This window comes from Embleya sp. NPDC056575 (assembly GCF_042793325.1).
Taxonomy (GTDB): domain Bacteria; phylum Actinomycetota; class Actinomycetes; order Streptomycetales; family Streptomycetaceae; genus Embleya.
The window spans coordinates 1-44,105 of sequence record NZ_JBHTVA010000082.1; the positions used below are offsets into that span (position 1 = coordinate 1).

The following is a 44,105-nucleotide window of genomic DNA, read 5'->3' on the forward strand; positions in this document are numbered from 1 at the left end:
GGTCGGCACGACACCGGCGCCCGTCCGCGACCGACCGGAGGCGGCTCGCCGCCGGGCCGGCGCATCGTCGGCCGGCGTCCTCGACCCGTGTCGGCAGGACCTGTTCGGCGTCGATCGCGGGATCGGGATTTCACCGGCCTTCGGCGGGCGCGGTGGCTCTCAACGCCATTCGATCGGGTACCGGTTGCGTGATCCGGGCGGCAGGTCGACGACCTTGCGTGGAGTCGCTCCCGGGGCGAGGTCTTGTGTGTACAACGATTGCCGGTCGCCCTGGGTCGCGAGGAACGCGATGGAGGCGCCGTCGCGCGAGACCACCGGGTGATCGGGTTGGCGGTCGTTCGCCGGGAGCAGGTCACGGGTGGACGCGACCGCGGAGTAGTCGTCGGCGAAGGTCACCAGGGCCAGGTTGTCGGCAGTGCGACAGATCAACCGATGGTCGTCGAGCCACAGTCGCGGCCCGCACATCGGCGCGGGCTTGTCGCCGGGCAGATACGTCGTCCCCGGAACGTTGCTCCGGTCGAAGGCGCGCGCGGACGACTCGGGTGCCTGCCCGGGTTGCAGCAGGGTCTCGTTGAACGTCGTGAACGCGCCGTACGTGCCCGAGGGGTTGGCCGCGAAGCCGGCCGAGCCGACGATGGACGGCATCCAGTGGGCGTTCCCGGTCAGGACCAGACCGGAGCCTCGATCCGGCCCGTGATCGGTCGTGGGCGCCGCGGCCGTCAGCGGCCGCGACATCACCTTGTGGGCAACGGCGTCGATGTACCAGAGGTCCCCGGTCCGGGGATGGATGAGCGCGTCGCCCTCCCTGGGCGTGCGGCCGAAGCCCTCATCGGCGGGTGTCGGGCCGACCACCGCCCCGGTGGTCAGGTTCACCGCGCCGGCACGCGCGCCGGTGCCATTGCCCACGGGCAGCGCGACGGCGACGGTGGTCAGATCACGATCGAACATCTGTCGCACCGACGAGGCGTTTCCGCCCGACCCGCACCCCCACGCCAGATCCGCCTTGTCGGGCAGGGGCACCCGGACTTCGGCCAGTCGGCGACCGTCTCGCACGGACCACGCCGACAGTTCGAATCCGGTTTCCGAACCCGTTTCGCCGAGACCGCACTCGAACACGATCAACGCATCGGCGGTGGCCAGTTTCGCGCCGTCCCCGCCGCCGTCCTTGGCCGTTCCGCCTGGTGAGGGGCCAGTGTGTGCCCCGGGGGTCGCCGGCTTCCCGCGCGGGTCCGAGTCGCCGCTACAGCCTCCGACCGACACCGCCGCACCCAACACGGCCACGACGAACGACATTCTCACGCGCGATAACCACGTTTGCATGCCGGAGAGCGTAAGGAAACGAACACCTCCCCCGACACCCAAACCCGAACGTTGCCGAGCACCTTCATGCGCGGCGCCCGACCGCCGCCCGAAGTCTCAGACCTCGACCGCGTCCAGCGCGGGGGCGATGACCGCGAAGGCCCGGGCGGTCAGTTCGCCGGGATCGGCGGTGCCGTCGCCGGTGCTCCAGCGGTACAGCACGGTGTCGAACGCGGTGAGCGCCGTGCCCGCGGCAAGCCGGGGGTACAGCGTGGCGTCGGCGTCCAGGCCCTGCCTGCGGGCGAGTTCGGCGGCCAGGCCGTCGCGCCAGGCGGCCTGCTGTTCGAGGAAGCGAGCCCGCAGCGCGGGGGTGTCCAGGATCAGGCGCACGACGCGCAGCGCACGTTCGGCGTAGTCGTCGTGCCCGGCACACGGGGCGAGGGCCGCCGCGACGGCGGCGTGCAGCGACACGGAAGGCGGTTCGTCGGCCGGGGCTTCGGCGAGCCGGGCGTGCATCGCGGTGCCCATGTCGGCGAAGAACCGGACGATGACGTCCTCTTTGGAGGCGAAGTACCTGAAGAAGGTGCGCTTCGAGACGCCGGCGGCGGCGGCGATCTCGTCGACGGTGACCGCGTCGTATCCGCGTTCGGCCAGCAGGGTGAGGGCGGATCGGCTCAACTCGTCGGCGACGAGCAGGCGTTTCCGCTCGGCCAGGGTGGTCTCGGTTCGCGGAGTCACCCGTCGATCGTACCGCGATGCCATGCATGACGCATCAAGTCATGATTGACACCGAGTGCCATGGAAGGCAATGTGTGCCGCATGTCTTCGGAAGCACCACGCCGGCGGTGGACCGCCGACCTCATCCCCGACCAGACCGGCCGCGTCGCCGTCGTCACCGGCGCCAACAGCGGCCTCGGACTGGCCACGGCCCGGGCACTCGCCCGCCATGGCGCACACCTCGTCCTCGCGGTACGCGACCCCGACAGGGGCCGCCGCGCGGCGGACACGATCACCGCCGAGCACCCGGCCGCCTCCGTCGAGGTCCGCACCGTCGACCTGGCCGACCTGGACTCCGTCCGCGCGTTCGCCACGGCCCTGTGCGCCGACCACTCGCGCGTCGATCTCCTGGTGAACAACGCCGGGGTAATGGCGCCGCCCCGGACGCTCACCCGCCAGGGCCACGAACTCCAGTTCGCCGTCCACCACTTGGGCCACTTCGCGCTCACCGGCCTGCTGCTCGGCGCACTCGCGCGCGGACACGACCCGCGGGTGGTCACGGTCAGTTCCACCAACCACCGTCGAGGCCGCCTCCACTTCGACGACCCGACCGGCGAACGCTCCTACTCCCCCATGCGCTTCTACAACCAGGCCAAGTTCGCCAACGCCGTCTTCGGCCGGGAACTCCACCTGCGCCTGAGCGCCGCGGCCGGCCCGGTCCGCAGCGTGCTCGCCCATCCCGGCTACACCGCCACCAACCTCCAGACGGCGGCACCGTCGGGCGTGGTCAGGCTGCTGTACGGCCGGATCCTGGCCCCGCTCGCCCAGACCCCCGACCGCGGCGCGCTCCCGCTGCTGTACGCGGCCACCTCGCCCGATGTCCGCGGCGGCGACTTCATCGGCCCCGACGGCTTCGCCGAACTCCGCGGCGCACCGACCCGCGTTCCCCTGGCCCGCGCGGCGTCCGACGCCGACACCGGACGCCGCCTGTGGCAGCTGTCGCAGGACCTGACCGGCGTCCGCTTCCCGATCCCGGAACCGGCCGATCGACCGGCGCCGCCCGGTCCGCACGGCCTCGGGGACGCTACGGCAGCGGCTCGTGGTTGACCCAGACCACCTTGTACGGGTGGCGGCCCTGCCAGCGTTTGACGAGGTCGACCGCCCCGGGCATGGCGAATATCGCGTTCAGGGCGTCGAGGTCGGTCAGGCGCAGTTGCAGGACGGCACTGGCGATGGCCACCGGGGCGTGGTCATCGCCCGGAACGCGGATGTGATGCCGGGCCGCGAACGACTCGACCAGACCGGATCCGTTCACAAGCTCCTCGAACTCGTCCAGGTATCGATCCAGCTCACTCGCGGGAATCGGATTGTCGAAGGCGACGATCATCGTGTGGTGAATCATGCCCCCAGCGAACAGGCATTTTTCGCGCCCGTCCAAGATCCGTCCGTTCTCGTTCGATGTCCAGAAGGAATGGATCGGGCGATAGCCTGTCGGCATGGCCGAGCTGGAAACCCGCGAGCTGGAATACTTCGTCGCCGTGGCCGAGGAACTGCATTTCGGTCGCGCCGCGGCCCACCTCGCGATCGCGCAGCCGGCCCTGTCCAAGGCGATCCGCCGCCTGGAGTCCCGGCTCGGAGTGCGGTTGCTGGAGCGCTCCAGCAGGCACGTCGCCCTCACCCCCGCCGGCGAAGCGCTCCTGCACCATGGCCGGCACGCCCTCAACGCTGTCGGCGCGGCCGCCGAGAAGGCTCGCCGGGCCGGCGATCGGCAGGCCCACCTGCGCCTGGTGATCAAACCCGGCGGTGACGCGAACCTCCTGTCCGGCATCCTGGCCGCCTACGCCGGCCGACCCGACGCCCGCCAGGTGGACATCCTCTTCGGCGGAGCCACCGACCGCGCCGATCACGTCCGCGACGGCCGCGCCGATGTCGCCCTGCTGTACGCGCCGTTCGACGACATGACCGGCCTGGACCACGAAACCCTGGCGGTCGAAGGACGTGTCGCGATCCTGCCGCCGGGCCACCGGCTCGCCACTCGCTCGCAGGTCACCCTCGCCGACCTCGCCCAGGAGACACTGCCGCGCTGGAAAGGCGTGCGCTGGACCGGAGCGCCCGAGGCCGGGCAGGGACCCGAGGTCACGGACGCGGCGGAAGCCCTGCACATGATCAGACTGGGACGCACCATCGCGATCCTGCCCCGCTCCCTGGCCCAGCCCATGCACCCCGACCTGGTCTACCGGCCCGTGATCGACGCCCCCACCAGCGAACTCGTCCTCGCCTGGTCACAACACGACCGCCGCAAACCGGTCGCCTCCTTCGTCGCCGCCGCGGTGGACGCCGCAGGGACGACACAAGAGAAGCACCGCCGGCCGACGTCGGACGTCGCGGCGGTTCCCGGTTTGTGGGACTACGGGTAGTCAGGTGGCCAGGGGTAGCCGAAGTGCTCGGCGGCAGCTTGCGAACCTCCCCAGACCTTGGCGACGGCACGGGGGTCGCCTGCGGTCAACCTTGCCACCAGTTGTTCCACCTGCTTGGAAGGATCGTCGGCGGAGATCTCCGGCGTCAGTCCGAACTGAAGCCAGAGGCGGTCGGTATCGGCCGCACCACGCGGAAATGTCAGCATCATATCGATCCGACCGGGTTCCATGCGCGCGGACCAGATGCTGTCCAGGTCGCAGTCCCACCGAGCCGGCCAGTCGTCGTGTTCCCTCAACGCCGCTTCGAGCAGGCGCGCGACGGTTTCCCCCGGCCACTCCCAATCGAGGTCGGCTCCGGCACGCCGGACCTCGGCCTCGTACTGATCTGCGGAGAACCGGAGTTCCGGCAGGTCGACGCTTTCCTTGACGGGGTTGCGCCAGCCCGTCCAGACGACATGTTCGCCGTCGCGACCGACCGTCACGTACAACGCACCGCAACATTCCTCGAGGCACCCGGTTCGAGCAAGGCGAACTTCGTGGGGAGTTGCCGTCACCCGCAACGGAGCAACGGAGCCCGCCACCAGGTACCGGGGGGCCGCCCCGACGAGCGGGGGTCCCTCACCTACTCCGCTGGGGATCTCGGCCAGGAGATCCCGGCCGCTCACGATCGGCCGGACCTGCGGGTACCCCTCTCCGGGTGGTGGGCAGACGACGTCCAGGCGGAGATGGTCGGGTTCGGTGGCCATGGGGCAATCATCGTGGAGCCGCTCGCGGTTGTCGTGCGAATTCCCAACCAACCTTCCGGCCGATCCGGCCCGAGCGCGCATGATCGTACGACCTCGACGATTTCCGACCTCGCCGTTCAACCTCACTGCGGATAGTGGACGTTGCCGCCCCGACCGCACCCTCGAAGGCCACGAGTGCGCCCGCGAACGCGGCCACCGAGATCGCGGAGGCGTGATCCACCGCCACATTGCGGCTGGTGTGCGAGCCGGGACTCCCGCTCCTGTCGCTGCCGGGGGACCATGAGCCGGGGCCGCCGGTCCTGTCTATGCTCAGGCGCATGGCACTGGAATGGGAACAGATCATCGTCGACTCCGCCGACCCCGTCGCTCTCGGGCGCTGGTGGGCCGAGGCTCTCGGCTGGGTGGTGGTCGACGAATCCGAGGAGATCATCGAGATCCGGCCCGAGCCGGATCGCATGCCGGGACTGCTCTTCGTGCCCGTCCCCGAGGGCAAGACGTCGAAGAACCGGCTCCACCCCGACTTCCGCCCCGACGACCAGGAGGCCGAGGTCGCCCGGCTGCTCTCCCTCGGTGCCCGGCGTGCCGACAGCGCGCGGGACGAGCACTGGGTGACCCTCCTCGACCCGGAGGGCAACGAGTTCTGCGTCCTGGGGGAACGGAAGAGCTGAGCGTGGGCCGCGCCGGGTGTTCGGTGGTGTGCTCAGGAGAAGTCCGCGGCGGTGATGCCGTCGGGGTGGTCGGGGGGCCACTCCACCAGTTCGATTCGGTAGCCGTCCGGGTCGGTGAGCCACGATGTCTTCGGGCCGCGAGGGCCGCCCGGGTACTGGACCGGGCCCGGCTCCAGGCCGGCGTCGGTCAGCCGCTCCAGGGTGGCGGCCAGTGTGTCGACCTGGATCGCGAGGTGGTCGAACCCGGTGCCCACGTCGACGGGTCCGCCGTCGGGGCGGTGGACCAGTTCGAGCGAGGCCGCCGGTTCGCCGGGGAAGGCGAGAATCGCCAGGTGACCCGCGTCGCCCGCCTGGACCCTGCCCAGTTCGACGTAGCCCAGCGCGGTGTAGAACCCGAGCGAGTGGTCCAGGTCGGTGACACGGTAGGAAACGAACAGCGTCTTCACGCGGCCTCCTCGGGTCGGCGCACCCGGTAGCGCGGGTACGTGACGATTCCCGTTCGTCGCGAACACGAACATGGGGTGGGTCCCACAGTGGAAGACCGCGAGCGGCGGGCGAACTCATCGCTCCGGCACCTACTACACGTCTCGCGGTCAGGCCGAGATGGACTACTCGGTCTGGCTGTCCCCGCCGACAGCCGAGGAAGCCGCCGGACTGGTCGAGGACTTCGCCGCGTCCCTGCCGCGGTCGTTCCGGCGGGTTCCGATCCGGTCGGATCCCGAACGCGGCTCCGTCATGCGCCAGTACAGCGGCGAGGCGGCCGTCGGAGTGTGGGGCAGACACTGGGCGACCGGATTCCGGGGCGCCCGGCTCGACCGCGAGTTCGCCGACGAGGCGGAAGCGATCGCCACGCTGGAGGCGCAGGAGATGGGCCGGCTCAAAGCCGGAAAGGTACTTGGCAACCTCTACCTGCGAATGCCCGAACCGGGTTGACGGACATACGGCGCCGTCCTGTTGCCGGCGTTCCCCTCCTCGGCCGGGACCTGACGGGCCGGTTCGGGGCGGCCCGTCAGGTGCGTGTGCTCAGCCGGTCGGGAGCGGGTGGTCGGCCTGGGTGTCGACGACGTCGGCCGGTACGCCCGGCGGGCGCCGCGTGCCGGACAGGATCGGGTCGAACCCGGTCTCGCCGTGGAGGTAGCGGCGGAAGAACGCCGAGACGTAGGCGCTGGTGAGGGTGCGCTGCGTGGGCTCGTTCAGCGAAACCTCGTCCAGGTTGCGGTCGTCCTGGGAGAGGCAGGTGCCGGGCTTGCTGCCCGGCACCGCGTCGTCCTGCGCGCCGACCTGGCCGCTGCTCGGTGACCACTGGGTGTTGAAGAAGGCGTGATTGGCCCCGTGTACGGTGAATTTGTGGATCGGGACGGTATTCCGTCCGGCGTTCCACTCGAAGTAGTTGCCGCCGCGCACCGCGTCGCACGTACCCCACATCACCGCGAACGGGACCCGCGTGACCGGCTCGTTGTCCCAGTTGCTGGTCGGCGCCAAGGCGAACACACCCTTCACCGTCACACCCGCCGGCCAGTCGCCCCGGCGGAGATCGGCGACCTGCTGCATGGCCCCGCCGCCGCCCATCGAGTGGCCGACCGTGCCGACGTTCGCCATGTCCACGCGTCCGCGGAAGTCGACCCGGCGGGGCCTGCCGTCGCGCGGATCGGTAAAGCGGTGCGCGAGTTCGCCGCCGCCGGTCGCGGACAGCTGCTGCCACATGGCCAGATGCCGATTGAGCAGGGCGGCTCGGGCGTGGTACACCGTGGGCGCCTGCCCGAACGACGTCGCGTTGATGCCGTTGGTACCGATCGACACCACCACGAAGCCTTGTGCGGCCAGGTCCCGGGCGAGGTAGTCGTATCCGTTCTTGCTGGAGATTTGTTCGGTCCCCGGCGCACACGGCCAACCGCGCAGCTTGCCGCCGGCGATGTCGGCCAACTTCTGCTGCCGCTCGGCTTCGACGGTGTCGCCGGCCGCCATGGCCGCGTCCCTGGCCTTGAGCGCCGCCGCGAGGTCGACGGAGGCCGGGCGGTCGGCGCAGGTGTCCCACAGGCCGTGCTGGATCACCACCAGCGGGAAGCGCCCGCGTGCCAGGTCGGTCGGGTAATGGACGACCCCGGCAAGCTCGTTCGCCCCCTGGTACTGGCCCGCCTCGACCGGCGGCGGCACGAAGGCCCGGTCGCCGAGGTTGTACTGCACCGACGCGACCCGGTGCGAGCCGGCTTGGACCCCGTCCGACGCCTCCGCCGCCTCGGCCGGCGCCGGCACCACGAGCAGCGCGGCAACGGCCGCCGCGGCCAGGCACGTTCGGGCCCGACCAGTACCGATCGTTGCTCGCCGGAAGTCCCGCATCCCCATGTATGCCTCCATGTCTTCGCGCACCGGGCGTCTCGACGACTCCGGTGATCTCAAAGGCATACGTGAAGGGGAAGCGAAGGGTTGCACCGGATGGTGGCGGTGTGTCGTCAGAGGCGGGCGATGACCTCGGCCGACGTCATGGGCAGCGAGAACATGGGGTAGTCGTAGGTGATCGCGTTCTCGTGCTCCTCCTGGGACGTGGCGGCGACGCAGTCCGACAGGGTGATGACGCGGAAGCCGTTCTCGTACCCGGTGCGCATCGTCGACTCGACACAGCAGTTGGTGAGGAAGCCGCCGAGAATGATCGTCTCGATCCCCCTGCTCCGCAGGATGAAGTCGAGGTTCGTGCTCGCGAAGGTGTCGAGGCCGCGTTTGCCCTCGATCACGATGTCCCCTTCGGTCGGCGCGAGTTCGTCCACGATCGCGGCCCCCCAGGTGTTCTTGACGAAGGCCGAGCCGTCCACGACTCCCTTGAGGATGCCGTACGGGTGACGGGACAGTTCGCCGTATCCGGCGGCGAAGGTGATGGGCGCGTGCATGATGGTGACGCCCGCGGCGCGGGCGGCCTCGACCAGGGCCACGGTGTTCGCGAGCATGCCGGTCTTCGCCATCACCGCGGCGACGGCGCCGTTGAGGGCCCCGCCCTCGCTGGTGAAGTCGTTCTGGTACTCGATCAGGACGAGCGCGGTCTTCGCCGGATCGAGGCGGGGGGTCTCGGACATGGCGTCTCCTTCGTGGCCTGGACCGTCAACGGCACCGGCCAGTCTGCCGGACGTGGACGCGGAACACGGCACAACGACAACCTCGGGCCATGGGCCGGACGGGTGGCGTTCGAAGGACTCACCGATTCGGCTCTGCCGTGACCGTGTCGAGGCGCGGTCCGAATCCGGTGGAGTTCGGCGGTCCGCGGATGTCGAGAACGTGTCACCGGCTACGTCCCGGGAACATCAGCAGCGCGGCCGGCACCGGCCGCACGAAAGACAGGGAGAGATCGGCGTGGCGATTCAGCGGATGGACAATGTCGGCATCGTCGTGGAGGACATGGACGCCGCCATCGCGTTCTTCGTGGAACTCGGTATGGAACCGGAGGGCAGGGGTGAGGTCGAGGGCGGGTTCGCCGACCGCTGTACCGGACTCGACGGCGTGCACTGTGACATCGCGATGCTCCGGACCCCGGACGGGCACAGCCGGCTCGAACTGGCGAAGTACCGCAACCCCGCGCCGATCAGCGCCGGGCCGCGCGACCGGCCGCACAACATCCTGGGCACGCACCGCGTGATGTTCGCGGTCGACGACATCGAGGACACCGTTGCCCGCCTGCGCCCGCACGGCGCCGAACTCGTCGGCGGGATCGCCCGGTTCGAGGACACCTACCTGCTCTGCTACCTGCGCGGCCCGGACGGCATCATCGTCGGCCTGGCCGAGCAACTGCGCTGAACAGGGGGATTACGGCCGTGCGAGGTCGACCGTGTCGGCCGTCGACGCCGGCGGGAAAGCCGGGTCCCGCGCCGAACCGGGTTGGACGGCGGCCCTGTTCGCGGCCGAGAGGGAACTGCCTCTGACGGGCGGCGGACGGGCGGGGATATGTTGCGATCGCAGGGTGGGTGACAGCCGTACACCAGGGGGGTCGGCATGTCTTTCGCGACGTTGAGTCGGTGGGATCTGCAATATCCGGTCCTGTACCTCGCCATCACCGGCATCGTATCGGTCCTCGCGCTCGTGTGGCGTCGTCTGGCGCGCGGTCGGGTCGACCGCGACGTCGACCCGCACTCGATCGCGAACCACGACATGGCGTTCCTGGCGGGCGGCGCGACCCGGGTGGCGGACACGGTGCTCGCGGCGCTGCTCGAACGCGGCCGGATCGAGGTCCGGTCCGACGGGAGCGTCACCATCGCCTCCCATCCCGATGTCGACGGAAACGATGTCCGCGACGACGATCCCGTCGTGGACCGCGTGCTCGACGGGCTGCGCCGCGGCCATTCGCGGAGCAGTGCCGTCGAGGCACTGCGCCGGCCCGACGCACCGCTCGTCGCGATGGAGGGGAGTCTGGTCGAGCGTGGCCTCGTCGTCGCGCCCGCGCGCCGGCGCCGGGCTCGAATCCCGACCTACGTGATGTTCGCCGTCGCGGCCGGCGGGTTCCTCCTGATCGTGCTGCTTTCGGCGTTCGGGGGCGGCCTCGAATTCGCGCCCGCGTCCGTGCTCTGCCTGTCCTCCATCGGCGCGTCCTCCATCGCGGTCACGCTGGGGGACACACCGGTTCGGGCCAGTGCCACCGGACGCCGGGTCGTGAAGGCGACGCGCACCGACGTGAAGGCACTTCGGGCCGTACGCCCGGTCGGTGGCAAAACGACCCCGCGGACCGCGACGCCCATGGCGGTCGCCTGTCTCGGTCTCACCGCGCTGGAGCCCTCCGCGGCGCGTACGGCGCTGCTGAAGTCGATGCGAGGGTCGGGCACCCACGATGTCGAGTTCGCCTCCGACGTGTGGAATTCCCCAAACGGCTGTGCCACCGATGGATGCGGCGGTCACGACGGATGCGGCGGATGCGGATGCGGCGGATGCGGATGCGATTGAGCGGATCGGGCCGCCCGTGTCGCGGCGAGGACCGCCGCCCGGACATCACCCGGGCGGCGGGACGGCGGCGCACCGTCAGCGGCGGCCGGTGGTCAGGACGACCAGGAACTGGCCGCCTCCCGTCTCGACGTCGGCGGTCACCGGCAGGCCCGGTACCAGTCGGGAGAACCGGTCCACCAGCCAGTCCGCCGCCTCCCGGGCGTCGCGCTCGGTCGGACAGCGGCCCACGATCTCACGGCCCCCTTTGCGCTCCAGCCGCGCGGCAACGGCGATCAACGGCGCGGGTTCGACCACGTACAGGCGCTCCGGCCAGGCGATGGCCACCTTGACCGCGCCCTTGCGGCTGTTGCACCCGCGGTGCGCGAGCCGCTCGGCGACCTTGGCCTTCCGGTCGGCGGTCCGACTGTCGACGCTGGGCCCTTGCGGGTCGTTCACCGACTTGTCGAGGTCGACCGGTTCGTCGCACACCCAGCAGCGCCGGCCGTCGCGTTCGGCCACGTCATCGAGAAGACTCATTCGAGCAAACTAGCCTGTCCGGCGGCCGTCCCGGCACACCAGGACCTCGGCAGGGCCTCGGGGGCAGGCTCCGACGCCCGATTCGGTCAATCCCGCGGCACCGTTTCGGCGGCGACGTCCTCGGGCAGCAGCGGCCGCATGAATGTGCGCTCGTAGCGCACGACGCACCCGCTCTCGTCGCGAATGCGGTCCGCCGCCACGAAGTCGGGGTCCACGCCGAACAGTTCGCGATAGCGCTCGTAGGCGGCCAGGCCGGGGAAGCTGAACAGGGCCAGGGCCCGGTCGCTCGCCCCCTCGGCGGGCAGGAAGTAGCCGTGGTGGGTCCCGCCGTGACGACCCACCAGTTCCATCCAACAACGCCCGAATCGTTCGAACGCCTCGATCTCGCCGGGATCGATCGTGTAGTGGACGACGCATGTGATCATCCGCGTACTCTTCCCCGCCCGGGGGATTCCACCACCGCTCGTGCCGGATCATTCCGGAGCCGCGACGCCGCAGGTGACGACCGACGCCCGCACCTCGGCGAGTGTTCGTCGTGCGAGTTCGCCGAAGGTGTCCTCGTTGGCCGTGTCCGCCCAGCGCTCGTAGGCGATCTTCCAGGCGAGTGCGCCCAGTTCGGCGGCCACGCGGGCGGTGAGGTCGGGCACGCCGCGGCGCTCGAGCGCGTCGATCATCGACGCGGTGAGGCCGAGTCCCTTCAACGCTTCGCGTTCGCGCAGTTCCGGGTTGGCGGCGATCACCGCCGACCTCCGGGCGCCGAACTCGCGACGATCGGGCGTGAAGACCTCCGCGCCGATCATGTCCAGCGCATGTGCCACCGCTTCGAGCGGACCGACCCCGGCCGGCGCCGCGTCGAGCCCGTCGACGAGCAATCCGCTCACGGCACCCCCACCGAACAGCACCTCGCGCTTGTCCGGGAAGTGTCGGAAGAAGGTGCTCTTCGTGAGCCCGGCGCGCTCGGCGATCTCGATCACCGTCGTGTTCTCGTAACCGCGTTCCTCGAACAGTTCAAGGGCGGCGAGGACGAGTCGCTCGGGTGCGTTGGGTTGCCATCGGGCCATGAGGACATCGTACGGGACTTGGTCCCGTCACTGGTGTTACGGTGATGAGACCAAGTCCCGTCACGTTTCCCTGGAGGTACGCATGAGCCGAGCCGTTGTCTACGAGACGTTCGGAGGACCCGAGGTGCTGGAGGTGCGAGAGGTCGCCGAACCGCATGCCGGGCCGGGCGGGATCCGCGTTCGCGTCACGGCGGCCGGTCTGAATCCCATGGACTGGGGTATCGCCGCGCAGCCCGAGGTCGCGGCCCGCTTCGGCATCACCGCGCCGTCCGGTTTCGGTTTCGACTTCGCCGGGGTCGTCGACGAGGTCGACACCGGCGCCACGGGTTTCGCCGTGGGCGACCGTGTCTTCGGCGGCGCGCTGGGCAGGGCCGTCGCCGATTTCGTGGTGGTCACGACGCCCACCGAGGCGACCGGGCCGCTCTGGCACACGCCGCGGGGCATCGGCGACGAGGTGGCGGCCACACTTGCGGTCGCCGGCATGACCGCCGCCGCCGCGTTGGCGGTGTTGGAACCGCGTTCGGGCGACACCGTCCTGGTCGGCGGCGCCGCGGGCGGTGTGGGTGTGTTCGCCATCCAACTCGCGAAGCTCACCGGTGCCAGGGTGATCGGGACCGCCGCGGAGAGCACGTTCGAGTTCCTGCGCCGGTTCGGTGTCGAGCCCGTGGCCTACGGCCCCGGATTGGCGGAGCGGGTACGGGCCCTGGCGCCGGAGGGCGTGACCGCGGCGACCGATCTGTTCGGCGTCGAAACCGCCGAGGCGGCGCTCGCGCTCGGTGTACCGCCCGAGCGGATCGCCACGATCGCCGCGGGGCCCAATCCTCCCGGCGGCGTCCGCGCGACCGGCGGCTTCGACGCGGACCCGAACGCCATGAGGCACATCACCGACGCGATCCTCGACGGAAGGATCACGGTGCCGATCGCCGCGACCTTCCCGATCGAGCGGATCCGCGACGCGGTGACCCTGCAGGCCGGACGCCACGTCCACGGCAAGATCGTGATCACGCCGGGACCTCGTCTGCGCTGAACGACGCGCCCACACTCCGTTCGTCGCGTCGCCGACTCGGATGAGACCAGCTTGACGTGTTTGGCGATGCCGAAGTCACGGCCGACGGCGATCCGTCCGGAGCGGGCGCCGCCGGCACGGAGCGTTATTCCAGTACTAGAATAGCGGCATGGACCGAGGTATGACCGCTGCCGAGCTCACGTTGCTCGGCCTGCTGGTGGAGCAACCCAGGCACGGCTACGAGTTGGAGGAGGTGATCTCCGAGCGCGGCATGCGCGAATGGACGGAGATCGGCTTCAGCTCCATCTACTACCTGCTGACCAAACTTCGAGAGCGGGGCCTGATCACCCAGACCGACCCGACCCGATCCGCGGGCGGCAAGACGCGCAAGGTCTACACCGCGACGCCCGAAGGGCACCGAGCGTGCGCAGCCGCGGTCGAGGAGGCGATCGCGGAGCTGCATCCGGTGTTCCCGCGCATCCTGGTGGGCCTGGCCAACGCCCCGGCCATCGACAGGGAGCGTCTGCTCGCCGCCCTCGATCGGCGTTCCCGCGCACTCGCCGAACGCGTCGAACACGTCGGCCGTGCCGCCACCGCGGACCGGCATGCCCCGGATTTCGTCCGCGCGATCTTCGACCACGCCCTCGGTCAGCTGTCGGCCGAGGCCAAGTGGCTGTCCGACTACCGAGCATCGCTCGACACACCACCCCACGATCAGGAAGGTGCGGCACGGATGACCCCGTACGACGTGAAGCGCGAGCACAAGGGGCTGTACGCGCCCAAGAACACCACGTGGGCCATCGTCGACGTCCCCGAGCAGCAGTTCATCGCCGTCGACGGCGCCGGGGATCCGAACACCTCAACCGCCTACGCCGACGCGGTCGCGGCTCTGTACTCGGTCGCCTACACCCTGAAGTTCGCCGCCAAGCGCACCGACGCTGGCGACTTCGTCGTCGCTCCGCTGGAGGGCCTGTGGTGGGCGGACCGGCCGGAAGTGTTCACCACCCGCGCCAAGGACGGCTGGAACTGGACGATGCTCATCGCCATGCCTCCCTGGATCACGAACAAGATGATCGAGGAGGCCAAGGACACGGCCCTCGCCAAGAAGAAGCTGCCCACGATCTCCGAGGTACGACACCTGACGCTGCACGAAGGACCCAGCGCCCAGGTGCTGCACATCGGCCCCTACGACGACGAGGGGCCCATCCTGCACGAACTCCACCACACCTACTTCGAAGCCAACGGCCTACGGCACGGGGGTCTGCACCACGAGATCTATCTCAGCGACCCACGCAAGACCGCCCCGGAGAAGATGAAGACCGTCCTGCGCCAGCCGGTCCAACCCACCGAGCGGCCCGACAACTCGTAGCATCCCGGTACCGGTTCGTCGGCGAACCGCACGCGCACGCCGCACGTGTTCCGACCCCGGTCTCGACGCCGGGGTCGGAACGCGCAGGTCCGGAGCGGACGGCAGGTCGGGTCCGCCGCAGTCCGGTTCCGGGCATCCGAACACGAGCGACGCGACGACCGGCGACCCCGGTATGGATCACCGCCGAACGCATCGTCGCCGCGGATCAGATCAGACGCAGGTACAGGGAGACGCTGTTGCCGGACGCGTTCCAGGCGAACGTCTTCTTGTTGCCCTTGGGGCACGCGTTGGCGCTGTTGACCGCCACCGAGCCGACGCTGCCGTAGACCTCGGCGCACTTTCCGTCGGCCTTGGTGTCCTTGACGTACCCGTCGACGTAGACCCGGCTGCCCGAACACCAAACGGTCCAGTGGGCCTCGGCGCCGTTGATGTAGACGTTCTTCGTCTCCGGGCAACGGCCCAGCACGCTCACCTCCTGGGACGGCGCGGCGGGCGCCGCCGAGGCGACGGCCGTCCCGGAGCACGCCGCGAACGCCGCCGCCGCGACGAGCCCTGTGATCATGCGTCGTTTCATGGTTTTTCTCCCGTCTGTCATTGGTTTGCAATGGCAGGACGACGCTATCCACGGGGTCGGCCGAGCGCGTCAAACGTGGGGTGTATCCATCCCCACCACGGTCGTTCCACACCCGCACGTCGATGTACCGCCGTCGTGCCGGCCGCCGAGGATCACAACTCGATCGCCGGGTTGAACTCGCTTGCAAGGCAGCGAACTTGCCGCACTCTTGCATCCCGAGGCGGATGCGGATTCCGCACGGGTCCACGCGGCATCGCCGGCGTGGTTCCGCCGTGTGGGTATCCGTCTGCGAGAGTTGGCCACTCGCGGCGGTGTCGGCCGGGACACCGCACGCACACGCACAAGGGAGTCGACGTGATACCGACCGAGGCGGACCTCACCGAAGCCGTGTACCGGGCCGCCGGTGCCGCCGTCTCGGACCTGTTCCGGGAATACCCGGAACACGACTTCTACTACTGCGCGTTGGTCACGCCGGGCGAGGCCTTCGGACCGTCGCTGTCGGCCTGGTCGACCCAGACCCTGGCCGCCGCGTCGGGCGGATCCGCGACCGAGGCCGACATGTTGCGGTGGTCATACGCGGACTCGCCCTTCTGCACCTATGGGGAGCGCCACCTCGCCCCGATCCGAAGCCTGTTCGACGCCCGACCGCAGGTCTTCGAACTCCCCGACGACGAGGCGGAGGCCGAGTTCGAACTGCGGCTGCGCGCGATGGTCGCGGCCATGACCCGCCTCGACGCGGAAGGGCTCTTCGGCCACGGCGAGCAACGCCTGTCCATCGTCGCCGTCGTCGAGATCCCCGGCGACGACGTCGAAAACGCCGCCCGCGCCGCCGCCCTGAACCCGCCGGCGGCCGCCGCCGCGTACGTGGCCGAGAACTCGCCCGCATCACCACTGTGAAGCCCCGGGCCCTCCTGCCGCCGAAGCGAAACGACGCCCCGCGACGGTCGTCGGAGACGGTACGACGACCGTGCAAGGCGGGGTCCTTCGTCGCGCCCACCGGGCCGAACGGCCCTGCCCGTCGCCGGTGGCCGGGAGCAGAGTCGGGTGGGTGAGTCGGCGAGGAAAGACGGCCTTTCCGGCCATCCGCCGCAGGCCAATCCCACAGATCGGTGAACGACCGTGCCCCACACGCCCCCGGCCCCGACCTCGTCGGCGAGGCACCCCACTCTCGTGCGCGGACTGACCCGCGAGCAGGTGCGCGAGCGGCTCGCCGAACACGGCCCCAACGTCGTTCGACAGGCGCGACGTACTTCGGTGTGGACACGCGTGACGGCCCAATTGCGCGATCCGCTGATCCTGGTGCTCCTGGCCGCCGCCGTCCTGACCGCGCTGACCGGGGATCCGGCCGACACGGCCGTCATTCTCTTCGTCGTCGTGGTCAACACCCTGGTCGGCGTCGTTCAGGAGATCCGCGCCGACCGGGCCGTCACGGCCCTGTCGGACCTGTCCGTGCCGACCGTGCGCGCGGTGCGCGAGGGGACCGAAGGCGAGGTGGCCGCCGCGGATCTGGTCCCCGGCGACATCGTCCGACTGGACGAGGGCGACATCGTGCCCGCCGACGCCGTCCTGTACGAGGCGTCGAGCCTGCTCGTCGACGAGGCCGCCCTGACCGGTGAATCGGTGCCGGTGGACAAGTCCGCACTCGATCCGGCCGGTGAGACCACCGCCGACAACCTGCTCCAGGCCGGCACGGTGATCATGCGCGGCCGGGCGTTGGCCGAGATCACGGCGACCGGCGCACACGGCGCCCTGGGGCGAATCTCCGCCTTGATGCAGGACCGCGCCGGCCCGACCCCGTTGCAACGCAGACTCGCCCACCTCGGACGGGTACTCGCCGCCGTGGTCGTCGGCCTGTGCCTGCTCGTCTTCGTCCTGGGCCTGATCCGGGGAGAGCCGACCGAGTCGATGGCGGTCACCGCGATCAGTCTGGCGGTCGCCGCGGTCCCCGAATCGTTGCCCGCGGTGGTCACCCTGGGACTGGCCCTGGGCGCCCGGCGAATGGCGACACGGGACGCCATCGTGCGCAACCTGCCCGCCGTCGAGACCCTCGGGTCCGTCACGGTGCTCGCCACGGACAAGACCGGCACGCTGACCGAGGGCCGCATGGTCGCCGAACGAGTGTGGACCGCCCGGACGACGGCCGAACTCACCGGTACGGGCTACGCGCCCGATGGCCGGGTGCTCGTCGACGGGCGACCACTCGACGAAGGTTCCGCCCCGGACATCCGCGAATTGCTCACCGCGGCGTCGCTGTGCAACGACGCCACACTCGTACCCCCGGGAGCCGACCCCGAGTGGTCGGCGCTCGGGGATCCGACCGAGGCGGCCCTGCTCGCCGCCGCCGGCAGGGTCGGGATCGACTTCGCCACGCTGCGCGAGGAGTGCCCCCGGGTGGCGGAGGCTCCCTTCGACAGCGACCGCAAACGTATGACCACCGTGCACCGCGACCACGACGGCCGCCTGCGAGCCGTCCTCAAGGGCGCCCCGGAGGTCGTGCTGAGTGCGCGCTTCGTCACCGCCGACCCCGACCACCTGCATGCGGCGCGCTACGAGGCCGATCTCCTGGCGGCCGACGGATACCGGGTCCTCGCCGTCGCGACCCGCCGCCTGGACGCCGTACCCGAGCGCGCGGAGGACGCGGAGGAGGGCATGTCCCTGCTCGGCCTGATCGCCATCAGCGATCCGCCTCGCGAGGCCGCCCGCGCCACCATCGCCGCATGCCACGACGCCGGTGTCACGCCCGTGATGATCACCGGCGATCACCCGTCCACCGCACGAGCCGTCGCCACTCGTCTGGGCATCCTGCGCGACGGCGACACCACCGTCCTGACCGGCGCCGACCTGGGCAACGACCCCGAACGGGACCCGACCACCGCACGAGTGTTCGCCCGAACGACTCCGGAGCAGAAACTGACGATCATTCAGGCCTGGCAGGCCCGGGGTGAGGTCACCGCGATGACCGGAGACGGTGTCAACGACGGCCCCGCCCTGCGCCGCGCCGACATCGGCGTCGCCATGGGTGGACGCGGCACGGAGGTGGCCCGTCAGGCGGCGGATCTGGTCCTGGCCGACGACGAGATCGGGACCGTCGTGGTCGCGGTGGAGGAGGGCAGGCGCGTCTACGACAACATCCGCCGCTTCCTCGTCTACGGCCTGTCCGGGGGCGCCGCCGAGATCGCCGTGATGATGCTCGGACCGCTCCTGGGACTGCCCCTGCCGCTGCTCGCCGCCCAGATCCTGTGGATCAACCTGCTCACCCACGGCCTGACCGGCGTCGCCCTCGGCGCCGAACCCGCCGGCCCCGGCACCATGCGGCGCGCACCCCGCCCACCCGAGCAGAGCATTCTCGGCGACGGCCTGTGGCAGCGGATCCTGCGCCTGGGCCTGTGCGTCACCGCGCTCGGCCTTGCCGCCGGCGCGTGGGGCGACCAGACCGGGCGAGCCTGGCAGAGCCTGCTTTTCCTGACCCTGCTCGGCGCGCAACTCGGTGTCGTCACGGGCCTGCGGACCCGGCTGCTCACCCGCGCCAACCCGTTCCTGCCGATCACGGTCCTCGCCTCCGCCGCCCTGGGCCTGGCCGGGGTGTACGTGCCGATGCTGCGGGACCTGCTGGGTACGGACGCCCTCCCGGCCGGGGACCTCCTGATCCCGCTCGCGGGTGCGGTACTCGGCTTCCTCGCCGCCCGCGCCGACCGATGGATCGCCGCGCGCGGGGCGCGAGTACACGGATAGCACCGGGTCGCGGGTACGGCTCACGGCCACGACGACGTCCCACCGGCCACGCCGTCCGATGGCGTCGTGGCCGGTGTCCCGGACGCGAATCGCTCGACGCACGACCGCGGTGGTGGCACCTCCCGATCCGCGGCATCGACCCGTGTGGCCCCTGCCCGTAGGGCCGTTCGGCCCTTCACCCGACATGGGATGAAGCGCGAGCGTGTGGGCAGAGCGAAACCACGGCGACAGACGAGAGGACAAACGATGACGATGGCCACGACTCCCGAGGCACCGGATCTGACGATGGTCGACGCGTGGTGGCGGGCGGCGAACTATCTCGCCGTGGGACAGATCTATCTGCGCGAGAATCCGCTGCTCGCCGAGCCGTTGCGGCCCGGGCACATCAAGCCGCGGCTGCTCGGGCACTGGGGCACCTCGCCCGGTCTGAACCTGATCTACGCGCACCTGAACCGGGTGATCCGCGAACGCGGCACCCACGCCATCCACGTGACCGGCCCCGGACACGGCGGCCCCTCCGCGCTCGCCGCGTCGTGGCTGGACGGCACGTACAGCGAGCGCCACCCGAACGTCCCCCGGGACGCGGCCGGCATGGCCACCCTGTTCCGGCAGTTCTCCCAGCCCGGCGGCGTGCCCAGCCACATCGCCCCGGGCGTACCCGGCTCGATCCACGAGGGCGGCGAACTCGGATACAGCCTCTCGCACGCGTTCGGCGCCGCCTTCGACAACCCCGACCTGGTCGTCGCGTGCGTGATCGGCGACGGCGAGGCCGAGACCGGGCCGCTGGCCGCGTCGTGGCACGGGAACAAGTTCCTCAGCCCCCGCACCGACGGCACGGTCCTGCCGATCCTGCACCTCAACGGCTGGAAGATCGCCAACCCGACACTGCTCGCCCGCATGCCGCGCGCCGAACTCGACGCGCTGCTCACCGGGTACGGCTGGCGCCCCATCCACATCGAGGGCGACGAACCCGCCCGCGTACACGCCGAGTTCGCCGCCGCGCTGGAAGAGGCCCTCGACGAGATCGCGCACCTGAAGGCGACCGCGAACACCCGCCCCCGATGGCCGATGCTCGTGCTGCGCACCCCCAAGGGCTGGACCGGCCCGCACACCGTCGACGAGACGCCCGTCGAGGGCACCTGGCGCTCGCACCAGGTCCCGCTGGCGGGCGTGCGCGAGAACCCGGAGCACCTGGCCCTGCTCGACGCGTGGATGCGGTCCTACCGCCCCGACGAACTCTTCGACGCCGACGGACACCCCACCCCGATCGTGCTCGCCAACGTCCCCGCCGGCGACACCCGACTCGGTGCGGTGCCCGAGGCCAACGGCGGCGCCCTGCTGCGCGAGTTGCCGCTGCCGGACCTGCACGACTTCGCGGTCAAGGTCTCCGAGCCCGGCGCGTCCTCCTCCGAACCCACCCGCGCGCTGGGCGAGTTCCTGCGCGAGGTCTTCGCCCGGACGGCAACTCGCCGCGATTTCCGCCTGTTCGGCCCGGACGAGACCGAGTCCAACCGCCTCGGCGCCGTCTACCGCGCCACCGCCAAGGCCTGGCAGGAGCCGATCACCGACCTCGACACCCACCTGGCCCCGGACGGGCGCGTGGTGGAGATCCTGTCCGAACACACCTGCCAGGGCATGCTGGAGGGCTACCTCCTCACCGGCCGACACGGCGTGTTCTCCTGCTACGAGGCGTTCACCCACATCGTGTCCTCGATGTTCAACCAGCACGCCAAGTGGCTGCACGCCTGCCGCGAGATCGACTGGCGCCCACCCATCGCCTCGCTCAACTACCTGCTCACCTCCCACGTCTGGCGCCAGGACCAGAACGGCTTCTCCCACCAGGACCCCGGCTTCGTCGACAACGTCATCAACAAGCGCCCTGAGGTCGTCCGCGTCTACCTGCCCCCGGACACCAACACCCTTCTGTCGGTGGGCGATCACGCCCTGCGCAGCCGCGGCCTGGTCAACGTGATCGTCGCCGGCAAGACGCCGACCCCCGACTGGCTGACCATGGACGAGGCGGTCCTGCACTGCACGCGCGGCGCCGGGATCTGGGAGTGGGCCTCCAACGACGACGGCGACCCCGAGGTGGTCCTGGCCTGCGCCGGCGACGTGCCCACCCTGGAAACCCTCGCCGCCGTCGACCTGATCCGCCGGCACCTGCCGGACCTGCGCGTGCGCGTGGTCAACGTGGTCGACCTGATGCGGCTGGTTCCCGAGACGGAACATCCGCACGGCATGCCCGACCGGGAATACGACGCGTTGTTCGGCACCGACGTCCCGGTCATCTTCGCCTACCACGGCTACCCGTGGCTGATCCACCGCCTCGCCTACCGCCGGCACAACCACGCCCACCTGCACGTGCGCGGCTACAAGGAGTACGGCACCACGACGACCCCGTTCGACATGGTCGTCCTCAACGACATGGACCGCTACCAGCGGGTGATCGACGTCATCGACCGCGTCCCCGGCCTGGGCACCCGCGCCGCGACGGTACGCCAGAGCATGGTCGACGCCCGCACCCGACACCACGCCTGGATCCTCGAACACGGCGAGGACATGCCGGAGGTACGCGACTGGACCTGGCCGACGGACATCCGCACGCCGCGGCACTGAGTCGAACCGGGCCCGCGAAGTGACCGCACCACCCGAACCGGGTCGCGCGACCGGACACTTCGCGGGCCCCTCCATGAGCCGCCCCGCACCGAGACCGAGGAGAAACCCCGCCATGAGCAGCCGCGCCGCCACCGCCTTACCCGCCCCCACCGCGGACCCCGGTCCATCCGACATCGGCGCCGCGGTGGACACCCTCGTCGCCGACGCCGCCAAAGCCCTGGCCGCCTACGACGCGTTCACCCAGGAGCAGATCGACCACATCGTCAAGAAGGCGTCCGTCGCCGCCCTGGACCAGCACACCCGACTGGCCCGCGAGGCGGTGGACGAGACCGGGCGGGGCGTCTTCGAGGACAAGGCGGCGAAGAACATGTTCGCCTGCGAGTACACCACCGACAGCATGCGCGACCTCAAGACCGTCGGCGTGGTGGCCCGGGACGAGATCACCGGCATGGTCGAGGTCGCCGAACCCGTCGGGGTCGTATGCGCGGTCACCCCGGTGACCAACCCGACGGCCACCGTGATCTTCAAGGCGTTGATCGCTCTCAAGAGCCGCAACCCGGTCGTGTTCGCCTTCCACCCCTCCGCCCAGCGCTGCAGCGCCTCGGCCGCCCGGGTGGTGCGTGACGCGGCCGTGGCCGCCGGCGCGCCCGAGCACTGCGTGCAGTGGATCGAGACGCCCTCGATCGAGGCGACCACCGCGCTGATGCGGCACCCCGGGGTCGCACTGATCCTGGCGACCGGCGGGGAGGGCATGGTCAAGGCCGCCTATTCCGCGGGCAAGCCGGCCCTGGGCGTGGGCGCCGGCAACGTACCCGCCTACATCGACCGCGACGTGGACCTGCGCCGCGCGGTCAACGACGTGGTGTTGTCCAAGGCGTTCGACAACGGCATGATCTGCGCCTCCGAGCAGGCCGTCGTGCTGCACACCGACATCCACGACGCGGCCCTGTCCCGATTCGCCGCCCTGGGCGCCCACTTGGCCACCGACGACGAGAAGACCAGGCTGGAGACCTACCTCTTCGGCGCGAGCGGTGGCACCGGCCCCGGCCGCGAACCCCGGGTCAATCCCGCGGCGGTGGGGCAGAGCCCGGCGTGGATCGCCGCCCAGGCGGGCTTCACCGTACCCCCGGACACCACCGTGATCCTGGCCCGCGCCGACCGGGTGGGACCGCAGGAGCCGCTGACCCGCGAGAAGTTGTGCCCGGTCCTGGCCGTGCTGCGCGCCGACTCGCGCGCACACGGCTTCGCGCTCGCCGCCGACATGGTCGCCTTCCACGGCATGGGACACAGCGCCGTCGTGCACACCGAGGATCCCGTCGTCGCCGAGGACTACGGGCGCCACATGAAGACCGCCCGCATCATCGTCAACGCGCCCTCCTCCCAGGGCGCGATCGGCGGCATCTACACCGGCCTGCTGCCCTCGCTGACCCTGGGCTGCGGCTCCTGGGGCGGCACCTCGACCTCCAACAACGTCTCGGCCGTCAACCTGTTGAACGTCAAGCGCGTGAGCACCCGCCGCAACAACATGCAGTGGTTCAAGATCCCGCCCAGGATCTACTTCGAACCCCACGCGATCCGCTACCTGGCCGACATGCCGCACGTCCACCGGGTGACCATCGTCACCGACGCGACCATGACCCGCCTCGGCTACGTCGACCGGGTCCGGCACGTACTGCACTCGCGCGAGCTGCCGGTCACCATACAGATCATCGACGACGTGCTGCCCGAGCCCAGCATCGACTCGGTACGGCGCGGCGCCGACCTCATGCGCACCTTCCGGCCCGACACCATCCTCGCCCTCGGCGGCGGCTCCCCCATGGACGCGGCCAAGGTCATGTGGCTGCTGTACGAACAGCCCGACGTCGACTTCGCCGACATGCGACAGAAGTTCCTCGACATCCGCAAGCGCGCCTTCCGCTTCCCCGTCCTGGGCGAAAAGGCCCGACTGGTGTGCGTACCGACCACGTCCGGCACCGGTGCCGAGGTCACCCCGTTCGCCGTGATCACCGACTCCGCGACCGGCAAGAAGTACCCGTTGGCCGACTACGCCCTCACCCCGAGCGTGGCCATAGTCGACCCGCTGCTCGCCGCGGAACTGCCGCCCGCCCTGGCCGCCGACAGCGGCATGGACACCCTCACCCACGCGATCGAGGCGTACGTCTCGGTCTACGCCAACGACTTCACCGACGGCCTCGCGCTGCACGCCATCCGGCTCGTGTTCGACAACCTCGAACGCGCGGTCAACGACCGGCGGGCCAACCCCGAGGCGCGCGAGAAGATGCACAACGCCGGCACCATCGCGGGCATGGCCTTCGGCAACGCCTTCCTCGGCATCGTCCACGCCATGTCCCACACCCTGGGCGCCACCTTCCACGTGGCCCACGGCCGCACCAACGCCGTCCTGCTGCCGCACGTCATCCGCTACAACGGCGGTCCTCCCGGCAAGCTCGCCGGCTGGCCCAAGTACGAGCACTACCGCGCGCCCGAGCGCTTCGCCGACATCGCCCGGACCCTCGACCTCCCCGCCGCGACCCCCGCCGAAGGCGTACGGTCCCTGGCCGGCGCGGTCGAACGGCTCAGGGAACGTGTCGGCATCGAACCGTCATTCCAGGCCCTGGGCATCGACGAGAAGACATTCCTGGACGCACTCCCCCGCCAGGCACTCAACGCCTACGAGGACCAATGCGCCCCGGCCAACCCTCGGATGGCAATGCTCGACGACATGACCACCCTCATGCGCGACGCCTACTACGGCACGGCCCCGACCCCCGTGTCGTAGGCGACGTCGGCGGCACTCGGCAGGGTCGATCGGCCCTGCCGGGTGGGCCGGTCGGCTCCGGCGCTCGTCGAACATTCGACGCGCCATTCACCCGGCGCACCCGACCGCCCGAGCCTGACGTCCAGGCTCGGGCGGTCGGTCGTTCACGGCGTCCCCGGGGTCGGTTCCCGGCGACGCGGTTCACCGTCGCGGCGGGCCCGGGCGCAGCCGGCGTCCGGTGACGCGGCCCGGGTGGATCCGGAACCACAGTTCGCCGCGGCGGGCGGGCCAGGCGCCGCCGCCCGCTTCGGCGAGCCCGGCGATCTCGACGGGGTCGGTGACGGGTTCGACCACGCCGATGACCAGGACGCTCCAGCCCAGTCGGGCGTAGCGGTCCACGTCGTCCACCTCGAAGGCCGTCGTTCCCCGGACGTGCGCGAGCGGGGAGTCGGGGCGGGTGGTGAAGACGATCTCCCTTCCGTCGAGCACGTAGTTGACGGGCAGTACGAACGGTGTGTGGTCCAGGCCGCCGGCGAGCCGGCCGACCTCGTGGCCGGCCAGGCGTGCGTAGCACTCCTTCTCGCTCATCGTGATCAGGCTGCGGGTGTCGGGTACGGCGGGCTCCGGCGGATCGAAGGCACCCGATATGAGGGCGGCGACGCTGGTTTTCAGCGCCACGGCCAGGCCGCCGAGGGCGGCGCGGGACAACGGGGCGTCTCCGGCCTCGAGTTCCACGAGCCACTTCGGGGGCCGGCCGGCCCGGGCACAGACCTGTGCCCGGGTCAGGCCCAGTTGCTCGCGCCGGCGGCGGATGTTGCGGGGTATGTCGACCATGTCGGGAAGGCGGGTGCCGGCCGTCTCGTTGTCCATGGGATGCTCCTTCGCGACGGGGCCGTCGTGTCAACGCGAACGGTCCTCGGTGTTGCTCAGTCGGAGTCGGGTCGGGCGTGTCCGGGCTCGGTCCGCTCGATCGCGGCTCGGGCGGCCTCCAGGCGGGCGCCGGGGAGGCGGTACGGCGAGCAGGAGACGTAGTCGATGCCGCACGCGTCGAAGAAGTGGATCGAGTCGGGGTCGCCGCCGTGTTCTCCGCAAACGCCGATGCGCAGGTTCGGTTCGGTGGCGCGGCCCAGGTCGACGCCGGTGCACACCAGGCGGCCGACGCCGTCGCGGTCGATGGTCTCGAACGGGGAGACGGGCAGGATGCCGCGTTCGAGGTAGGTGGTGAGGAAGGACGCCTCGGCGTCGTCGCGGGACAACCCCCAGGTGGTCTGGGTCAGGTCGTTGGTGCCGAAGGAGAAGAAGTCGGCCGAGCGGGCGATCTCGTCGGCGGTCAGCGCGGCCCTGGGCAGTTCGATCATGGTGCCGATCGGGCAGCGCACGTCGACTCCGGTGCGTTCGCGGACCTCGGCGAGCACCCGTTCCACCTCGGCGCGCGCGATGCGAAGTTCCGCCGCGGTGGCCACGAGCGGGATCATGATCTCCGCGCGCGGATCGCCGCCGGCCCGCACGCGGGCGACGACCGCCTCGGCGATCGCGCGGACCTGGGTGGCGATCAGGCCCGGTACGGCGAGCGCCAGGCGCACCCCGCGCAGCCCCAGCATGGGGTTCTCCTCGTGGAGCAGTTCGCCGGCCTCGTACAGGCGCAGGTCGCGTGGGTCGGGTCGGTGTCCGAGGGCGTGTGCGCGGGCGATGCGCACGGCCGATTCGGTGTGGTCGGGCAGGAATTCGTGCAGGGGCGGGTCGATCAGGCGGATGGTGACCGGCAGTGCGTCCATGGCGGCGAGGATGCCGATGAAGTCGTCGCGTTGGAGCGGGAGAAGGGCTCCCAGGGCGGTGTCGCGGTCGGCGTCGGTGCGGGCGAGGATCACGTCCTCGATCAGGCGGCGACGATCGCCCAGGAACATGTGTTCGGTGCGGCACAGGCCGATGCCGTGTGCTCCGTAGCGGCGGGCGCGGGCCGCGTCCTCGGGGGTGTCCGCGTTGGCCAGGACGTCCATCCGGCGGATCCGGTCGGCGTGTTCGAGGCAGCGGGCGACGGCGTCGACGACGCCGTCCGACCGGGTTCCGGTGTCCAGGTAGTGGGTGACCGGGGAGGCGACGAGCGGCAGTGCGCCGAGGTGCACGGTGCCAGCGGTGCCGTCGACGGAGACGACGGTGCCCTCCTCGACCACGGTGCCGTCGGCGGCGGTGAATCGGCGCCGTTCGGGGTCGATGTCGAGGTCGGCGGCACCGCACACGCACACCTTGCCCATGCCGCGGGCGACCACCGCCGCATGGCTGGTCTTGCCGCCCCGGCCGGTGAGGACCGCTTCGGCGGCGATCATCCCGGGCAGGTCGTCGGGGCTGGTCTCGTGGCGGACCAGCACCACGTGTTCGCCGTCCCCGGCCCGGCGCACCGCTTCGGCCACGTCGAAGACGACGGCGCCGACCGCGGCTCCGGGCGAGGCCGGCACGCCGTGCGCGAGGGCCGGGGCGTCGGGATCCGCGTCGAAGCGCGGGAAGGTGAGGTGGTCGAGTTGCCCGGCGCCGACCCGCGACAGCGCCTCGGGCCAGGTGATCACGCCCTCGTCCACGAGCGCGCAGGCGATCCGGAACGCGGCTTCGGGGGTGCGTTTGCCCACCCGGGTCTGCAACACCCACAGTCGGCCGCGCTCCACAGTGAACTCGACGTCGCACAGGTCGCGGTAGTGCGCCTCCAGGAGGGCCAGGTACGTGCGCAGTCGGCCGTACGAATCCGGGTCCAGGCGCTCCAACTCGTCGAGCGCGAGGGCGTCGCGCACGCCGGAGACCACGTCCTCGCCCTGCGCGTCGGGCAGGTAGTCGCCGTAGACGCCGGGGCGGCCGGTAGCCGGGTCGCGGGTGAACGCGACGCCGGAGCCGGAGTCGGGCCCCAGGTTGCCGAAGACCATGGCCTGGATGTTCACGGCGGTGCCCAGGTCGTCCGGGATGTGCTCGCGGCGACGGTAGACCGCGGCGCGTTCGCCGTTCCACGACTCGAACACCGCCACCACCGCGCGCCGCAGCTGCTCTCGCGGATCCTGCGGAAACTCCTCGCCGGTCGCGTCGTGGATGATTCCCTGGAACTCCCGGACAGTTTCCGCGAGTTGACGAGCATCCAGGCCCAGGTCGTCCCCGGCCCCGACCTCTCGCCGGCGCCGGGTCAACACGTCCTCGAAGCGAACGGCGTCGATACCGAGGACGGTGGCGCCGTACATCTGGACCAGCCGCCGGTAGGAGTCCCGGGCGAAGCGCTCGCGGCCGGTGGCCTTGGCCAGGCCCGGCACCGAGGCGTCGTTGAGTCCGACGTCGAGGATCGTGTCCATCATCCCGGGCATGGAGAAGCGCGCACCCGAGCGCACCGACACCAGCAGCGGGTCGTCGGCGTCGCCCAGTCGCCGCCCCATGGCCTGCTCCAGACGGGCGAGGTGGGCGTCGATCTCCTCCTCCAGCCCCTCCGGCAGGCGCCCGGTGCGCAGGAAGGCCCGGCACGCGTCCGTGCCGATCGTGAACCCCGGCGGCACCGGCAGTCCGAGCCGGGTCATCTCGGCGAGGTTCGCGCCCTTGCCGCCGAGCAGCGCGGCCTGTTCCCTGGAGCCTTCGCTGAAGTCGTACACGTACGCGGTGGTCATGGCCGTCCGGCCTTCCTGCGAGGTCGTGTGACGTGGCGGGTCACAGACGGGTGGCGACGTACTCGGTCAGGTCGAGCAGGCGGTTGGTGTAACCCCATTCGTTGTCGTACCACCCCAGCGTCACAACGCGCGGACGACCGTCATAGGGCCGAGTGGCCCGACGAAGAGGGCCGTCGGAACCGTCGCGCCGGTCAACGGGGCAGTCGTACCAGGAACTCGGTACGCCCCCGCCGATCGGTCAACGCGACGGTTCCGCCGTGTGCGCCGACGACCGCCTTGACGATGGCCGGGCCCAGTCCGGTCGACCCGGTGGCGCGCGAACGTCCGGGGTCGGCGCGGGTGAAGCGGTCGAAGATGTGCACTCCGGCGGCGATCGGCACGCCGGGTCCGTCGTCCGACACACCCGGTTCGACGTGCGTTGCGTCGGCGCCGAGGCGTACCGTCACCTCGGTTCCGGGCGGGGTGTGGACCCGGGCGTTGGTGAGGAGGTTGGCAACCACCCGCTGGAGGCGCTGTTCGTCACCGGTGACCGTCACCGGCTCGTCGGGCACGTCCAGGACCCAGTGATGTTCGGGGCCGGTTGTCCGTCCCGGCTGACCACCGCCGCGCCTACGCGACCGCCGCGTTCGCGATGGGCGACACCGCGCGCGCGTGGATCGAGCGCCTTCACGGCTACGAAGCGCTCGCAGTCGTCACGGCCGACCGGAGGTGGTCGACCGGTGGATTCGCCACACATCTTCCGGTCGCGGACGCCCATCCGGCACCGCCGGCCGGCCCGACCCCGTGACGGGTCAGGCGGATGCGCGGTGCGGCAGGGTGCCGGCGAAGACCGCGGCTTGGACGCGGCGTTCGAAGCCGAGTTTGTGCAGCATCGTGGAGACGTAGTTCTTGACGGTCTTCTCCGCCAGGTGCAGGCGCTGGGCGATCTGGCGGTTGGTCAGGCCCTCGGCGACCAGGTCGAAGATCCGGCGTTCCTGGTCGGAGAGGGACGCCACGCGCGGGTCCTCGCGTGTTCCGGTGCGGACGCGGTCGAGGACCTTCGTGGTGATCGCCGGATCCAGGAGCGAGCGACCGGCGGCGACCTCTCGGACCGCGCGCACCAGGTCGGCGCCGCGGATCTGTTTGAGGACGTATCCGGCGGCGCCGGCCATGATCGCGGAGAACAGCGCGTCCTCGTCGTCGTACGAGGTCAGGATGAGCGCGTTGATCTCGGGGAAGGACGACCGCACCGCGCGGCACACGTCGACTCCGCTGCCGTCGGGCAGCCGCCCGTCCAGGACGGCGACGTCGGGGCGGAGGGCGGGTATTCGTCGCATGGCTTCGAGGGCGGACGCCGATTCGCCGACGATCTCGATGTCCGCCTCGGCGCCGAGCAGGTCGGCCAGGCCGCGACGGACGATCTCGTGGTCGTCGAGGAGGAACACTCTGATCGTGGCGGGCGAATCCGCGTTCGACGCCGTCGGCGCGAGCGTGCGGGTGGCGCCGGAGAGGCGGGGCGGGCGGGCTCCGGCGACGGCTTCGGTGCTGATCCCGGTTTCCATGGTCTGCTCCCCGAGGGTGACGGACGCGTTCGCCCGGTCGGGTCGAAGCGATGATCAGTCTCGGGGCGTGCGGGATCATCGGAACAGGGCCGGTGGTCCCGGGACCATCAGGGCCGGGTGGCCCCCACCCCCACGGGCGCCGGGGACGATGCGGGGACGACCGCGGGATCGATCGGGCCTCGGCGGGGCGCGGCCGAGCCCACGAAACGGCAGGCGATCGTGCGGTCGAGGCCCACCAGGCGGATGACACGGGCGGGTTGGCCGTGGACCCCGGTCAGGACCAGCGTGGTGTGGGCGCGGGCGCACTGGCGCCGAAGCCGTAGGAACAGGTTGATGCCGGAGGTGTCGCAGAACACGAGCGCGCCCAGATCCAACCGGAGTTCGTCGGGGCCGGTTCGGGCGAGGGCGACCAGGCTCGGTTCGATGCTCGCCGCGCTGTCCAGGTCCAGTTCACCGCGCACCTCCACGGTGAGGTGAGTGGCGGAAGACGCCGTACCGCGGTGTCCGGTCGGGGTCGTCGCGATGGTGATCACTGTGCGTCTCGCTTCCTGGGCTGTCGGTTTCCGCCGGCGCGGCTGCGCGATCAGTTCAGTGGAAGTGCCGGCCGGGTGCCCAGAGGCGGACGGCTCCCGGACGGGGCCGAAGGTCCCGTCCGGGCTCGTCGACGTGTGGCCCATGCGCCGGCCCGCCGCAGTGGTCAAGCGGCGTGTCCGTGGGGCTTCGAGGGGCTCTGCGGTGGGGCGGGCTGCTCGATGGACGTCACGGAGGCGGCAGCCGCCTGCTCGCCGTACTCGCCGCGGCCGCGCTTGAGGTGGATGTAGACGGGGATTCCGAGGAGCACGGCGAACAGTCCGTAATAGACGGTCTGGTAGCCGCTGCCCTGGATCGACCAGTAGGAGAATGCCAGAGCGGTGCCCGCCACGAGCACGTCCCGGACGAAGCGGCCCCGGCTCCCCTGGCGGGCGTGCGTGAGCAGCCAGTACAGCTGGGCGGCGGCGGAGAACAGGTAGGGGATCGCCGCGGTCAGCACGCTCAGGAGCACGATGCTGGTGAAGACGTTGTCGAAGCTGGTGTAGGCGGCGACCGTGATCAGCGAGGCGAGGACGGTGGCGGCGAGGATGCCGAAGACCGGGGTGTCGCCGCGCTTGCGGGCGAACGCCTTGGGGAACAGGCCCTCGCGGGCCGCGGCGTAGGGCATCTCGGCGCAGATCATCGTCCAGCCGCCCAACGCGCCGATCCCCGACACGATCGCGGCCACCGCGACCGCGTTGCCGGCCCACGAGCCGCCCGCCATGTTGTCGGCCGCGTCGGTGAACGGCGCCGTGGAGGAGACCAGTTCGGCGTGCGGGACGGCGCCGAAGACGGCGAGCGTGCCGAGCAGGTACACCGCCGCGCAGGCCAGGGTGCCGTAGACGGTGGCGCGCGGCACGTTGCGGCCGGGTTCGCGGACCCGGCCCGCGGCGACCGAGACGGTCTCCAGCCCGATGTAGCTGAACAGCGCGATGGCCGCGGCGGCGGAGATCGCACCCATCGGGGACCCGCCGTGGGCGTTGAAGGTGCCGAGGTTGTCGGTGTCGAGGAAGAGCAGGCCGACGGTGCCCATCAGGATCAACGGGACGAACTTGAGCACGGTGGTGACGACCTGGAAGGCGCCCATGCTGCGCAGGCCCGCCAGGTTGATCGCCGCGGGGATCCACAGGCCCGCCAGCGCGATGGCTACCGAAACCCACTTGTCGTGACCGGTGTTGACGAAGACCTCGACGTAGCCGACCCAGGCCACCACGATCGCGGCGTTGCCCGCCCAGGCGGTGATCCAGTACGACCAGGCGTTGAGGAATCCGGCGAACTCGCCGAACGCCTCCCGGGCGTACACGTAGGGGCCGCCGCTGCCCGAAACCCGCCGGGACAAGCCCCCGAACGTGACCGCGAGCGCCAGGGCGCCGAGGGTGACGATGGCGAACGCGACCAGGGAGATGGGACCGTAGGGCGCGAGCGCGGCCGGCAGCGCGAACACGCCGGTGCCGATGATGCTGCCGACCACCAGGGCCGTGGCGGTGGGCAGGCCGAACGTCGACCCGGAGCGGCCCGCTTCTTCGGTGGGCGCACCCGATTCCCCGGCTGTGCGGTGGTCGGTGGTCGTTCTTTTCCCGAGCATGGCGCGTCCTCGTCGTCGCGATGGGGTTCGACCGAACGGGGCGGGATGCCGTGGACGTTCTGCTCCGGCCGAACGTTTGCAGCGTGGCCGCCGCCGTGTCGGCGCGCCCGTGCCGAAGGTCCCGACCCGAACGCCGATGGTCACCCCGCCCCGGCCGGGCGGCACCTCGACGCCGGCGGCGCGGACCGGACCGGGCCGAACGGCCCGGTACACCGGGCAACGCGGCCCTGTCACGGCACCCGAATCGGCGACACGCTCGTGGTGTCCGGCCGAAGACGTCGCCATCGACGCCTCGGCGACTCGCCGCATATCGACCAGGGGGTTCGCATGTTGCAACGCAGGATCGAGGACGTCATGACCCGTGACGTGGTCACCGTCGGCCCCGACACCGAGTTCCGCGACATCGTCGCCGCGTTGCACGCCCGGCGGATCAGCGCCCTGCCGGTGGTCGACGACGAACGGCGGATCCTGGGCATCGTCTCGGAGGCGGACCTGCTGCGCGCCCAGGTGGAGCAGGCCGAGGACACCCACCTCCTGCCGGGCCTGCGCCGACTGACGAACCGGCACACCAAGGGCGAGGGCCACACGGCGCACGAGCTGATGACCACCCCCGTGGTGAGCGTGGAACCCGCCGCCGGCACCCTGCGCGGCGCGCGTCTGATGGATCGCCACCACATCAAGCGCCTCCCGGTGGTCGACGCCGACGGTCGGCTGATCGGCATCGTCAGCCGCTGCGACCTGCTGCGCACCTTCCTGCGCCCGGACGGCGAGATCCGCGCCGAGATCGAGCAGGACGTATTGCGCACGGCGCTGTGGCTGGAGCCCGGCACGATCGTGGTGGACGTGCGCGACGCGGTGGTGTTCCTGTCCGGGGCGGTCGACAACCGCAGCCTCATCGACATCGTGCTGCGGCTGTGTCGTGCCGTCGACGGCGTCGAGAGCGTGACCCACACCCTGACCTTCGACTTCGACGACAGCCACATCAGGCCCGGACCGGCGCACTTCAGCCGCCGCCTGCCCGGCCGTTGAGGAGAACACCGTGTTCCACGTCTCCGGCCGCATCGGCCTCATTCCCAAGCAACACCTGGATCGGCTCCTGGCGTTCGGCCGGCCGGTCACGTTCGAGCCGGGCACCCGCCTGTTCGAGGAGAACCGACCGGCCCGCGACTTCTGGCTCGTCGAAGGCGGCTCCGTCTGCCTGGACATGCACGTCCCCGGCGGGCCCGCGGCGACCGTCGAAACGCTGGGACCGGGTGAACTCGTCGGCTGGAGCTGGCTGTTCCCGCCCTACCGGTGGCACCTGGGCGGCCGGGCCGTCGGCACCGTCCGGGCCGTGGAGTTCGACGCGGGCGCGGTGCGGGCCGAATGCGAGCGCGATCCCGACTTCGGCCGAGCGATCACCCTCGCGTGCGCGCAGGTGATCGCCGGCCGCCTCCAGGCGAGCCGACTGCGACTGCTCGACCTGTACGGGCCACAGCACTCGACGAACAACGACCCCGCGGAGGGCTGAGAGGGCGCAGGCTCCGGAACCTTTCGGTGGCCGGGGCCTGCGGCGTGCCCGGAGGGCGTCGACGCGGACCGCGTCCGATCGAAGGGCCGAACGGCCCTGCCGGTGGCCGCCGGCTTCGGTACACCTGTCGTATCCCGCGGTCGGCGGGGCGACCCATATTCCATCCACACTCGATTCCAGGAGTTCGACGTGAACGACAACTCTTCCACCGGCGCAACGGCCGCCACCGACGATGGGGCCGTGCGCGGTCACGTCGTCGTGGGCGTGGACGGTTCGCCCATTTCGGACCTCGCGACGCATCGGGCCGCCGATGAGGCGGCGCTGCGTCACGTGCCTCTGGAGGTCATGCATGTCGTCGACCGGGTCCCGGCCGATGGCGACGAGGACCGTGCGGCGCAGTTACGGCAGGAGGCGTGGATTCTGGTGGATGACGCCGCCGAGCGTGCCCGACGACGCCGACCCGAACTGGAGATCGTCACCACGGTCGCCCTCGCCCCGACCATCCCCACTTTGGAGGAGGCCTGCGAGCGCGCGGCACTCGTCGTGCTCGGCAGTCGTGGTCGGGGCGGCTTCGCGGGCCTGCTGCTGGGCTCGGTCTCGTTGTCCGTCGCGGCCTCGTCGCGCTGCCCCGTTCTCATCGTCCACGCACGACACGGCAACGCCCCGGCGGACGAACCGGGCACCGTCGTGGTGGGCGTCTCCGACTTCGACTGTCACCCCGCCGTCGAGGCCGCGTTCGCGGCGGCCCAGGCACGAGGTGTGCCGTTGCGCGCGCTGCACGCCTGGACACCGCCGGTGTCCCCGGCCGCGCCCTATGCGGCCCCGCTGTGGTCCGGCGACGAAGGGCGCAAGGCCGCCGAGGCCACGCTCGGCGCGGCTCTCGCTCCGTTCGTGGACAAGTATCCCGAGGTGTCCGTCACCGAGCAGGTCGTGTGTGACGTTCCCGCTCACGCGCTTTTGTCCGCCACGGACGAGGCCGATCTGATCGTCCTGGCCGCCCACCGCCGCCACGGCCGCTTCGGCCCCAACCTCGGCCACGTCGCCCATGTCCTGCTGCATCACAGCAAGGCTCCGGTTCTGCTGATCCCCATCGATTGAGGCGTCCCCCAGCACACGTCGAGGCCGCCGGGCGTTCAACCGCCCGGCGGCCTCGACGTGTTCGGTGTGTCAGTCCGATGGCACGACCAAGAGCGGCGCGTGCGCGTGGTGCAGCAAGGCGATCGCCGTGTGTCCAAGGCGGGGTCCGAAGTGGTGCGGCGAGGGATGCCGCCCGACGACGACCAGGCCCGCGTCCCGCGACGCCGCGACGAGTGCGGCGCCGGCACCTCCCTGGACGACGCGTTCCTCGACCGCCACCTGCGGGTGGGTCTCCCGCAGCGGCGACACCACGGTCGCGAGCACCCGGCGCGCGAACTCCTGGGCGCGGTGATAGGGCGTCTCGGCCCCCTGTGGCTCTCGCAGCGCTCGCGGGACATCGGGGAAATCCCAGGCGTGCACCACGATCAGGCCCACCTCACGTGCTCGGGCCTCGGCGAAGGCGCGCTCCAGCGCGGGTCGGCTGTCCTCGTCGGCAACGCCCACCACCACGGGCCGCCCGGCCGCCACCCGGGTGCGGACCACAAGGAGGGGACAGGGCGCCCGACCGGCCAGGGCCAGACTCACCGAACCGAGCAGGATCCCGGCGAACGCACCGTGCCCGCGGCTTCCCACGACCAGCAGATCGGCTCGCTTGGCGACCTCCAGCAGCCCCGCCACGGGGCTGTCGCGCACGACCGACGAACGTATCCCGATCTCGTGCTGTCGCGACCGGGCAACGTCCGTGGCCTCCCGGCGGATCCGTTCGACGTGGTCGCTCAGCACCTCGCGGTAGCCGGCGTACCGCTCGTGCGCCGATCCCTCCCAGACGAACACGATCTCCAACTCCGCGCCGCGGCGCGCGGTTTCGTCGGCGGCTTCGATCACTGCGTCGGTCGCCCCGGGCGAACCGTCGGTCGCCGCGACGACGAGCGGTATCCGGTCCATGTCACATCTCCGTTCACGCGAGTGGATGACGCCTCGCCCTCAGTGGGCGCGGAGGCCGTGCGCGCGGAACCGCACGCGCACCCGCTCGACGAGTTCGGTCGTCGGCGGCGGTGTGTCCCGTAGGGGGAAGGTGATGCCCAGGTCGTCGTACTTGGCGGCGCCGAGTTTGTGGAAGGGCAGCACGTCGACGCGTTCTACGTTGCCCAACCCTGCTGCGAACGCCGCGAGTTCGTCGATCATCGCGGGATCCTCGGTCAGTCCCGGGACCAGCACGAAGCGCAGCCACACCGGGATGCCCAGGTCGGCCAGGCGCCGGGCGAACACGAGCGTGGGCGCGAGTTCGCGGCCGGTGAGTCGACGGTAGGCGTCGGGATCGAAGGACTTGATGTCGAGCAGGACGAGGTCGGTCGCGGACAACAGGCGATCGCCGGCGCGGGCCCCGAGGTATCCGGAGGTGTCCAGCGCGGTGTGCAGGCCCAGTTCGCGACAGCGGCACAACACCGCCTCGACGAACGGGGCCTGGAGCAGGGGTTCGCCGCCGGTGATCGTGACGCCCCCGCCGCTCGCGCGCAGGAAGTCCCGGCATGCCTTGATCTCGTCCATCACCGCGTCGACGTCCGTGCGCCGGCCGTCGCGCAGGTGCCAGGTGTCCGGGTTGGCGCAGTACAGGCAGCGCAGCGGGCAGCCGTTCACGAACAGCACGAAGCGGGTCCCGGGCCCGTCCACGCCCGTGGACATGTCCCACGAGTGCACCAGCCCGATGTCGCCGTTGTCGCGGGGGTGGGTGCCGTGCACGGTCGGGCCCGGGATCGGTCGCACCGTGTTCACCGGGCCTCGTGGAAGGTCCGGCCGATCACGTCGAGCTGCTGCTCGCGGGTCAGGCGGACGAAGCGGACCGCGTATCCGGAGACGCGGATGGTCAGGTTCGGGTACCGCTCGGGGTGTGCCATGGCGTCGGTGAGCGTCGCCCGGTCGAGCACGTTGACGTTCATGTGGAAGCCGCCGGAGGCGAAGTAGCCGTCGAGCAGGCCGACCAGGTTGTCGGCGCGCTCGCTCGGATCGTGGCCGAGTCCCTCGGGGGTCACGGTCGAGGTCAGCGAGATGCCGTCGCGGGCCGACTCGTAGGGGATCTTGGCGACCGACAGCGCGGAGGCGGCCATGCCGTGCCGGTCGCGGCCGTTCATCGGGTTGGCCCCGGGCGCGAACGGTGTACCGGCGCGGCGCCCGTCGGGGGTGTTGCCGGTGTGTTTGCCGTAGACCACGTTGGAGGTGATGGTCAGCACCGACAGCGTGTGCTCGGCGTCCCGGTAGGTGGGGTGGCGGCGCAGTTTGGTCAGGAAGGAGCGCACCAGGCCGACCGCGATCGTATCGGCGCGGTCGTCGTTGTTGCCGAACGCGGGATACTCCCCCAGGACGCGGTAGTCGACGGCCAGGCCGGTGTCCGCGTCGCGGATCACCTCGACTCCCGCATGCCGAACCGCCGAGAGGCTGTCCGCGACCACCGAGAGTCCGGCGATGCCGCAAGCCATGGTGCGGTGTACGGGGTGGTCGTGCAGCGCCATCTCCAGGCGCTCGTAGGCGTACTTGTCGTGCATGTGGTGGATGATGTTGAGCGCGTCGACATAGACGCCCGCCAGCCAGTCCAGGACGTGGTCGTACGCCGCGTCGAGCTCCGCCGGATCGAGCCGATCGCCGGTCAGCGGAAGGGACTTCGGGCCGACCTGCTCGCCGCTGATCTCGTCCCGGCCGCCGTTGATCGCGTACAGCAGGGCCTTGGCGAGGTTGACCCGGGCGCCGAAGAACTGCATGTCCTTGCCCACGGCCATCGCCGACACGCAGCACGCGATCGCGGTGTCGTCCCCGGTGCGCGGGCGCATCAGGTCGTCGGATTCGTACTGGATCGAACTGGTGTCGATCGAGACCTGCGCGCAGTAGCGCCTGAAGGCGGGCGGCAACCCGGGCGACCACAGCACGGTCAGGTTCGGCTCGGGCGCGGGCCCCAGGTTGTACAGGGTCCGCAGGTAGCGGAAGGAGGTGCGCGAGACCAGCGGACGCCCGTCGGTGCCGATGCCGCCGAGGGATTCGGTGACCCAGGTGGGGTCGCCGGAGAACAGCGCGTCGTACTCGGGGGTGCGCAGGAAGCGGATGATCCGCAGCTTGATCACGAAGTCGTCGATCAGCTCCTGGGCGCGGCTCTCGTCGATGCGGCCCTCGCGCAGGTCCCGCTCCAGGTAGACGTCCAGGAACGTGGAGGTGCGGCCGAGCGACATCGCGGCGCCGTTCTGCTCCTTGGTCGCGGCCAGGTAGGCCAGGTACAGCCACTGCACGGCCTCGTGCGCGGTGGCCGCGGGGCGGACGACGTCGCAGCCGTAGGTCGCGGCCATCTCCTTCAACTCGACCAGGGCGCGCACCTGTTCGGCCAGTTCCTCCCGATCCCGGATCACCTCGGCGGCGGCGGGCAGCGGATCAAGGGCGCTGCGGTCGGCCCGCTTGGCCTCGATCAGCCGGTCCACGCCGTACAGGGCCACGCGTCGGTAGTCGCCGATGATCCGCCCCCGGCCGTAGGCGTCCGGCAGCCCGGTGATCAGACCCGCTCGGCGGGCCCGCAGGATCTCGGGGGTGTACGCGTCGAAGACGGCGTCGTTGTGGGTCTTGCGGTAGGTACCGAACACCGCGCGCACGAACGGGTCCATCTCGTAGCCGTAGGCGCGCAGGCCACTCTCGACCATGCGCAGCCCGCCGCCCGGCATGATCGCCCGCTTGAGCGGGGCGTCGGTCTGCAGGCCGACGATCAACTCCCGGTCGCGGTCGATCCAGCCGGGGGCGTGCGAGGTGATCGTGGACGGCGTCGCGGTGTCCACGTCCAACACGCCCTTGCGGCGCTCCTCGGGGAACAGCGCGGACACCCGCTCCCACACCGCGCGTGTGCGCGCGGTGGCGTCGCACAGGAAGTCCGCGTCCCCGGTGTAGGGCATGTGGTTGGTGTGGATGAAGTCGCGGACGTCGACTCCGTGTTGCCAGGCCCCGGAGCGGAAGTCGCGCCAGGGCGCGAGGTCGACATCCGAGGGGGATGTGGTGGTGGTCGTCATGGTGGCCTCTCGATGGACTCGATCGACTCGGTCTCGACACCTCACACACTGGCCGCCCCCCACCGCGCCGGGCAGGGGCGGACGGCCCGACCGACCCTGCCGAACGGCCCGGCTCCTGGGGGGGTGTCGAGCCGGTTCGCCGAGAGACGTCACGTGCCCTTTCCGGAGGCGACGAGTGAACGTGTCTCGTGGGCGATCTCGACGTCCTCGCGGGCGGTGACCACGAGCGTGCGGACCGAGCCGCCCGCGGCGCCCACGTCGGCGTCGCCGCGCGCCTCGGCGTTGGCGCGCGGGTCCAGGCGCACGCCCAGGAAGGCGAGTTCGCGAACGGCGTCGGCCCGGATGGCGTCGTCGTGTTCGCCGACTCCGCCGGTGAAGGCGAGTACGTCCAAGCCGCCCATCGCGGCGGCCATGGCGGCGATCTTCGTCCGGAGTCGGTAGGCGTAGATCCGGCGGGCGATCGCGGCGCGCCGATCGCCGGCCTCGGCCGCGGCGCGGATGGCCCGCATGTCCCCGCCGTGTCCGGCCAACGCCGCCATGCCTCCGCCGTGTTCCAGCGCCTGTTCGAGGTCTTCCACGGTGACGCCCTGGCGCTGGAGCCACAGGATCAGGCCCGGGTCGACGTCACCCGCCCGGGTCGCCATGACCAACCCCTCGGCCGGGGTGAATCCCATGGTCGTGTCGACCGACTCGCCGCCGCGTACGGCGGCCAGCGAGGCCCCCGCGCCCAGGTGGCAACTCACCACCCGCGCCGACTCCGGGTCCGCGCCCGCCAGTTCGCGGGCACGCCGGGCGGCGTACGCGTGGGACAGGCCGTGGAAGCCGTACCGGCGCAGCCCCCACTTCGTGCGCCAGCCCTCCGGCAGGGCGTACGTACTCGCCTCCGCCGGCAGCGTGCGGTGGAACGCGGTGTCGAAGCAGGCGACCGCCGGCACGCCCGGCAGCGCGCGACGAACCGCGTCGATCCCCGCGAGCGCCCGCCCCTGATGCAGCGGCGCCAGCGGCGCGAGGCCGGCGATCCGCGCGAACACCGACGGATCGAGCCGGGTCGCACCGGTGAACTCCGCCGCGCCGTGCACCACCCGGTGTCCGACGGCGTCGACGGGTCCGGCATCGCGCAGAAATCCGGTAACCGCCCCGTCCGGGATCACGTCGGGGCACTCGATGGTCGACGCGCACACGACGGTGTCGTGCGCGTCGAGTACCGACAGCTTCACCGTCGACGACCCGGCGTTGACGACAAGGACTCGATCGGGGCTCGTCATGTGTACTCCCTCGCGATTGATCCGCATTCGATGCGCGGACACGGGGATCGCGTCCGCGGCGCACTCTCGGCAATCGAGACTCGCACGGGTTCAGGCGTCACCCATCCGGGGACGCAACCTGCGACCGGTGACATCCCTCGGACGGACCCGGGTCCACACCTCCGGGACGCCTTCGGACCAGGTACGGGCCTCCGCCGTCGTCAACCGGGCCGTCTCGGCCGGATCGGTCACGGGCTCGGCGTCGCCGATCACGAGCACGCTCCACCCCAACCGGGCGATCCGAATCAGCTCGTCCACCTCGAAGGCCACCCGCCCGACCAGATCGGCGGGCCGCGAACCCACCGCGCTGCGATAGAGCACATCCGTGCCGTCCATCAAATAGTCGACCGGCAGCACGAACGGTTCCCGGGTCAAGGCCGGGGCAACACGCCCGACGTCGTGCAGGAACAGTCGGGCCCGGCACTCCTCCTCGGTCATCACGACCAGCTCCCGGGTCTCGGGCGCGGGAGGGGACGCGGGTGCCGGTTCCGGTGCGGGTGGTACCTCCGCGATGCCGCGCAACAGGTGTTCGGCGCTGGTACCCAGTGCCGCCGCCAAACCCGTGAGCGCCGCGAACGACACCGGCGCGGACCCCTCCTCCAAGTGTTCGAGCCAGTCCACCGACAGGTCCGTACGGCGCGCGAGTTGCCGCACGGTGAGCCCGAGGCCGCGTCGCCGCCGCCGTACGCCGACCGCCAGGACAAGGTGGTCGGGGTGGTGTGTGCCCGCCGTTTCGTCGTCCATCCGCGCCTCCGTAGGTGGGGTGTTGCCTCCCCGACGGTTCCGCATCGGGAACGGGTCCGGCAGGGCCGTTGGACCCGTGCGCCCGGAAATCCATCGGCCCGAAGGGACTTGCCGGACATTCGACCGGGTCACCCGCGCCGGGATCCCGGTGTGCGGTGATACAGCGTCACCGGGATGTACGGCCAGCCCGGCGTGAAGGGGGCCAGGGCCATCCGAACAGCGCCACGGACACGACGGAACGCGGTGGCCGTCGGAGAGGCGCCGACCGTGATGTCGGCCAACACCACGCTCTCGCGCGTCGTCAGATCGACCTGCACGTCGCCGGGCGCGGCCACCCCGGCGAGCGCGCGGGACACCGCACGCGCCACCACTCGGTGCGCGGTGGGCCCGACCGGGGAGAACGCGCGGTGACAGGCGGCCTCGACATCCGCCCGCCCACACACCACGTCCGCACGCGACAGCGTCCCGGACCCGTCGAGGGCGTCGACGGGCCCGCAGACCACCAGCGGAACACCGGCCACGAGCGCGCACATCGCACCCTGCTCACGCGCCGTCCGCGGTCCCGCCCCGGTACGCACATCCACGACGACGTCGACATCCGGAGCGAGCAGCGGACATTCACCACCCGCCGCCCACGCCACACACGGCGCTTCGGGACCGGGTGCCGGTCCGTCGTGACAGCGTGACACCGTGTGCCCGGCCGCCGTCAACTCGCTCACGACCTGCCCGCAGCCGCCCGTATGCGACTCGGTCACCACGATCTTCAGCCCCCGTCGACACATGATCCCTCCCCTGGGTCGCGGCACAGCCTGCCCGCCGGCGCACGACCCGCGAAAGGGCCGAAGGTCGCTCCGCAGATGGCTCGTCAGTGCCGGAGCGCACCCCTCGTCCGAGCCACCGCACGCCGGCCCACTCCGGGTGGCGTGCGGTGGGTGGTGAACCGAAAGGGGGCGTACATCCGGGCCGAACGGCCCTGGTCACCGGGCAGCGCGGCCCTGTCCCGCTCGCGCCGGCGGTCGCAGGCTGAGGACGTCCCAGGGAGGTGACACCGTGAACGTCCTCATCGCGCACGCGAGCACGCACGGGAGCACGCGGGCAATCGCCCACCGCATCGGAGGGCGCCCGCGCGGGCGCGGTCCGCACGCGCGCGTCGGCCCGATGGCCGAGATCCGGGCGTGGGCCGACACCGTCCCCGCGCAGCCCGTTCCGCAAGCGCCCGCGTCGGGAGGCACGCCATGACACACGGCACGATCGAAGACGTCATGACGCGTGACGTGGTCACCGTCGGCTCCGGAGCCCGCTTCCACGACATCGCGGGGGTTCTGGAGGCCTGGCAGGTCAGTGCGCTTCCGGTGGTCGACGACGCCCACCGGCTGCTGGGCATCGTCTCGGAGGCAGACCTGCTGCACGCGCACGTGGCCGGCCCGGAGATCCCGCCGAGAGGGCGGGTTCCGGGCCGGGGATTCGACATGCCGACATCCGACGAAAGGTTCACCGCCCGGGGGCTGATGACGACCCCGGTGATCACCGTGACACCGACCTCGAGTACCCGGTGGGCGGCGCGGCTGATGGAGCGCCACCGCGTCAAGCGCCTGCCGGTGGTGGACCGGTCCGGGCGGCTGGTGGGCATCGTCAGCCGAGGCGACCTGCTGGGCGCCCTCGTGCGCTCGGACGCGGAGATCCGCGCGGAGATCGAGCGCGAGGTCCTCGGCGAGGCGCTGTGCCTGGATCCCGGCACGATCGGGGTCGAGGTCCACGACGCCGTCGTACACCTCACGGGCGACATCGACCATCCCACCCTCGTCGACGTCGTGGTACGGCTGTGCGCGGCCGTCGACGGCGTCGAGAAGGTCACTCACCGTCTCGCTCAAAAGCCCACACACTGAGCGACCGACGTCCCTCGGGTCGCCGTCGGCCCGGGGGACATCGGGGTGCCCGCGTCGCGACCGCCGGTCTCAGGTCCGGTTTCGCTCGTTGCCCTGGTGCAACTCGGTCATGTACACGGCGGCCTGGACGCGGCGTTCGAGGCCGAGTTTGTTCAGGACCGCCGAGACGTAGTTCTTGACCGTCTTCTCCGCCAGGCCGAGGCTTTCGGCGATCTCGCGGTTGGTCTGCCCCTGGGCGATGTGCTCCAGGACCTGTTGTTCCCGTTCGCTGAGCCCGGTCGGCCCCGGCTCCGCGGCCGGTCCCTGACGTACGCGTTCCAGGACGCGCGTGGTCACCGCCGGGTCGAGCAGCGACTGTCCGGCGGCGACCGCCCGCACGGCGGCGATCAGGTCCCGGCCGCGGATCTGCTTGAGCACGTATCCCGCCGCGCCGGCCATGATCGCCGCGAACAGCGCGTCCTCGTCGTCGTACGAGGTCAGGATCAACGCGTTGATCTCGGGGAAGCGCGAACGCACCTCGCGGCACACGTCGATACCGCTGCCGTCCGGCAGGCGCCCGTCGAGAATCGCGACGTCCGGCCGCAGCGCCGGGATGCGCCGGGCCGCTTCGGCGGCCGAGCCCGACTCGCCGACGACCTCGATGTCGGGTTCACCACCGAGCAGGTCGGCCAGCCCCCTGCGAACCACCTCGTGGTCGTCCAGCAGGAACACACGGATGGGCGATGTCGACACGGCCCTCCTCCCGAGATCACACGTAACTCCATTGTCGGACGTCGTGGACGCCCGTGCCTGTCACACCGTCACCGTATCGGGCGGTGCAGCCCCAGGAGAACGGTCAGCAGGTCACGGTCGGTGAGAATCCCGAGCGCCGCGCCGCCCGCCTCGACGACGAGCAGCGCGTCGCGGCGGTGCCTGAGCAACTGCTCGCCCGCCGTCACCACGTCGGTGTCGGGAGAGACGAAGGTCGTTGCGGTGTCGGCGACGACGCGTCCGGCGGTGTGCCGCTTGAGGCCCAGCGGGTCCAGGGTCCAGACGGCGGCGAGGTCGCGGTCGCTGATCAGGCCCAGGGCCCGATCGCCGTCGACGACGCCGACGTGGTGCAGCCGAGTGGTGATCATGTTGTCCATCACCGCCCACAACGTGTCCTCGGCAGCCACCGAGACCACCGGGCCGTGCATCACCTCGCGCACGGTCGGAATGCGCGGACTCGTTTCCGGGATGGACTGCGTCGTCTCGGTCATGGCGTTACTCCTGTCACGTGTGTGGCCACTGGGATCGGGCTGCGGACTTCGCCGTCCGGCGCGGCACCGACGGTGACCGTGAGGTCATGCCGGACGTGGTCCGCGGTCCGCTCCGCCGTGTCCATGGGTTCCTCCTCGACGAGAGGTACACCCCCACCCTGCGCCGCCCCCGCCGGTGCGCACAGGGTCTCCCGGCCCTGTCACGAGGTCTTCGCCAGGGCCGACCGGCCCTGTTCGGGGTGTCGTCGACCGAAATCGCGACTCTTCCATGCCGCGAACAGGAGACGCGTGCGACGTGGTTTGACACGATGGACGCGAGAGCCGTTTCGACGGTCTTCGATCCTCTGGAGGGGTTGTGGCGTCGGATCAGCGACCGGCATTGCCGCGGATGCGTCTCGACGAGTTGTTGGACGAGCTCCAGGCGCACGTGGAGGTGGTGCGTTCGACCCGGGACCGGGTCAACGGACTGCTGGAGGCCGTGCTGTCCGTGGGTAGCGATCTGGACCTGGAGACCGTGCTCCGCCGCATCGTCGAGTCGGCGGTGTCCCTGGTCGACGCCGAATACGGCGCCCTCGGCGTGATCGGCGA

Annotated in this window: 41 protein-coding genes and 1 pseudogene; 17 read left to right on the top strand and 25 right to left on the bottom strand. The window is 71.1% G+C overall.

Annotated features, from left to right (window positions below; translation table 11 throughout):
• Positions 1-159: 159 nt before the first annotated feature.
• Positions 160-948, bottom strand: coding sequence for a hypothetical protein (locus ACFRCG_RS41005; protein WP_380041172.1), 789 nt, complete (start codon positions 946-948; stop codon positions 160-162).
• A 468-nt stretch (positions 949-1,416) separates the two neighbouring features.
• Entirely contained in the window at positions 1,417-2,061 is a 645-nt protein-coding gene (locus ACFRCG_RS41010; protein ID WP_380041174.1) for a TetR family transcriptional regulator, read from the bottom strand.
• Between the two features lie 57 nt (positions 2,062-2,118).
• Between ACFRCG_RS41010 and ACFRCG_RS41015 the strand changes: the two genes are divergently transcribed.
• Positions 2,119-3,123, top strand: a complete 1,005-nt coding sequence (locus tag ACFRCG_RS41015; RefSeq protein WP_380041176.1) for an oxidoreductase — start codon at positions 2,119-2,121, stop codon at positions 3,121-3,123.
• Here ACFRCG_RS41015 and ACFRCG_RS41020 read toward each other — a convergent pair.
• Complete coding sequence (locus tag ACFRCG_RS41020; protein ID WP_380041178.1) at positions 3,101-3,418, bottom strand: hypothetical protein; 318 nt, start codon at positions 3,416-3,418, stop codon at positions 3,101-3,103. The genes ACFRCG_RS41015 and ACFRCG_RS41020 overlap by 23 nt on opposite strands.
• Positions 3,419-3,512: 94 nt before the next feature.
• On the opposite strand from ACFRCG_RS41020, the gene ACFRCG_RS41025 reads away from it, so the two are divergent.
• Positions 3,513-4,433, top strand: coding sequence for a LysR family transcriptional regulator (locus tag ACFRCG_RS41025; protein ID WP_380041180.1), 921 nt, complete (start codon positions 3,513-3,515; stop codon positions 4,431-4,433).
• Here ACFRCG_RS41025 and ACFRCG_RS41030 read toward each other — a convergent pair.
• A complete protein-coding gene (locus tag ACFRCG_RS41030) occupies positions 4,424-4,921 on the bottom strand; it encodes a hypothetical protein (RefSeq protein WP_380041182.1) in 498 nt (165 codons plus the stop codon). The genes ACFRCG_RS41025 and ACFRCG_RS41030 overlap by 10 nt on opposite strands.
• Positions 4,922-5,496: 575 nt before the next feature.
• On the opposite strand from ACFRCG_RS41030, the gene ACFRCG_RS41035 reads away from it, so the two are divergent.
• Complete coding sequence (locus tag ACFRCG_RS41035) at positions 5,497-5,847, top strand: VOC family protein (RefSeq protein WP_380041184.1); 351 nt, start codon at positions 5,497-5,499, stop codon at positions 5,845-5,847.
• A 32-nt stretch (positions 5,848-5,879) separates the two neighbouring features.
• On the opposite strand, the gene ACFRCG_RS41040 is transcribed toward ACFRCG_RS41035, so the two are convergent.
• Entirely contained in the window at positions 5,880-6,293 is a 414-nt protein-coding gene (locus ACFRCG_RS41040) for a VOC family protein (protein ID WP_380041186.1), read from the bottom strand.
• A gap of 70 nt (positions 6,294-6,363) precedes the next feature.
• Here ACFRCG_RS41040 and ACFRCG_RS41045 point away from each other — a divergent pair, with 70 nt between their 5' ends.
• Positions 6,364-6,780 carry a hypothetical protein gene (locus ACFRCG_RS41045; RefSeq protein ID WP_380041188.1) on the top strand — a complete coding sequence of 139 codons (417 nt, stop codon included), beginning with the start codon at positions 6,364-6,366 and terminating at the stop codon, positions 6,778-6,780.
• Positions 6,781-6,870: 90 nt separating this feature from the next.
• On the opposite strand, the gene ACFRCG_RS41050 is transcribed toward ACFRCG_RS41045, so the two are convergent.
• Together ACFRCG_RS41050 and ACFRCG_RS41055 are read right to left on the bottom strand one after the other, a co-directional pair.
• Positions 6,871-8,190, bottom strand: coding sequence for an alpha/beta hydrolase (locus ACFRCG_RS41050; protein WP_380041190.1), 1,320 nt, complete (start codon positions 8,188-8,190; stop codon positions 6,871-6,873).
• 107 nt (positions 8,191-8,297) lie between these two features.
• Positions 8,298-8,912, bottom strand: coding sequence for a cysteine hydrolase (locus ACFRCG_RS41055; RefSeq protein WP_380041192.1), 615 nt, complete (start codon positions 8,910-8,912; stop codon positions 8,298-8,300).
• A gap of 274 nt (positions 8,913-9,186) precedes the next feature.
• Here ACFRCG_RS41055 and ACFRCG_RS41060 point away from each other — a divergent pair, with 274 nt between their 5' ends.
• Positions 9,187-9,627, top strand: coding sequence for a VOC family protein (locus ACFRCG_RS41060; RefSeq protein WP_380041194.1), 441 nt, complete (start codon positions 9,187-9,189; stop codon positions 9,625-9,627).
• A gap of 195 nt (positions 9,628-9,822) precedes the next feature.
• Positions 9,823-10,764: a TIGR04222 domain-containing membrane protein gene (locus ACFRCG_RS41065; RefSeq protein WP_380041196.1), complete on the top strand. Its 942-nt coding sequence runs from the start codon at positions 9,823-9,825 to the stop codon at positions 10,762-10,764.
• Between the two features lie 75 nt (positions 10,765-10,839).
• On the opposite strand, the gene ACFRCG_RS41070 is transcribed toward ACFRCG_RS41065, so the two are convergent.
• From ACFRCG_RS41070 to ACFRCG_RS41080, 3 genes are all read right to left on the bottom strand, one after another.
• Positions 10,840-11,280 carry a hypothetical protein gene (locus tag ACFRCG_RS41070; protein ID WP_380041198.1) on the bottom strand — a complete coding sequence of 147 codons (441 nt, stop codon included), beginning with the start codon at positions 11,278-11,280 and terminating at the stop codon, positions 10,840-10,842.
• Positions 11,281-11,366: 86 nt separating this feature from the next.
• Complete coding sequence (locus tag ACFRCG_RS41075; RefSeq protein ID WP_380041200.1) at positions 11,367-11,705, bottom strand: NIPSNAP family protein; 339 nt, start codon at positions 11,703-11,705, stop codon at positions 11,367-11,369.
• A gap of 48 nt (positions 11,706-11,753) precedes the next feature.
• A complete protein-coding gene (locus ACFRCG_RS41080) occupies positions 11,754-12,341 on the bottom strand; it encodes a TetR/AcrR family transcriptional regulator (RefSeq protein ID WP_380041202.1) in 588 nt (195 codons plus the stop codon).
• 82 nt (positions 12,342-12,423) lie between these two features.
• On the opposite strand from ACFRCG_RS41080, the gene ACFRCG_RS41085 reads away from it, so the two are divergent.
• Complete coding sequence (locus ACFRCG_RS41085; RefSeq protein WP_380041204.1) at positions 12,424-13,368, top strand: NADP-dependent oxidoreductase; 945 nt, start codon at positions 12,424-12,426, stop codon at positions 13,366-13,368.
• Positions 13,369-13,516: 148 nt separating this feature from the next.
• Complete coding sequence (locus tag ACFRCG_RS41090) at positions 13,517-14,716, top strand: GyrI-like domain-containing protein (protein WP_380041206.1); 1,200 nt, start codon at positions 13,517-13,519, stop codon at positions 14,714-14,716.
• A 205-nt stretch (positions 14,717-14,921) separates the two neighbouring features.
• On the opposite strand, the gene ACFRCG_RS41095 is transcribed toward ACFRCG_RS41090, so the two are convergent.
• Positions 14,922-15,278 (bottom strand): hypothetical protein, encoded by a 357-nt coding sequence (locus tag ACFRCG_RS41095; RefSeq protein ID WP_380041208.1) that lies wholly within the window; start codon positions 15,276-15,278, stop codon positions 14,922-14,924.
• 366 nt (positions 15,279-15,644) lie between these two features.
• Between ACFRCG_RS41095 and ACFRCG_RS41100 the strand changes: the two genes are divergently transcribed.
• From ACFRCG_RS41100 to adhE, 4 genes are all read left to right on the top strand, one after another.
• The gene (locus ACFRCG_RS41100; protein ID WP_380041210.1) at positions 15,645-16,187 is read left to right on the top strand and encodes a DUF4303 domain-containing protein; all 543 of its coding nucleotides are present in this window, start codon (positions 15,645-15,647) and stop codon (positions 16,185-16,187) included.
• Positions 16,188-16,460: 273 nt separating this feature from the next.
• A complete protein-coding gene (locus ACFRCG_RS41105; RefSeq protein WP_380041212.1) occupies positions 16,461-19,022 on the top strand; it encodes a cation-translocating P-type ATPase in 2,562 nt (853 codons plus the stop codon).
• A gap of 246 nt (positions 19,023-19,268) precedes the next feature.
• Positions 19,269-21,638 carry a phosphoketolase gene (locus ACFRCG_RS41110; protein ID WP_380041214.1) on the top strand — a complete coding sequence of 790 codons (2,370 nt, stop codon included), beginning with the start codon at positions 19,269-19,271 and terminating at the stop codon, positions 21,636-21,638.
• 112 nt (positions 21,639-21,750) lie between these two features.
• Entirely contained in the window at positions 21,751-24,417 is a 2,667-nt protein-coding gene (adhE, locus tag ACFRCG_RS41115) for a bifunctional acetaldehyde-CoA/alcohol dehydrogenase (protein WP_380041216.1), read from the top strand.
• Between the two features lie 180 nt (positions 24,418-24,597).
• Here the strand turns inward: adhE and ACFRCG_RS41120 are convergent, their stop codons facing one another.
• The 6 genes from ACFRCG_RS41120 to ACFRCG_RS41145 all read right to left on the bottom strand — a co-directional run bounded on the left by ACFRCG_RS41120 (position 24,598) and on the right by ACFRCG_RS41145 (position 31,721).
• The gene (locus ACFRCG_RS41120) at positions 24,598-25,266 is read right to left on the bottom strand and encodes a helix-turn-helix domain-containing protein (protein ID WP_380041218.1); all 669 of its coding nucleotides are present in this window, start codon (positions 25,264-25,266) and stop codon (positions 24,598-24,600) included.
• Between the two features lie 56 nt (positions 25,267-25,322).
• Positions 25,323-28,025 (bottom strand): pyruvate, phosphate dikinase, encoded by a 2,703-nt coding sequence (gene ppdK, locus ACFRCG_RS41125; protein WP_380041220.1) that lies wholly within the window; start codon positions 28,023-28,025, stop codon positions 25,323-25,325.
• A 191-nt stretch (positions 28,026-28,216) separates the two neighbouring features.
• On the bottom strand, positions 28,217-28,576 hold the full coding sequence (locus ACFRCG_RS41130; protein WP_380041222.1) for a sensor histidine kinase: 360 nt from the start codon (positions 28,574-28,576) through the stop codon (positions 28,217-28,219).
• A 240-nt stretch (positions 28,577-28,816) separates the two neighbouring features.
• Positions 28,817-29,566, bottom strand: a complete 750-nt coding sequence (locus tag ACFRCG_RS41135) for a response regulator (RefSeq protein WP_380041224.1) — start codon at positions 29,564-29,566, stop codon at positions 28,817-28,819.
• 107 nt (positions 29,567-29,673) lie between these two features.
• Complete coding sequence (locus tag ACFRCG_RS41140) at positions 29,674-30,099, bottom strand: STAS domain-containing protein (RefSeq protein ID WP_380041226.1); 426 nt, start codon at positions 30,097-30,099, stop codon at positions 29,674-29,676.
• Positions 30,100-30,263: 164 nt separating this feature from the next.
• On the bottom strand, positions 30,264-31,721 hold the full coding sequence (locus ACFRCG_RS41145) for an APC family permease (RefSeq protein WP_380041228.1): 1,458 nt from the start codon (positions 31,719-31,721) through the stop codon (positions 30,264-30,266).
• Positions 31,722-32,048: 327 nt separating this feature from the next.
• On the opposite strand from ACFRCG_RS41145, the gene ACFRCG_RS41150 reads away from it, so the two are divergent.
• The 3 genes from ACFRCG_RS41150 to ACFRCG_RS41160 all read left to right on the top strand — a co-directional run bounded on the left by ACFRCG_RS41150 (position 32,049) and on the right by ACFRCG_RS41160 (position 34,329).
• Entirely contained in the window at positions 32,049-32,750 is a 702-nt protein-coding gene (locus ACFRCG_RS41150; protein WP_380041230.1) for a CBS domain-containing protein, read from the top strand.
• A 10-nt stretch (positions 32,751-32,760) separates the two neighbouring features.
• A complete protein-coding gene (locus ACFRCG_RS41155; RefSeq protein WP_380041232.1) occupies positions 32,761-33,231 on the top strand; it encodes a Crp/Fnr family transcriptional regulator in 471 nt (156 codons plus the stop codon).
• Between the two features lie 189 nt (positions 33,232-33,420).
• The gene (locus tag ACFRCG_RS41160) at positions 33,421-34,329 is read left to right on the top strand and encodes a universal stress protein (protein ID WP_380041234.1); all 909 of its coding nucleotides are present in this window, start codon (positions 33,421-33,423) and stop codon (positions 34,327-34,329) included.
• A 69-nt stretch (positions 34,330-34,398) separates the two neighbouring features.
• Here the strand turns inward: ACFRCG_RS41160 and ACFRCG_RS41165 are convergent, their stop codons facing one another.
• The 6 genes from ACFRCG_RS41165 to ACFRCG_RS41190 form a co-directional block, all read right to left on the bottom strand.
• Positions 34,399-35,253, bottom strand: coding sequence for a universal stress protein (locus tag ACFRCG_RS41165; RefSeq protein ID WP_380041236.1), 855 nt, complete (start codon positions 35,251-35,253; stop codon positions 34,399-34,401).
• Positions 35,254-35,292: 39 nt separating this feature from the next.
• Positions 35,293-36,072 (bottom strand): pyruvate formate-lyase-activating protein, encoded by a 780-nt coding sequence (gene pflA, locus ACFRCG_RS41170; RefSeq protein ID WP_380041252.1) that lies wholly within the window; start codon positions 36,070-36,072, stop codon positions 35,293-35,295.
• A gap of 5 nt (positions 36,073-36,077) precedes the next feature.
• Complete coding sequence (pflB, locus tag ACFRCG_RS41175; RefSeq protein WP_380041238.1) at positions 36,078-38,342, bottom strand: formate C-acetyltransferase; 2,265 nt, start codon at positions 38,340-38,342, stop codon at positions 36,078-36,080.
• Positions 38,343-38,491: 149 nt separating this feature from the next.
• On the bottom strand, positions 38,492-39,607 hold the full coding sequence (locus ACFRCG_RS41180) for an acetate/propionate family kinase (protein ID WP_380041240.1): 1,116 nt from the start codon (positions 39,605-39,607) through the stop codon (positions 38,492-38,494).
• A gap of 90 nt (positions 39,608-39,697) precedes the next feature.
• Entirely contained in the window at positions 39,698-40,390 is a 693-nt protein-coding gene (locus ACFRCG_RS41185; RefSeq protein WP_380041242.1) for a pyridoxamine 5'-phosphate oxidase family protein, read from the bottom strand.
• 128 nt (positions 40,391-40,518) lie between these two features.
• Entirely contained in the window at positions 40,519-41,172 is a 654-nt protein-coding gene (locus ACFRCG_RS41190) for a hypothetical protein (RefSeq protein WP_380041244.1), read from the bottom strand.
• A gap of 453 nt (positions 41,173-41,625) precedes the next feature.
• Between ACFRCG_RS41190 and ACFRCG_RS41195 the strand changes: the two genes are divergently transcribed.
• The gene (locus ACFRCG_RS41195; RefSeq protein ID WP_380041246.1) at positions 41,626-42,276 is read left to right on the top strand and encodes a CBS domain-containing protein; all 651 of its coding nucleotides are present in this window, start codon (positions 41,626-41,628) and stop codon (positions 42,274-42,276) included.
• Between the two features lie 69 nt (positions 42,277-42,345).
• On the opposite strand, the gene ACFRCG_RS41200 is transcribed toward ACFRCG_RS41195, so the two are convergent.
• Together ACFRCG_RS41200 and ACFRCG_RS41205 are read right to left on the bottom strand one after the other, a co-directional pair.
• Positions 42,346-43,008, bottom strand: a complete 663-nt coding sequence (locus ACFRCG_RS41200; protein ID WP_380041248.1) for a response regulator — start codon at positions 43,006-43,008, stop codon at positions 42,346-42,348.
• A 68-nt stretch (positions 43,009-43,076) separates the two neighbouring features.
• Complete coding sequence (locus ACFRCG_RS41205; RefSeq protein WP_380041250.1) at positions 43,077-43,517, bottom strand: HPP family protein; 441 nt, start codon at positions 43,515-43,517, stop codon at positions 43,077-43,079.
• A gap of 388 nt (positions 43,518-43,905) precedes the next feature.
• On the opposite strand from ACFRCG_RS41205, the pseudogene ACFRCG_RS41210 reads away from it, so the two are divergent.
• Positions 43,906-44,105: pseudogene (locus ACFRCG_RS41210) on the top strand (histidine kinase); the annotation flags it as partial.

Coding starts and splice junctions, on each gene's coding strand:
- ACFRCG_RS41190 (WP_380041244.1), bottom strand. CDS start 41,172: ATGTGTCGACGGGGGCTGAAGATCGTGGTGACCGAGTCGCATACGGGC.
- ppdK (WP_380041220.1), bottom strand. CDS start 28,025: ATGACCACCGCGTACGTGTACGACTTCAGCGAAGGCTCCAGGGAACAG.
- ACFRCG_RS41095 (WP_380041208.1), bottom strand. CDS start 15,278: ATGATCACAGGGCTCGTCGCGGCGGCGGCGTTCGCGGCGTGCTCCGGG.
- ACFRCG_RS41090 (WP_380041206.1), top strand. CDS start 13,517: ATGGACCGAGGTATGACCGCTGCCGAGCTCACGTTGCTCGGCCTGCTG.
- ACFRCG_RS41120 (WP_380041218.1), bottom strand. CDS start 25,266: ATGGACAACGAGACGGCCGGCACCCGCCTTCCCGACATGGTCGACATA.
- ACFRCG_RS41070 (WP_380041198.1), bottom strand. CDS start 11,280: ATGAGTCTTCTCGATGACGTGGCCGAACGCGACGGCCGGCGCTGCTGG.
- ACFRCG_RS41075 (WP_380041200.1), bottom strand. CDS start 11,705: ATGATCACATGCGTCGTCCACTACACGATCGATCCCGGCGAGATCGAG.
- ACFRCG_RS41035 (WP_380041184.1), top strand. CDS start 5,497: ATGGCACTGGAATGGGAACAGATCATCGTCGACTCCGCCGACCCCGTC.
- pflB (WP_380041238.1), bottom strand. CDS start 38,342: ATGACGACCACCACCACATCCCCCTCGGATGTCGACCTCGCGCCCTGG.
- ACFRCG_RS41055 (WP_380041192.1), bottom strand. CDS start 8,912: ATGTCCGAGACCCCCCGCCTCGATCCGGCGAAGACCGCGCTCGTCCTG.
- ACFRCG_RS41110 (WP_380041214.1), top strand. CDS start 19,269: ATGACGATGGCCACGACTCCCGAGGCACCGGATCTGACGATGGTCGAC.
- ACFRCG_RS41025 (WP_380041180.1), top strand. CDS start 3,513: ATGGCCGAGCTGGAAACCCGCGAGCTGGAATACTTCGTCGCCGTGGCC.
- ACFRCG_RS41065 (WP_380041196.1), top strand. CDS start 9,823: ATGTCTTTCGCGACGTTGAGTCGGTGGGATCTGCAATATCCGGTCCTG.
- ACFRCG_RS41165 (WP_380041236.1), bottom strand. CDS start 35,253: ATGGACCGGATACCGCTCGTCGTCGCGGCGACCGACGGTTCGCCCGGG.
- ACFRCG_RS41045 (WP_380041188.1), top strand. CDS start 6,364: ATGGGGTGGGTCCCACAGTGGAAGACCGCGAGCGGCGGGCGAACTCAT.
- ACFRCG_RS41005 (WP_380041172.1), bottom strand. CDS start 948: ATGTTCGATCGTGATCTGACCACCGTCGCCGTCGCGCTGCCCGTGGGC.
- ACFRCG_RS41205 (WP_380041250.1), bottom strand. CDS start 43,517: ATGACCGAGACGACGCAGTCCATCCCGGAAACGAGTCCGCGCATTCCG.
- ACFRCG_RS41015 (WP_380041176.1), top strand. CDS start 2,119: ATGTCTTCGGAAGCACCACGCCGGCGGTGGACCGCCGACCTCATCCCC.
- adhE (WP_380041216.1), top strand. CDS start 21,751: ATGAGCAGCCGCGCCGCCACCGCCTTACCCGCCCCCACCGCGGACCCC.
- ACFRCG_RS41050 (WP_380041190.1), bottom strand. CDS start 8,190: ATGGGGATGCGGGACTTCCGGCGAGCAACGATCGGTACTGGTCGGGCC.
- ACFRCG_RS41150 (WP_380041230.1), top strand. CDS start 32,049: ATGTTGCAACGCAGGATCGAGGACGTCATGACCCGTGACGTGGTCACC.
- ACFRCG_RS41145 (WP_380041228.1), bottom strand. CDS start 31,721: ATGCTCGGGAAAAGAACGACCACCGACCACCGCACAGCCGGGGAATCG.
- ACFRCG_RS41080 (WP_380041202.1), bottom strand. CDS start 12,341: ATGGCCCGATGGCAACCCAACGCACCCGAGCGACTCGTCCTCGCCGCC.
- ACFRCG_RS41135 (WP_380041224.1), bottom strand. CDS start 29,566: ATGGAAACCGGGATCAGCACCGAAGCCGTCGCCGGAGCCCGCCCGCCC.
- ACFRCG_RS41020 (WP_380041178.1), bottom strand. CDS start 3,418: ATGATTCACCACACGATGATCGTCGCCTTCGACAATCCGATTCCCGCG.
- ACFRCG_RS41185 (WP_380041242.1), bottom strand. CDS start 40,390: ATGGACGACGAAACGGCGGGCACACACCACCCCGACCACCTTGTCCTG.
- ACFRCG_RS41010 (WP_380041174.1), bottom strand. CDS start 2,061: ATGGCATCGCGGTACGATCGACGGGTGACTCCGCGAACCGAGACCACC.
- ACFRCG_RS41195 (WP_380041246.1), top strand. CDS start 41,626: ATGACACACGGCACGATCGAAGACGTCATGACGCGTGACGTGGTCACC.
- ACFRCG_RS41180 (WP_380041240.1), bottom strand. CDS start 39,607: ATGACGAGCCCCGATCGAGTCCTTGTCGTCAACGCCGGGTCGTCGACG.
- ACFRCG_RS41085 (WP_380041204.1), top strand. CDS start 12,424: ATGAGCCGAGCCGTTGTCTACGAGACGTTCGGAGGACCCGAGGTGCTG.